The 45,236-nt window shown below is 66.9% G+C and carries 37 protein-coding genes, 1 tRNA gene and 1 pseudogene; 20 read left to right on the top strand and 19 right to left on the bottom strand.

The genetic code is table 11. The features are described 5' to 3' along the window. Together ASF18_RS24410 and ASF18_RS23285 are read left to right on the top strand one after the other, a co-directional pair. The coding region (locus ASF18_RS24410) for a hypothetical protein (protein ID WP_210166760.1) at positions 1 to 421 on the top strand (421 nt) is incomplete at its 5' end. Positions 422 to 581: 160 nt separating this feature from the next. Further along, entirely contained in the window at positions 582 to 824 is a 243-nt protein-coding gene (locus ASF18_RS23285) for a hypothetical protein (protein WP_082487824.1), read from the top strand. Between the two features lie 621 nt (positions 825 to 1,445). Here ASF18_RS23285 and ASF18_RS20185 read toward each other — a convergent pair. From ASF18_RS20185 to ASF18_RS20200, 4 genes are all read right to left on the bottom strand, one after another. Further along, entirely contained in the window at positions 1,446 to 1,814 is a 369-nt protein-coding gene (locus ASF18_RS20185; RefSeq protein WP_056354629.1) for a hypothetical protein, read from the bottom strand. A gap of 400 nt (positions 1,815 to 2,214) precedes the next feature. Continuing rightward, a complete protein-coding gene (locus ASF18_RS20190) occupies positions 2,215 to 2,898 on the bottom strand; it encodes a hypothetical protein (RefSeq protein WP_056217938.1) in 684 nt (227 codons plus the stop codon). Positions 2,899 to 2,941: 43 nt separating this feature from the next. Continuing rightward, complete coding sequence (locus ASF18_RS20195) at positions 2,942 to 3,337, bottom strand: nuclear transport factor 2 family protein (protein WP_056354632.1); 396 nt, start codon at positions 3,335 to 3,337, stop codon at positions 2,942 to 2,944. A 29-nt stretch (positions 3,338 to 3,366) separates the two neighbouring features. After that, on the bottom strand, positions 3,367 to 3,810 hold the full coding sequence (locus ASF18_RS20200; protein WP_056354634.1) for an OsmC family protein: 444 nt from the start codon (positions 3,808 to 3,810) through the stop codon (positions 3,367 to 3,369). A gap of 334 nt (positions 3,811 to 4,144) precedes the next feature. On the opposite strand from ASF18_RS20200, the gene ASF18_RS20205 reads away from it, so the two are divergent. After that, positions 4,145 to 4,573: a PAS domain S-box protein gene (locus ASF18_RS20205; protein WP_056354638.1), complete on the top strand. Its 429-nt coding sequence runs from the start codon at positions 4,145 to 4,147 to the stop codon at positions 4,571 to 4,573. Between the two features lie 122 nt (positions 4,574 to 4,695). Beyond that, entirely contained in the window at positions 4,696 to 5,946 is a 1,251-nt protein-coding gene (frc, locus tag ASF18_RS20210; RefSeq protein WP_056217950.1) for a formyl-CoA transferase, read from the top strand. A gap of 189 nt (positions 5,947 to 6,135) precedes the next feature. On the opposite strand, the gene ASF18_RS20215 is transcribed toward frc (ASF18_RS20210), so the two are convergent. The 3 genes from ASF18_RS20215 to oxlT form a co-directional block, all read right to left on the bottom strand. Then, positions 6,136 to 6,636, bottom strand: a complete 501-nt coding sequence (locus tag ASF18_RS20215; RefSeq protein ID WP_056354640.1) for a DUF2867 domain-containing protein — start codon at positions 6,634 to 6,636, stop codon at positions 6,136 to 6,138. 125 nt (positions 6,637 to 6,761) lie between these two features. After that, the gene (locus ASF18_RS20220; protein WP_056354644.1) at positions 6,762 to 7,082 is read right to left on the bottom strand and encodes a hypothetical protein; all 321 of its coding nucleotides are present in this window, start codon (positions 7,080 to 7,082) and stop codon (positions 6,762 to 6,764) included. A gap of 103 nt (positions 7,083 to 7,185) precedes the next feature. Beyond that, complete coding sequence (gene oxlT, locus ASF18_RS20225; protein WP_056216563.1) at positions 7,186 to 8,502, bottom strand: oxalate/formate MFS antiporter; 1,317 nt, start codon at positions 8,500 to 8,502, stop codon at positions 7,186 to 7,188. Positions 8,503 to 9,229: 727 nt separating this feature from the next. Here oxlT and ASF18_RS20230 point away from each other — a divergent pair. From ASF18_RS20230 to ASF18_RS20240, 3 genes are all read left to right on the top strand, one after another. Further along, positions 9,230 to 9,637, top strand: coding sequence for a CBS domain-containing protein (locus ASF18_RS20230; protein WP_056354647.1), 408 nt, complete (start codon positions 9,230 to 9,232; stop codon positions 9,635 to 9,637). A 282-nt stretch (positions 9,638 to 9,919) separates the two neighbouring features. After that, positions 9,920 to 10,201 (top strand): hypothetical protein, encoded by a 282-nt coding sequence (locus ASF18_RS20235; protein ID WP_056216559.1) that lies wholly within the window; start codon positions 9,920 to 9,922, stop codon positions 10,199 to 10,201. A gap of 74 nt (positions 10,202 to 10,275) precedes the next feature. Beyond that, entirely contained in the window at positions 10,276 to 12,123 is a 1,848-nt protein-coding gene (locus tag ASF18_RS20240; RefSeq protein WP_082487828.1) for a hypothetical protein, read from the top strand. A gap of 359 nt (positions 12,124 to 12,482) precedes the next feature. Here ASF18_RS20240 and frc (ASF18_RS20245) read toward each other — a convergent pair whose 3' ends face one another. After that, the gene (gene frc / locus ASF18_RS20245; RefSeq protein WP_056354650.1) at positions 12,483 to 13,757 is read right to left on the bottom strand and encodes a formyl-CoA transferase; all 1,275 of its coding nucleotides are present in this window, start codon (positions 13,755 to 13,757) and stop codon (positions 12,483 to 12,485) included. A 195-nt stretch (positions 13,758 to 13,952) separates the two neighbouring features. After that, positions 13,953 to 15,737, bottom strand: a complete 1,785-nt coding sequence (gene oxc, locus ASF18_RS20250; protein WP_244472781.1) for an oxalyl-CoA decarboxylase — start codon at positions 15,735 to 15,737, stop codon at positions 13,953 to 13,955. A 631-nt stretch (positions 15,738 to 16,368) separates the two neighbouring features. Here oxc and ASF18_RS20255 point away from each other — a divergent pair. Further along, on the top strand, positions 16,369 to 17,061 hold the full coding sequence (locus ASF18_RS20255; RefSeq protein WP_056216554.1) for a GntR family transcriptional regulator: 693 nt from the start codon (positions 16,369 to 16,371) through the stop codon (positions 17,059 to 17,061). Between the two features lie 36 nt (positions 17,062 to 17,097). On the opposite strand, the gene ASF18_RS20260 is transcribed toward ASF18_RS20255, so the two are convergent. After that, positions 17,098 to 18,138: a sensor histidine kinase gene (locus tag ASF18_RS20260; protein WP_056277910.1), complete on the bottom strand. Its 1,041-nt coding sequence runs from the start codon at positions 18,136 to 18,138 to the stop codon at positions 17,098 to 17,100. Then, positions 18,125 to 19,672 carry an ATPase domain-containing protein gene (locus ASF18_RS20265; RefSeq protein WP_056277913.1) on the bottom strand — a complete coding sequence of 516 codons (1,548 nt, stop codon included), beginning with the start codon at positions 19,670 to 19,672 and terminating at the stop codon, positions 18,125 to 18,127. The genes ASF18_RS20260 and ASF18_RS20265 overlap by 14 nt, the downstream gene beginning before the upstream one ends. A 271-nt stretch (positions 19,673 to 19,943) precedes the next feature. On the opposite strand from ASF18_RS20265, the gene ASF18_RS20270 reads away from it, so the two are divergent. The 5 genes from ASF18_RS20270 (at position 19,944) to ASF18_RS20290 (ending at position 25,058) form a co-directional block, all read left to right on the top strand. Further along, positions 19,944 to 21,038 (top strand): OpgC domain-containing protein, encoded by a 1,095-nt coding sequence (locus ASF18_RS20270; protein WP_056354653.1) that lies wholly within the window; start codon positions 19,944 to 19,946, stop codon positions 21,036 to 21,038. Continuing rightward, the gene (locus ASF18_RS20275; RefSeq protein ID WP_056354656.1) at positions 21,002 to 21,961 is read left to right on the top strand and encodes a GDSL-type esterase/lipase family protein; all 960 of its coding nucleotides are present in this window, start codon (positions 21,002 to 21,004) and stop codon (positions 21,959 to 21,961) included. Before ASF18_RS20270 ends, ASF18_RS20275 begins: the two co-directional genes overlap by 37 nt. 129 nt (positions 21,962 to 22,090) lie before the next feature. Continuing rightward, complete coding sequence (locus ASF18_RS20280) at positions 22,091 to 23,401, top strand: oligosaccharide flippase family protein (protein ID WP_244472782.1); 1,311 nt, start codon at positions 22,091 to 22,093, stop codon at positions 23,399 to 23,401. Then, positions 23,398 to 24,549, top strand: a complete 1,152-nt coding sequence (locus ASF18_RS20285) for a GNAT family N-acetyltransferase (RefSeq protein ID WP_056354659.1) — start codon at positions 23,398 to 23,400, stop codon at positions 24,547 to 24,549. The genes ASF18_RS20280 and ASF18_RS20285 overlap by 4 nt, the downstream gene beginning before the upstream one ends. A gap of 89 nt (positions 24,550 to 24,638) precedes the next feature. Further along, positions 24,639 to 25,058 (top strand): FKBP-type peptidyl-prolyl cis-trans isomerase, encoded by a 420-nt coding sequence (locus ASF18_RS20290; RefSeq protein WP_056216539.1) that lies wholly within the window; start codon positions 24,639 to 24,641, stop codon positions 25,056 to 25,058. Between the two features lie 51 nt (positions 25,059 to 25,109). On the opposite strand, the gene ASF18_RS20295 is transcribed toward ASF18_RS20290, so the two are convergent. Next, the gene (locus ASF18_RS20295; RefSeq protein ID WP_056216537.1) at positions 25,110 to 26,186 is read right to left on the bottom strand and encodes a PAS domain-containing protein; all 1,077 of its coding nucleotides are present in this window, start codon (positions 26,184 to 26,186) and stop codon (positions 25,110 to 25,112) included. Positions 26,187 to 27,320: 1,134 nt separating this feature from the next. Here ASF18_RS20295 and ASF18_RS20300 point away from each other — a divergent pair. Next, on the top strand, positions 27,321 to 32,186 hold the full coding sequence (locus tag ASF18_RS20300; RefSeq protein ID WP_056355251.1) for an NAD-glutamate dehydrogenase: 4,866 nt from the start codon (positions 27,321 to 27,323) through the stop codon (positions 32,184 to 32,186). Between the two features lie 21 nt (positions 32,187 to 32,207). Here ASF18_RS20300 and ASF18_RS20305 read toward each other — a convergent pair whose 3' ends face one another. Then, the gene (locus tag ASF18_RS20305) at positions 32,208 to 33,689 is read right to left on the bottom strand and encodes a PAS domain-containing methyl-accepting chemotaxis protein (protein WP_056354661.1); all 1,482 of its coding nucleotides are present in this window, start codon (positions 33,687 to 33,689) and stop codon (positions 32,208 to 32,210) included. A gap of 555 nt (positions 33,690 to 34,244) precedes the next feature. On the opposite strand from ASF18_RS20305, the gene rpsU reads away from it, so the two are divergent. Continuing rightward, positions 34,245 to 34,559: a 30S ribosomal protein S21 gene (gene rpsU / locus ASF18_RS20310; RefSeq protein ID WP_055957071.1), complete on the top strand. Its 315-nt coding sequence runs from the start codon at positions 34,245 to 34,247 to the stop codon at positions 34,557 to 34,559. 117 nt (positions 34,560 to 34,676) lie between these two features. Here the strand turns inward: rpsU and ASF18_RS20315 are convergent, their stop codons facing one another. Beyond that, on the bottom strand, positions 34,677 to 35,069 hold the full coding sequence (locus ASF18_RS20315) for a response regulator (protein WP_056216533.1): 393 nt from the start codon (positions 35,067 to 35,069) through the stop codon (positions 34,677 to 34,679). A gap of 470 nt (positions 35,070 to 35,539) precedes the next feature. Between ASF18_RS20315 and ASF18_RS20320 the strand changes: the two genes are divergently transcribed. Further along, a complete protein-coding gene (locus ASF18_RS20320; protein ID WP_056354664.1) occupies positions 35,540 to 36,331 on the top strand; it encodes a class II glutamine amidotransferase in 792 nt (263 codons plus the stop codon). A gap of 85 nt (positions 36,332 to 36,416) precedes the next feature. Next, complete coding sequence (locus ASF18_RS20325) at positions 36,417 to 37,859, top strand: NAD-dependent succinate-semialdehyde dehydrogenase (RefSeq protein ID WP_056354667.1); 1,443 nt, start codon at positions 36,417 to 36,419, stop codon at positions 37,857 to 37,859. Positions 37,860 to 38,035: 176 nt separating this feature from the next. Here ASF18_RS20325 and ASF18_RS20330 read toward each other — a convergent pair whose 3' ends face one another. The 4 genes from ASF18_RS20330 to ASF18_RS20345 are packed head-to-tail and all read right to left on the bottom strand — an operon-like array spanning position 38,036 to position 40,995. Beyond that, positions 38,036 to 38,245, bottom strand: a complete 210-nt coding sequence (locus tag ASF18_RS20330; protein WP_056277927.1) for a SlyX family protein — start codon at positions 38,243 to 38,245, stop codon at positions 38,036 to 38,038. Then, positions 38,242 to 39,039 (bottom strand): rhodanese-like domain-containing protein, encoded by a 798-nt coding sequence (locus ASF18_RS20335; RefSeq protein WP_082487832.1) that lies wholly within the window; start codon positions 39,037 to 39,039, stop codon positions 38,242 to 38,244. Before ASF18_RS20335 ends, ASF18_RS20330 begins: the two co-directional genes overlap by 4 nt. Before the next feature lie 52 nt (positions 39,040 to 39,091). Then, positions 39,092 to 39,973 carry an AprI/Inh family metalloprotease inhibitor gene (locus ASF18_RS20340; RefSeq protein WP_082487860.1) on the bottom strand — a complete coding sequence of 294 codons (882 nt, stop codon included), beginning with the start codon at positions 39,971 to 39,973 and terminating at the stop codon, positions 39,092 to 39,094. Positions 39,974 to 40,029: 56 nt separating this feature from the next. Then, complete coding sequence (locus ASF18_RS20345) at positions 40,030 to 40,995, bottom strand: 2-hydroxyacid dehydrogenase (RefSeq protein WP_056354671.1); 966 nt, start codon at positions 40,993 to 40,995, stop codon at positions 40,030 to 40,032. A 240-nt stretch (positions 40,996 to 41,235) separates the two neighbouring features. Here ASF18_RS20345 and leuC point away from each other — a divergent pair, with 240 nt between their 5' ends. The 3 genes from leuC (at position 41,236) to ASF18_RS20360 (ending at position 44,495) form a co-directional block, all read left to right on the top strand. Then, positions 41,236 to 42,651, top strand: coding sequence for a 3-isopropylmalate dehydratase large subunit (gene leuC / locus ASF18_RS20350; protein ID WP_056216518.1), 1,416 nt, complete (start codon positions 41,236 to 41,238; stop codon positions 42,649 to 42,651). 106 nt (positions 42,652 to 42,757) lie between these two features. After that, a tRNA-Leu gene (locus ASF18_RS20355) sits at positions 42,758 to 42,842 on the top strand. A 93-nt stretch (positions 42,843 to 42,935) separates the two neighbouring features. Beyond that, entirely contained in the window at positions 42,936 to 44,495 is a 1,560-nt protein-coding gene (locus ASF18_RS20360) for a site-specific integrase (protein ID WP_244472783.1), read from the top strand. A gap of 361 nt (positions 44,496 to 44,856) precedes the next feature. On the opposite strand, the pseudogene ASF18_RS24935 reads toward ASF18_RS20360, so the two are convergent. Continuing rightward, positions 44,857 to 45,118: pseudogene (locus ASF18_RS24935) on the bottom strand (transposase); the annotation flags it as partial. Positions 45,119 to 45,236 lie beyond the last annotated feature (118 nt).

Below are 45,236 nucleotides of genomic sequence, written 5' to 3' on the forward strand. Positions count from 1 at the left end.
TCCTGCATCAGAGAGACGAAAACGAAAGCCAAACCAATACGTTCAGGCGACGACAGACCCTAGAAGATGGACTGACTTCGTGACCGTGTGGGAATTAATCTCCCTCGAACGCAACGCGGAGTTCGGCAGGGTTGCGCCAAGCCACCCGTACCCGAAGTTTCACGGATCGAATTCGCAAGACGAAACGATCGGGGATTCCCAGAACGCCAACGACCCGCGATCGTGTTCCACCCAACGAGCGGTCAACGAGGGCACAACTCGCAGGATTGGCAAGCTCGATGAGGATACGCGCACCGCGCGACTGCAGCGTGGGCCGCTCCGACCGCCTATCGACCATCACATGATTTGGCATCTGCGTCCCGATCAAAGCGTCTGCATCTTTGAAGTTGCTGCGCGTGAAAATCGTGAAAACCATCGGTGATAAGCTCAAGTTTTATCACGACGGCTGCGGTTCTCGTTCCAGGCAGGCAACCGTTTCCCATCAGACGTCAGCGGTAACCTTGAATGGTGGGGCGGGAATCCCTTGTTGTTCGCCACCGCTGCCCTCTGTGAGAGGAGGGGATCGTTCAGGAAGGTTGACCATGACGAAGCTGTTCATTGCCAAGATCCGTTCCGCCGCGGGGACAAAGCCCTTGGTGACCGTTCGGGCCGCTGCTGAAGGGGAAGCGCGGCTGTTCTTGGAAGCTGCGTATCCGGAAGACGAGATCGTTGATGTCGCAGAACCCAGCGGCTGGGCGAGCGATGCCGATACCGGAAGTGCACCGGGTGATATCCGCGAACATGCTGGGGTGGAATGGCAGGCACCTTCGAGCCACACAGATTAACGCGCCGACGGTCTCGATCGCCCCCGCATCCGCCAAAGTCGGACCGACTGGAGATCGGGCACTTTTCAGTCCCCGAAATGCGTGGCCTTTTGCTGGTGATGCCAATCCGCCGCGTAGACCTCGCCTTCTATGCAATCGACTGGCCGGAACTTTCGGCCGTGATCCGCTCCGAGCGCGCGATCGTTGCGAGGGAGTGGGCGGCTTATCGAGAGGTCGTCTTCCATCTTGGTGATGGCCGCTGATGGGATGTCGCGACAACGGTCTGGGATTGCGCCGACCAAGCGGTCGCCGTCTCGGTTGGGACAGCTGTCGGCCTCAAGCAGGTACGCTCAACACGTGGTTCTGGTGACGGCGCATCGCGATCAAGCCATCGCTAACAATGCGGGCATGAACCTCGTCGCTTCCTGTCAGAACTGCCACATCAACCACAGTCGCCCGAAGCATCGACGACGACGCTGGCGGACGCTGTTTCGGCACAAGGCTTCGGAGGATCTTTTTCGCGGCCCCTGCCACGGTAGCTGAGCGCCGAGGGGCACGCGAAGTCGCTCTCGATCGCAACGCTGCCAGCGTTCCAACCGTCGCGATGCTGAAGAATCGGTGATCCTGGGCAGGCCTGATGCCCTAGACAGATGGAGCAGGCATCCCCTTCAGGACGGCTTCATGGAGAAGGCGGAGCCAATGGATCGCCTCCCGGGCTTTGGCTTCGGCAATTTCGGCCCGCCGCTCCGCGTCAGCCACCGAGCTCTTGCTAGCGTTACTGGCATCGACGATCGCTTCGATGTTCGCAAGCGTAATCGACCAGTCGAACTCGTCGGTCTCCGCCTTCGGCGCGGGCTCAGACCTACGGGACAACGTATCCGTAAAGTTCTCGGGAATCAGACGATTCAGATCGTCGCTCGAATGGGGGAACGAAGTGCTGAAGATATTCCGAATCCGCTCCGCTTCCTGATCGAGCGAATCCACGAGGACGGGTTTCTCGGCTGCTTCCATCACGTATGCACCCCAGTCCAGGATAGTCTAGTCTGACCTTAGAGAAGACTCATCTTGTAAAAATCGGATTAAAAGCAGCGCGATCGTCAAGTCCGGGAGGCTGCGTTGTGAATTACGGGCATATTTCAAGATGGCGGGATGATCGTGCAAACACGCAGGACCGCACGCATCGGATCTGCCAAGGGGGGGGGCGCCAGATCCGTCTGGCAGGCCTGCATTCCCTGGTGCAGTCGGCATGAATACGCCGGCGGATGGGGTTACCGCGGTAGCTGGGTTCAGTGGTGACTGCGCTGGTCCCAGAGTAGGTTGCTGATCCGCGATGCACTGCACCAAAATAAAAGAGAGGGCCCGTACCGGATTCGACGGGATGGATCTCCGCGCTACCTGCGGTTTCCGGCAGCTATGCTGCGGCGAGAACGAAATCGACGCCCTGCGCGACGATGACTGGGCTGTAGGCGTGGGGGCCGTCGTACTCGACTGCCATGACCGGGTATCCGGCCTCCCGCAACCGGGCGACATGAACCCGCGCGCTGCGATCGATCGGAATCTGCTCGTCGCGGATTCCATGGGAAAGGAAGATCCGTGGAACGCCCGATTGCAGGTGAACGGACAGGAAGCCGGCCGATGAGACGAGGAGATGGGTGACCACATGCCCGTTGGCTAGGCCGAGGGAGAGCGTGTAGCTGCCACCATCCGAGTGGCCCGCGAAAATCAGATGCGTCGGATCGAGTAGGTAACGGGTGCTCACCTCGGCCAAAGCCTCGTCGACACGCTCGCGGTCGGGTCCATGGCCGCCAATGACGAGATCCCAAGTCGGGAACATCGATTGGGGTGCCAACAGTAGGAAGCCCCGCGCTTGGGCATGGGCCTCCAGCATCGGCAGGATCTTCTCTGCGCTGCCGCCGCCACCATGGAACAGGACCACGAGAGGTGTTGGCCGGCGTGGATCGACGCTTTCGGGTACCACGAGGATCGCGTCCCGCTCGGCGAACAGCCCGAGACAATGGCGACCGGGGGGAAGAGGCTCCTTGGTGGGGAGCCGGTGCGCGAAGGCGAGCCGGCCGGCGAGGCGGGGATCGATCATGCGGGACTCTGGGTTTCGGAAGCAGTCGGAGGGGAGGCGTCAGTCAACCGGCCTTGTCCGCCTGGAGGGGCTTGATCTTCAGTTGATCGATCAGCCAGCGCCATCCGCCATCGGCCTGGCGCCGTGCGGTTTCAGCCGAGATCGTCCCGTTGGGCAGTCGCGCGAAGGTCATGGCGTGATCGCCGTTCCGGATCGCCGGGAGGGTCTCGGCGGCCGGAAAACCAGACTTGCGCGCCAAGAGGTCGGCATAGAATTGCCGGATCTCGCCGTGTCCGGTGGCCACGACCTTCCCGGCCGCCAGCACCGCATCGGGCTCGTAGAGGGCAACGAGGCCGTCCACGTCGCCTGCATTGGCGCGTTCATTGAAGAGGCGGGCGAGGTCTTCCGGCTCGTGGGCGATCGGCGGGTTCTGGCCGTAGACTTTCGGTGATGTCGTCATGGCGACTCCTTCTTGAAAAAGCATAAGGCTCAGGTGAGCAGCGTGCCGGCACTGTCCCGGACAGAGACGACGACGGGGATGCCGGCCTGCACGCTTTCGGAAACCGTGCAGAAGCGCTGGAACTGCTCCAGCACCCGGTCGATGCGGGGTACGGAGTCGGCGGTCGCCCCGAGGCTGATCGCGACCGCGATGCCGGCGATGCGCAGACGGTTCTCGGCGTTGCGGGTGACCTCGCAGTGCGCCTCGGCCCGGATGCCGCCGGCCTCTTGCTTATACTTACCGAGCGCGAAGACGAGGCTGGCGCACAGGCAGTTCGTCACCGAAGAGACGAGGAGCTGTTCGGGGAACGGGCCTTCGCCGCTGCCGATGGGAATGGCCTCATCGACCATGAGGTGGGGCAGGATCCCACCGAAATCGATCGCGAACTTGTAGCCCTCGATCTGCGTGATCGTGATGCTCGGGCCTGGACCCATGGCGGCTCTCCCCTGCCGATTCTCGTTGCCTGCAGCGTGCCGGCGTCATCCGAGAACGCTGTCACCAAGGCCCAAGCTCCCTGGGGCAATTGACGTCAGCTCCGCGAGTTGACACCTTATCTACGTTGGCATACCAAATACCAACGATCGAAACAGCGAAAAATACCAAGTCCTTCCGACGCCATCGAACGGCTTCAAGTCTGACGGACAAAGAGGGGAGTGTTCCATGCCGATGGATGACCATCGTCTCGCCCCAGGTTCGAGCCCGCCCGGTCGATAAACCGGGCGACGGAGACGATATCCGCAGCACGGACAGGGAGATGAGGGTCAGCGCATGACGAGCCCGATCGATTTTGCTGTCCTGGTGGCAGCAGCCGGCGATGCCGTTGTGGTGTCGGACACGAGCGGTGCGATCACCGTGTGGAATCCCGCCGCGACGCGGATCTTCGGGTACGCGGCGGAGGAGGCGGTCGGTCAGTCTCTCGATCTCATCACCCCGGAGCGTCAGCGCCGGCGCCACTGGGAGGGCTATGCCAAGACCATGAAGACGGGCGTCACCAAGTACGGTGCCGACGTCCTGCGAGTCCCAGCCATCCATAAGGATGGCCACACGCTCTCCATCGCCTTCACGGTCGGGCTGATCCACGGCTTCGACAACGCCGTTACGGGTATCGCCGCGATCATCCGCGATGAAACCCAGCGCTGGAACGACGAGCGTGAACTACGCCGCCGCTTGGCGGCCCTCGAATCCCGCGTCGCCTGAGGGCGAGGCGCGACAGACCGCCGGGATCACCCACCACGGGTTTCCGGCCAACCCAGAACCCGGATCGACCGGGCAAGCCGCGAACTTCGACAATCGTCTGAGCCAACAGGGAGAACGCCACGATGAGCAAGCCGCTCGAGGGTATCAAGATCATCGATTTCACCCACGTCCAGGCTGGTCCGGCCTGTACCCAGCTACTGGCCTGGTTCGGCGCCGACGTGATCAAGGTGGAGCGCCCTGGGGCCGGCGACGTGACGCGCACGCAGCTTCGCCACGTCGAGGATGCCGACGCGCTCTACTTCACCATGCTTAACTCCAACAAGCGTTCCCTGACGCTCGACACCAAGACTCCTGAGGGCAAGGAAGTCCTCGAGAACCTGATCAAGCAATCCGATGTCATGGTCGAGAACTTCGGCCCTGGCGCCCTCGACCGCATGGGCTTCTCTTGGTCCCGCATCCAGGAGCTCAATCCCGGCATGATCCTGGCGTCGGTGAAGGGCTTCTCGGATGGCCACCACTACGAGGACTTGAAGGTCTACGAGAACGTGGCGCAGTGTGCCGGCGGCGCGGCCTCCACCACTGGCTTCTGGGACGGCCCGCCTACTGTGAGCGCCGCGGCTCTCGGTGATTCGAACACCGGCATGCACCTCGCGATCGGCATTCTCACGGCGCTTCACCAGAAGAACAAGACCGGCAAGGGCCAGAAGGTCGCTGTCTCGATGCAGGACTCGGTGCTCAACCTTTGCCGCGTCAAGCTGCGCGACCAGCAGCGTCTCGATGCCCTCGGCTACCTGGAGGAATACCCGCAGTACCCCCACGGCGAGTTCTCGGATGTGGTGCCGCGCGGCGGCAACGCGGGTGGCGGTGGACAGCCAGGCTGGGTGCTGAAGTGCAAGGGCTGGGAGACCGATCCGAACGCCTACATCTACTTCACGATCCAGGGTCATGCCTGGGCCCCGATCTGTAAGGCGATCGGCAAGGATGAGTGGATCGACGATCCGGCCTACAACACCGCTCGCGCCCGCCAGGACAAGATCATGGACATCTTTGGCACGATCGAGGCTTGGCTCGCCGACAAAACGAAGTTCGAGGCCGTCGATATCCTGCGCAAGTTCGACATCCCGTGCTCACCGGTGCTGTCGATGAAGGAGATCGCCAACGATCCGTCGCTGCGCGCCAGCGGCACCGTTGTCGAGGTGCCGCACCCGAAGCTCGGCTCGTACCTGACCGTCGGCAGCCCGATCAAGTTCTCCGACATGCAGGTCGAGGTGAAGGCCTCCCCGCTGCTCGGCGAGCACACCGACGAAGTCTTGCTCGATCTTGGCTACACCCAGCAGCAGATCGAGCAGTTGCACCAGGCCCGCGCCGTCTGAGGCGGCGTCTGAAACGGAGACGCCAACGGCCAGTTCTCGGACAGGCCGCTGAATCAAATAAGACGGCGCGCCTTGAGGCGCGCCGTTTCCGTTTTCTGGTACCGGAGCGAGGCTCGCCCATACGGCTTGTCCGTCATCGGCCCGGACGACCGCGGCATGGAAATCCAGGCACGCGGCCGCAGTGACGGGTTAGATGCCGGAGCGAGACGCATCTTGCGCGAGGGACGTCCCGAGGCGCCGCAGGTCGGCGGCGAGGATCATCCGGTGAATCGGCCCCACTGGCGCCATGTAGGCCCGGCCGAACGCATTGTGGACCACAACCGACGAGGTGATCGTGAGACGGCGACCAGCTGTCGCGAAGCAGATCATGACGTCGAGATGCCGGTCCCGCGTGGTGAGGACGAGCATGTCCGGCGTACTCTGTTCCACCAAGAAGAAATCCAGTTTGTCCCCCGTGCAGACATGGGTCCGCCGCTCCCTGGAAAAGCCGCCGATGGCCTTGACGCCGAAGCGGATTGCGATCGCATCCCTCACGCGAAAGGCGAGGGTCATCAGCGGTCGCGGCTTCGAGGCGATAGCGTTCCAGACATCGAGCGGGCTGACAGCCGTCGGGAGGATTACGGACTGCGTGTCGTTATAGTCGAGCTCTTCGCGCGGGCGCAGAAGTCGGACCGGTGGAGCCTCAGCCAAGCTTTCTCTCCTACCTGGGCGGTGGCCGAAGTCTAACATGGCCGATGCGGAGGTCCGGATGGGACGATGGGTGTGGCGGGAAATGCGGCATACATCGCCGACCGTATTGTCATCGCACGCGCGACCTACACCCTGAGGGATGCGGGCTTGTCTTGCTGCCCCGCGAGGTGGGATGACATGGCGAAGCGGTCCTTTGGATCGTCCATCGTCGTGGTGCCGTCAATCCCGTTCGCTGCGAGCGCATCGTAGGGCAGCCAGCCGCTGAAGGGCTCCAGGGCGTTTGGCTCGGCCGGGCGGTACCAGCGCCAGACCTGACGCGTCGCGCTCGGGGAGTACCAGCGGCCGGGGAGGCCTTCCGCAAGAATCGGGCCTAGGGTCAGGTGGTTGAGCCAAATCCGGTTGACGGTCTGCGGGGCCGTCTGCATCGGGCGCCAGGTCGGCGGCATCGGAGATCTCCTGCGAGACGATCGGGTGGGCTGAAACGGGCGCGGGGGCCAGGACTTGGCGTCCGGCCCCCGCGGCTCTTTCTTCGGCGCTTCAGTTGGGTTGTCAGGCCGCGACGATGCGGGGGGCTGGCTTAGTCTCGTCGGAGACAGCGAGCGCCTGCGCCACCACGCGCTTACGCCAGGGCTTCAGTACCGCGATGGCGAGGAGCGAGGCGAGGATGTTGGCGCCGGCGGCGACCAGGAAGACGCCGTCCCAGCTGTTGGTCGCCTGCTGCAGATAGTTCGCTACCGGAACCAGGAGCGCGGCGGTGCCTTTCGCGGTGTAGAGCAGGCCCGCATTGGTCGCAGCGAACTTCGTACCGAAGGTATCTGTGCAGGTCGAGGGGAAGAGGGAGTAGATCTCGCCCCAGGCGAAGAACACGAAGCCGGAGAGCAGCACGAACCACAGGGGGTCATGGCCCCAGAGGTAGAGCATGTAGATGCCGAAGCCTTCCATGGCGAAGGCGACGAACATGGTATTCTCGCGACCAATCTTATCCGAGACCCAGCCGAAGAACGGGCGGGTCAAGCCATTAAGTACGCGATCGATGGTGGCTGCGAAGGTGATGGCGACCATGGTGATGCCCATAATCGTGACCGGCACCTTGTCGACGCCGATATCGGCAGCGATGGGCTTGAGGTTGGCGGTGATCATCAAGCCGCCTGCGCCCACGATAACGAACATGAAGTACATCAGCCAAAAGATCGGCTGCCGAGCGACTTCACCGGGGGTGTAGTTGCGTCGGGTCTGGATGACGTTGGTGTTCGCGACGGCGTCCGGAACTTGCCCCTTCTTCGGCGAGGTGAAAAAGAAAGCCAACACAGCGACCACGAGGCCCTGGCCGATGCCGAAGTTGAAGAACGCCGCCTGGAAACCATGATCGGCGATCATCCACTGGATCGGCGCGACGGTGAGGGCTGAGCCGGCACCGAACCCCGCGGCGATGATGCCGGCGGCGAGACCACGCTTGTCCGGGAACCATTTCAGGGCGCTGCCGACACAGGTGCCATAGACCGCGCCCGCGCCGATGCCGGCGACGACTTGGCCAAGATAGAACATATTCAGGGTGCTGGCGTAGGAGTTGATCACCCAGCCGATCCCGCAAAGGAGACCACCGAATAGGACTACGACCCGTGGGCCGTACTTGTCGACGAACCAGCCTTCGACCGGAACGAGCCAAGTCTCAAACAACACGAACAGGGTAAATGCCCATTGGATCGCGGCGCGATCAAATCCGAATTTTTTTTGAATGTCGGGGACGAAGAATGTCCAGCCGTATTGCAGATTGGCAATCATCACCATGCAGATGACGCCAATGACGAGCTGACCCCATCGATAACTGTCGGATACGTGCTCGGTTGTAGTTTCCACCCTCGACATGGCTTTTCCTCCGATAGGCTCTTGATGAAACGAGATACGCGATCGGCTCTTCGTCCGATGCTGAGCGTAGGGGCCGTTGACCGCCGGACTTATCGCCGGCTTGGTATGTGGAATACCAGCCTCTCTCTCTGCGAACCAATCGTCAAGAGTTGGTTGCCGAGAAATCGATCCCGCACTGCAGCGTGGTGGCCAAATGCTGGTAGTTTCGCTCCATCCGCGAGATCGCTCTTAGTGTTTCCAGGCGGTCGATCTGCTTGCTTTGCACGGGCACCAGCGATCTGAGCGCAGACGATATTTGAATCCTGGCGATACCTCAGCGTGTCGTCTCGTCGAAACGCAAGAATCCTTATTCGACGATACCCAGATGCCGGATAAGCTTATGTGCAGAGGAAGTTACCTCGCCGCCTAATGCGCGATAGTGCCGGTCGAAGCACATGCTGGCGGCGCATCCGCACGTGAGCATTGTGTGATGTCCCAATCGTTTTAGTTGCGGTCCTGCACTGGGGACGGGTGCGCGATGACGCAGTGCAGCAAGCAGATAGGCGAAAACTGTTGTTTGCCATCCAGGCGGGGAAGATTCTTCAAAGCCGGTTCGCGAGTTTGAAACGACAAAGCAGCAGATCTGTCTCTCATTCCGGCATGATATTTCGCCCCACTCATTGACAGAAAATATTTTGTATACCAGGCTCGCGAGTGAAAAATGCCATAAGATCAGAGGAGCGGTGCCATGAGCGCGCGCCAGAAGCTTGGCAGTGAAGCCTCCCGCGTGCGCTATATTCGTATGGATCGGTCTGTGCGGGAAGCAATTCGGCTTCTAGCCGCTCCAGACGTTGATGCGCTAATTGTCGTTGACGGCCCATGCGACGACACTGGTTCATTTATCGGAATACTGAGCGATCGTGAGATCTTTCGCGTAATGGCCAGGGAGGGCCTGGAGACGCTCGACAGCTTGGTTTGGATGCTGACTACGCCGGAGTTCGTCTCCGCCGACGTTCGGACGCCGCTCGCCGATCGGTTGCAACTGTTTTGCACGCATAAAACCAACCATATCGCGATCATGAATGGAATGTGCCTTCATTCGATTCAGAGCATCTGGGATTGTGTTGTAGATGCATCACACGCTTCGACTGTATAATCGCAGCGTCCGAGGTGGGGTCGGACCCGATCCCCTTGGTGATGTTCATGAATTACACAGATTGATACAAAATCGTGCGATGCAAAAGCAGTTGGATTGATCGCAGATCCTTCAACAATGCGCAGAACTTGACGCTTGATGCGTTTAAATACACATTTTTAAGCTCGCTCGACGACGGGTAGGGCAAGGCGAGGCTGGCGTTTGCATGCCGGCGCGCATCACCGCTCGGCGCCTCTGCAATCTGCCATCGTCGGTGGTGAAGAAGATAAAGGAGTGATCCCCATGCGTTTCCTGGCAATCCTCGACTGCCCGGTAATCTTCAGCGGCGAGAACAGCTACGGGATGACCAGTATCGACATGTGTCCCTCGACTGGTATCACGAACGGCCTGATCAGTCGCCACGTCAAGGTGATTGACGGTCGCCTGATCGCTGTCTGCATTTGGACAGGCGAGGTACTCTGTCGCGAGTATTTCGATGCGGCGTGGTACCAGAAAGCTGGGGAGCTTTGGGGAGAAGAGTACCAGCTTCGCCTGGAGGTCATTGAGGAACCGCAGGCCGTTTGAGCACCCGCGGTGGATTGGGGTCTGGGCTCGAATCTCGTGCGTTCGGACCATCACAGAATGCAAAGTCTACTGGCATGACCATCCATGCCTTGGCGAGTCCGGCAAGCGACGGCGCCGATCCGGACTGTTACGGGCCCTGGAGCCCGGGTATCGAGTCGAGCCTTCCGCGCGCGCTCCTGCCCTTAGCTACCGTTTTCCGCGAGGAAAACGTCGAGACCTCCCTCAACGATGCCTATGAGTTGAGCGATGTCAGTGGTCTGCCATTGACATCGCTTGTCTGCTTCCGGCCTGAGCGGCTGGTGGTCCACGAAGTTTTGATCCGCGTCATGGCTGATCTTTCCGTTCCGGTCGGCCAGACGTACGGCGATCTCGGGGTAAATTTTCGTGCCATCGTCTCTGCCATCCTGAACGAGGGTATTGCCGAACATGGCAGAGAGATCGCCGCGCGACATGCGGAGATCCGGGTCGCAGCCGCGGAACTTCTCGATGGCCAGATCGACAAAATATTGGGCGAGTACCTTCACACCGCCGAGGGGTGGCCACCGCGCGGCGCTCTCTGGCGTCGTTTCTGGCCTCACCGCACCGGACGGAAAAGCTCAAAACCTTCCGGCTCTGCTTGCGTTGGCCGGGACCCTATACATCAGGTCTGGCATCACCTTGACGCCTGGCATGCGCGGGTCGCCGCGGCAGAGGATGCTCTCGCCGTGGCGGCCTGCGCCGCGCTGCGTTGCGTCGTCGAGAGTCTGATCGGTCGACGTGGCTTTCTCATCCGTGACCCGTCACTGCTCGGAAGGCTTGCCGTCACGCTCGTGTCGAACGGCTATGGTAGTCTTGCCCTCGGCGCGCTGATCGAGCCCTGGATGCAGGCAGTGGTGGCGAAGCGCGGTTACGTGCGCCTTAAGCCGCAGGACACTCCTGTCATCCTGAACGTGAAGGGCTCGTCCGCCTCAGGCAAGAGTACCATCCGTCCCTATCAGCGCGCTCTGGTCGAGACCCTGGGATTGAATTGGTCCGACTTCGCCCTCATCACGCCTGATGTCTGGCGTAAGTTCCTGTTGGATTACGACAGTCTCGGGTCAGCGCGGCGCTATGCCGGGCCGTTGACAGGACACGAGGTCGAGATCATTGACCGCAAGCTCGATGGCTACATGGCGCGGAAAGCTGAGGCTGGCCGGATCTCCCATCTCGTCATCGACCGCTTCCGCTTTGACAGTTTTGCAGTCAATCCCGGTACCGAACTTGGGAGCCAGCTCCTCACGCGCTTCGGGCGCCAAGTCTACATGCAGTTCATGATCACGCCGCCGGATGCCACTGTCGAGCGGGCTTGGAAACGTGGCGAACAGTTCGGTCGCTACAAGGCGGTGGAAGACCTACTGGCGCACAATGTCGAAGCTTACACAGGCATGCCACGGTTGTTTTTTACCTGGGTGTTGCGACCGGACAAGGAGGTGCATTTCGAGTTCCTGGACAACGGTGTACCCGAGGGTTGTCTTCCCCGGACCGTCGCTTTTGGTGCGAATGGCGTAATGAACATTCTTGACGTTCAGGTCTTGCTCGACATCGATCGGTATCAGGCCATCAATATTCAGGCCCGCAATCCCCAGGCGGTCTATCGCGGCGTTCCACCCCGGGATGCGCCAGGGGAGATGCGTTTCCTGCGCGATTGCCTGCGCCGGATGACCACCATTCGCTTTGCCGATCACGCCACAGGCCACGTCCTCGCGCGCCTCGACAGCGGGCGCCTTACCAGTCTCGCGCCGACGTTGGCTGAAACCGACCCGGTCGTTCACCGAGTCCTGACAGGGCTTGGGGTCATCAGGCAAGCGGAAGCAAATGCAGGATCCAGTGAAGCTCTGCAGGTGAGTGGAGCGTGCACCCTCGGAGCCTGGGGCGAGAAAACAACGCTGAGGCGTTTGACCTGAGAGCAGATACGGCGGTGCGGATTGGGCGAAAGATCTCTGGCTACCACTGTGAATTTGCGATGAAACAGGGAATGTTGCGCCAATATATGTTTTTGAACTACCGTCCGTGCTCGCATCCTTTCTTGTCACGATCCTCGTCCATATGGCTCTGCAGGTCGGGCGCGTGATCAAGGTCGCTGACTGGCTGTCACAAGACAGAAGTTCCGTCGAAAGACACAATGAAGTCGTCGTCGGAAACAGAAACGGTGCTTTGCTGTTTGCGGTTGAGACGGATAAATGATCCTTCTAAAGGGAAGCGCGGCGTCGAGGGATCGAGGCCGCGCAAGTTGGGAGAAGAGAGGTCGAGTTGAGGAGACTGCCTATTCGGCGGCGATCCTCTGGACGACGCCGATGGCCCCGGACTCGGCAATCTCAAGACGTTCGGCTTCAGAGTATCCGAGGACCTCGGTCAAAATCTCTTCGGTGTGCTCGCCCAACAGCGGAGATCGCGTGATCTCGGTATTGCTGGCCGAGAGTCGGATTGGGTTGCCCACAGTGAGGTACTTGCCACGGGTGGGGTGATCGACCTCTACGACCGTACCGGATTTACGCAGGGACTCGTCCTCCGCGATCTCCTTCATGGAGAGGATCGGCCCGCATGGCACATGCAGCGCATTGAGGATCTCCATCGCCTCGAACTTGGTCTTCGACATCGTCCAAGATTCGATGCGGGTGAAGATCTCGTTCAGGTGCGGCAGGCGAGCCTTCGGTGTGGCATAGTCGGGATGTGTCGCCCAGGCGGGTTCGCCGATGACGTCGCAGATCTGCGACCAGACCGCGCCCTGGGTGATGAAGTAGATGTAGGCGTTCGGGTCAGTCTCCCAACCTCTGCACTTGAGGATCCGGCCCGGCTGGCCGCCCCCGGAATCATTGCCGGCGCGCGGCACCGAGTCGCCGAACGGAATGCCTTCGCCGAACTGGCTGTATTCCGGCAGGGGGCCACGCTCTAGGCGTTGCTGGTCGCGCAGTTTGACCCGGCAGAGGTTGAGCACCCCGTCCTGCATGGCGCAGTCGACCCGCTGGCCGAGGTCGGTCTGGGTGCGGTGGTACAGAGCGGTGACGATGCCCAGTGCCAAGTGGAGGCCGGTGCCGGAATCACCGATCTGCGCGCCGGTCACCATCGGGATGTCGGTGCGGAACCCCGTGGTCGATGCAGCGCCGCCGACGCATTGCGCCACGTTCTCATAGACCTTGCAGTTCTCGTAGGCGCCGGGGCCGAACCCCTTTACCGAGGCGAGGATCATGCGTGGGTTGGCGGCGTGGATCGCCTCCCAGGTCAGGCCCATCCGGGCGAGCGCGCCGGGAGCGAAGTTCTCGACCAGGACATCGCACTCGCCGATCAGGCGCCACAGCACCTCGATGCCCTTCGGATTCTTGGTGTCGAGGGTGATCGATCGCTTGTTGTGGTTCAGCATCGTGAAGTAGAGGCTGTCTACATCCGGAATGTCTTGGAGCTGCTGGCGCGTCGCATCGCCCACGCCCGGCCGCTCGACCTTGATCACGTCGGCACCGAACCAGGCTAGCAACTGCGTGCAGGTCGGGCCCGACTGGACGTGCGTGAAGTCGAGGATCTTGACGCCTTCGAGGGCTTTCATGGCACAGGCTCACCTATCCGGGAGACGTCAGCACGGGCATCCGTTCGGGCGACGGCGGGTGGAGGATGCTCTCCTGCAGCACGGTGCCGATACCACGATCTTCGGAGCATGCGAGACGGCCCACCGGGAGGCCGTCTGCGCGTGTCGTGTCCCCGGAGACGGAGTTCGTCTCCGGGGAGGGCAAGGTCTCGCGCCTTAGGCGGTTTTCTTGCGGACCACCGTGCTCGTCGGGTTCAGGCTTCCGATGTTGCCGCTCTCGGTGCCGGCGCTCGGGTCAATCACCGCATTGATCAGGGTGGGCTTGCCCGAGTCCATCGCGGCGTTGACGGCCTGGGAGAGTTCGTCCGGGGTTGTGACGTGGACGCCGATGCCGCCGAAGGCCTCCATCATCTTGTCGTAGCGCGAGTCCTTTACGAACACCGTGGTGCCTGGATCGCGGCCGGTAGGGTCGGTGTCCGTGCCGCGATAGATGCCGTTGTTGTTGAAGACCACGATGCAGACCGGCAGGTCGTACCGGCAGATCGTCTCGACCTCCATTCCGGAGAAGCCGAAAGCGCTGTCGCCCTCCACCGCCAGGACCGGCTTGCCGGTCTCGACTGCGGCAGCCACGGCGAACCCCATGCCGATGCCCATGATGCCCCAGGTGCCGACGTCCAGGCGCTTGCGCGGCTGATACATGTCGATGATACCGCGGGCGAGATCGAGGGTGTTGGCGCCCTCGTTGACGAGGATCGCGTCGGGCCGCTCCTTGACGATGGTCCGGAGTGCGCCTAGCGCTCCGTGGAAGTCCATCGGAGCAGAGTTCTTCTTCAGCTTCGAGGCCATCTTGGCGAGGTTCTCCTCCTTCTTGATCCGGATCGCGTCGGTCCAGGCCGTCGGGGGCGCCTGCCAGTTCTGGCCCATGCCGTCGAGGAGGGCGGTGACGCAGGAGCCGATGTCGCCGACCACCGGGGCAACGATCTCGACGTTCGAATCCATTTCCTTCGGCTCGATGTCGATCTGGATGAACTTCTTCGAGCCCGGGGCGCCCCAGGTCTTGCCCTTGCCGTGCGAGAGCAGCCAGTTCAGGCGCGCGCCGACCAGGAGGACCACGTCGGCTTCCTTGAGGACGAGGGAGCGTGCCGCACCGGCCGATTGCGGATGGGTGTCGGGGAGGAGGCCTTTGGCCATGCTCATCGGCACATAGGGGATGCCGCTGCGCTCGACGAGGTTGCGGATCTCCTCGTCGGCCTGGGCGTATGCGGCTCCCTTGCCGAGGACGATGAGCGGACGCTTGGCGCTCTTGAGCACGTCGAGGGCACGGGTGATGGCTGCCGGGGCCGGTAGCTGCGCGGGGGCCGCGTCGATTACCTTGACCAGTGACTTGGTGCCCGCCTCGGCATCCATGACTTGGCTGAACAGCTTAGCGGGCAGGTCGAGGTAGACGCCACCCGGACGGCCGGAAACCGCGGCGCGGATGGCGCGGGCGACCGCGATGCCGATATCGCAGGCGTGCAGCACGCGGAATGCGGCCTTGCACAGGGGTTTGGCGATAGCGAGTTGGTCCATCTCCTCGTAGTCGCCCTGCTGCAGGTCGACGATCTCGCGCTCGGAGGAGCCCGAGATCAGGATCATCGGGAAGCAGTTCGTGGTCGCGTTGGCCAGCGCCGTCAGGCCGTTGAGGAAGCCCGGCGCGGAAACGGTGAGGCAGATACCGGGCTTCTTGGTGAGGAAGCCCGCGATCGCGGCGGCGTTTCCGGCGTGTTGCTCATGGCGGAAGGAGATGACGCGCATACCGGCGGCCTGCGCGAGGCGGCCGAGATCCGTGATCGGAATGCCGGGCACGCCATAGATGTTGGTGATGCCGTTGAGCTTCAGGGCATCAATGACGAGGTGGAAGCCGTCGATCTGCTCGCCCGCATGATCGGACGTGACACCAACGCCGGTGGCGACGTCATGGACGGCCTGCGGGGATTCGGAGCCAGCGGTTCTATCCATCATGTTTCCTCCAGTTGGGGCGCTTCTTGTTGGGTGGCGCGCTATTTTTGAGTGTCTTCGAACGTTTGAGGTGGGCGTCGGACTTAAATTTAATCCGGAATGATCGGAGTTTTCGGCCGAGGCATCAGTCAGATCGCAACGATCTCTGCGGCTCACAGTCGAATTGCTCGACAACTCATATAGCCATGAGGCGTATAATCGTGAGTAAATCAGTCTTCAGCCGATCGATCACTTCGCATAATTGTACGCTGGGCGATGATCCGGTTCGAGGATTGTGTTAGGTGCAGTGCTGCCAATCGCGACCGGCCGGTTGTCAGTCCAAGAATGGTGGCATACCAAATACCAAGTGTCAAACCGGATCTGACCGGATCGCTCGCGCCCGGGATCGGTCATCAGCGGCAGCACCTCCGAGGCGGCCCCCGAATGAGAAAATCATTGCTTCCGGGAATACGAGCAACCGTTCGTCGTCACGCCTTGGTGAGTCGACGTAGCTATGTTGTTGTTGCAGGGGGGATATTCAGATCGTGTCCCGGCTCAATCGCCAAGGTTTCCTTGTGTTCCGGAAGCGGGTTCGGCATGTTCCTAATCAAATTGACGTCGCGTCAGCGTCCTAGCGATCGTTCCAGGTGTAAGCATGGTTGAGTCCACGACCTTTCAGATCAAGCCGCTCGCCGCGACGTCGAGCTTGCGTGCGCTTGCCTACGATGCGCTGAAGGAAGCCATCACCAACATGAACATTTACAGCCAGCGCGACGAGGTCCGGCTCGACGAGCGCAAGCTGTCTCAGGATCTCGGCGTCAGCCGCACCCCGGTCCGCGAAGCCCTCACGGTCCTGGAGCAGGAGGGGTTCGTCCGGTTCGAAGCACGTCGTGGTGTCTTCGTGATCAAGAAGTCGAAGAAGGAGATCGTGGCGATGATCCAGGCTTGGTCGGCCCTGGAGAGCATGGCTGCCCGGCTCGCTTGTGAGCATGCCACCGACGAGCAACTCGGCTGCCTGCGTATTCATTTCCCCGAATTCTATGAGGGGCGCCCGACCGATCACATGGACGAGTACTCGGATGCGAACATCCGGTTCCATCAGAAGATCATTTCGCTCGGCGGCTGCGAGGTGATCAAAGACATCACCAGCAATCTGCTGATGCATGTTCGCGGAATCCGGAACACGGCCCTGCGCCAGGGCGACCGGGCGGCGAACTCAATCAAGGAGCATGTCGAGATCATTCAGGCTCTGGAAGCACGGGATGCGGAGCGCGCCGAACGTCTCGTGCGCGAGCACGGCCTGGGCCTCGCCCGCCACGTCGAGAAGTACGGAGACTACCTCGACTGAATGCGTCGGGACGGCGGTCCCGCGGACGGCGGTTCCTCAGTAGCTCGGGACCAGCCGTTCCTCCGGCAGCGGCGCTTCCATGTGGAAGCGCAGTCCGCTCTCTGCATAGTCGATGGTTACGGCGGCGTTGCACTGCTGTGCCAGAACCCGCTGAAGCAGAGTCGAGCCGAAGCCCTTGCGCTGCGGTGGTGTCACCACCGGCCCTCCTGACTCCGTCCAGTCGAGGGTTAGGCGCCGTCCGGCCTCACCCGCTACGACATCCCATCTGACAAAGATCCGGCCACCCGGTTCGGAGAGGGCTCCGTGCTTGGCCGCGTTCGTGGTCAGTTCATGGAACGCCATCCCGGTCGGGACGGCGAGGTCGGCCGCCAACTCGATCATCGGTCCCTGGAGGCGGATGCGCTGGCTCTTGGCGTCATTGTAGGGGCTCAGCTCGTTCTCAAGCAGCTCGTGCAGTGGGGCCGTCTGCCAATAATCCTCCGTGAGGAGTGTGTGGGTCTTGCCCAGGGAGACGATCCGGTTGGAGAACGATTGGTAGAACGTCTCGACATCGTGGGTGGACCGCGCGGTCGCGCCGAGCAGGCCCTGTACCGTGGCGAGGGTGTTCTTCACACGATGATGAAGCTCTCGAATCAGCAGGGCTTGGCGCTCATGAGTCTTCTGGCGCTCGTCCAGATGGGCCGCTACCTCCCACTGCCGGCGCCGGGCGCGCAGGGCCGAACGCACTGCGTTGGCGAGTACCGCCGGATGGAACGGCCGCTCCAGCAAGGTCACATTGCCGAGCAGGCCGTTCAAGCGTTCGTCGGGTGAGGCGCCGCGATGACTGAGCAGGATAAAGGGAAAGTCGGACCAGGGGGGCTGGCGCTCCGACCATTCGGCGATCGCCCGTCGGTCTGAGCGCAGGAGCGCCTCTTCGGTGATCACCGCGCAGGCCGCGACATCGAGGTCTGCCACAAGGTCCGCCAAGTTCGCCTTGATCCGTGAATCGATGCCGACCTCAGCCAGAATCGCTGCAGCGATGCGCGCGTCCCGTCCGCTCGGCGCCAGGATCAGCGCGATGGGATCAGGCTGCGCCATGGGAGCCGGTTTGACTGTCGGTGATCTGTGCCGACGCAACGGGCCGGTCATCGAGAAGATCGGCGTGCTTCCCCTCGAAGGTTGGCACGCCGGTGAGCACGCCGCGGAAATCCTTGAGCACGGCCCCCACCCGGAGCCCCTGCGAATCGATTCTGAACTCTCGGATGGTATTCTCGTGCGGGCCGGTGCGCTTCTTCAGCACAGAGAGGGCGCGGCGTACGTGGCCGCCGGCCTCAAAGAAGCGGAGCATCACCACCGTGTCGCTGACATAAGTGAGATCGACCGGCGCCTCCATCCGCCCCACCATCCCGTGCTGGGCCAGCACTAGGATCGTCACCACGCCCTGCTGGTTCAGGTAAGTCGTCATCTCGTGCATCTGCAGCACCAGGTGCGGCTGCCCGCTCATGGCGCTCATGTAGCCCGTGAGGCTGTCGATCACTACGACGCGCGCCCCATCGGTCTCGACCGCATCGCGGATCCGCCCGGCGAAATCGCCCGCCGAGATATCGGCCGGGTCCATCTGTTCGATCCGCAGGCGTCCGGATTGGATGTGGGGGCCGATCGCGAAGCCGATTCCCGTAGCCCTCCGCTGGAGGATGCCGGAGGTCTCGTCGAAGCTGATGATCAGCCCATGTTCGCCGCGATCGAGGGCGGCCATCAGGTAACCGAGCGCCAGAGTCGACTTGCCGGCGCCCGAAGGGCCGATGATGAGGTTCGTGGTACCCCGGTCCAGGCCGCCGCCGAGGACCGCGTCCAGCTCAGGAACCCCGCAGGCGACCGTCCCAGGCTCGAACTCGGCATGGTGATCGGCGGCCACGAGGCGAGGGAAGATCCGAACCCCACCCCGCTTCAGCACGAAGTCGTGGTAGCCACTCTCGTAGGGGGTGCCGCGCATCTTGATGATGTGGAGCCGGCGGCGCGCAGCGCCGTAGGTCGGCGTCACTTGTTCCAGGCGCAGGACCGCGTGGCTGATCGAGTGCAGGTTGAGGTCGTCATCCTCGGAGCTCAGATCGTCGAGCATCAGCACGGTGGCGTTGTTGAGTAGGAAATAGCTCTTAAGCGCCAACACCTGCCGCCGGTAGCGCAGGGAGCCCTGCGACAGCAAGCGGATCTCCGACAGGCTGTCGAACACCACCCGGACCGGGTTCACGCGCTCGATCTCGGCCAGCGCCATCCGGACCGTTTCGCCGAGTTCGAGGTCGGACGAGTGGATGAGGGTCTGCTGCTGCTCCGAATCCAGGCTGAGCTCCGGCGGCACCAATTCGTAGATCTCGACGCCGTCCAGGGACCAGCCATGGCGCTCGGCCACTGAGAGGAGTTCGCGCCGGCTCTCCGAGAGGGTGATATAGAGGCCCCGCTCGCCCCGATTTACACCGTCGAGGAGAAATTGCAGTCCGAGGGTGGTCTTGCCACTGCCCGGCCGCCCCTCGATGAGATGAGCCCGCTGGGCCGCATAGCCGCCGTGGAGAATCTCGTCGAGGCCTGGCACGCCGGTCGGGATCGGCGCGGCGTCGCCGGCGACGGGGGTCTGCATGGATGAATCCGCAACGTGAAAATCGGATCCACCATAGGTGGGGGACCCCTCGGCGTCGCCGGTATTTATGCCACACCGCCGGGGTATGCGCCTCGCCGAGCGCCCGCCGTGCCCTCCGTGCAGGGCGAGTTCGGCCTCCGGTCATCGCCGCCGAAGGTTGCCCTTTGCAGAACCGCGAGGGCACCGTATCAGGGCCGGCCCTTGCCGCGCGGCCGCGAGATACTGCCCGCCTCGCATCTGTCCTTTCGAGCTACCGGAGTGCGGAGCCCCGATGCGCGAACCGAACGCGGTGGATTTCTGGCGGGGGCTGGCCCTCGTCACGATCTTCGTGAATCACATTCCCGGCAACACTTTCGAGCGCTACACCTATTCGCAGTACAGCATCTCAGATGCCGCTGAGCTGTTCGTCTTCCTGGCCGGCTGGTCGATCGGAATCGCCACGCGCAATCGTGATGGGAGCCCCGAGCCGCGGCTGAAGACCGTGCTGCGGCTGATGTCGCGCACCATCGAAGTCTACCGCGCTCAGATCACCACGATGGCCCTCGCCCTCGGCATGATTGCCGGCACGGCCCTGGTGCTCGATAACCCGTTGCTGCTCGAATGGCACAATGCTGGAGGCTTCTTCGCCGATCCGATCCAAACCATGGTCGGCTTCGTGCTGTTGACGCACCAACTGGGCTTCTTCAACATCCTGCCGCTCTACGTCGTGCTCCTCGGCATCGCACCCGTCTTCGTGCTGATCGGGCGCGTGAGCCGGAGCGCTGCCCTCCTCTTGTCCTTCGCGCTCTATGCCTCAAGCCTGGTGTTCGAGTGGAACCTGCCGTCCTGGCCGGGGGAGGGCGATTGGTTCTTCGATCCACTGTGTTGGCAACTTCTCCTCGTTCTCGGCTTCATCATGCAGGACTGGAGTCGGACCTCCCCCTGGCTGAAGCGCTGGTCGCGTCGGCTCGTCCCGGTGGGAGTGGTCATCGTTCTCACCGGTATCGTCCTGTCGGTGCTCGATCTCAGGCCGGATCCCCTCCTCGTTCCCGATCCACGCCTCGTCTTCACCTTTGACAAGACCTACTTGTCCCCGGCGCGGGTGATCCACTTCCTCGGCGTTCTCCTCGCCTTCCAGACGCTCTACGGATTCCTCGCCCCGCGACTCGGATGGATCACGCCCTTCCTCGCCAGTCTGGGGCGAAATTCGCTGGCGGTCTTCTCTGTCGGCTCACTGCTCAGCCTGGCCGCGCAACTCATACGGTTCTGGGCCGGCGGCGGTGTCGTTGTTGACGTTTTCGTCGTAGGGTCTGGCCTGTTCGCACTGGGTTTCACCGCATGGTTCGTCGAATGGCGCTCCCGAAAGCCGCGGGTCTCCTCGCCTTGAGCCTGGCCCTCCTCTGCCCCCTCGGCGGAGGCAGCGCCCGGGCGCAGGCGCCGGCGCCCCATCAAGAGCCCGCGAAGGTGGGAGGTCCGCCGCCGACCGTGGTGTCGCCTCCGAGCGTCGCCGCCGGTCAGGGGCCGGATGCAGAGGCCGTCGACGTGACCCTCTCGCCGGAATGCCGGGTGCCGGGCTCGAAGCTCTATACCCTGGCCCGCCTCGGCGCGGTGAAGGCGGCCCTCAAGGAAAAACGCCCGGTCCGCGTGCTCGCCATCGGCGCCTCGACGATGGGACTCGGGTCCTCCGCCACGTATCCGGTCAAGCTGGAGACCGCCCTCGAGCGCTCCCTACCGGATGTCGACGTGGTCGTGGAGAGCCGGGGCTTGCAAGGTGAGATCGCGTCGGGGGCAGGCGAGCGCCTGCGCAGCATGGTTGCGGAAGTGGAGCCCGACCTCGTCATCTGGCAGGTCGGCTCCCACGATGCCCTCGCCCGGGTCGATCTTGATGCCTTCGGCACGGCCCTCGACGAGACCGTGCAATGGATCAAGGGGCATGAGATCGACGTCGTACTGGTCAGCCCGGTCTATACCGCGAGTCTCGCCTCGGACGATTATTACACCAGCCTCGTGCGCAAGGTGCAGGACGTCGCCCTGCGGGAGGGTGTGCCCCTGGTGCAGCGCTACGAGGCGATGCGCTACCTCGCTCGCCGCAACGACAAGGGCGAGGGCCATCTCCTGGGCAGCCAGTTTCGGCTGAACGATCTCGGGTTGCGCTGCATGGCCGAGCACGTCACCCGCGCGATCACCCTGTCGCTGCTCCAGCCGGATCCGGCCTCGACGGGCAGCGCCGGGCGACCCGCCCTGACGTTGGCGCCGCCGAAGGAATCCGCCGGGACCAAGCTACCCGCGACGGCGCCCGCCGGGCCCTGAACCAAAGCCTTAACCGCTCGGCTTAACCGCGCCGCAATGGCGTAGGCCCTACACCGGTGTCGATCGGGCGGGGGCCATTCGGTGAGCACAGCGACGGATAGGATCGGAGCCGCCGGCGCGTGGAGCGCGTTGACGCGTCTGCGCGGTGGTGCCGCCGGGGCGGCGATCCACGTCTTCGCGATCCGCATCGGCGCCGCCGGCTTCGCCTATGTCGGGCAGGTGCTGATGGCGCGCCTGATGGGCGGCACCGAGTACGGAATCTTCGCAGCGATCTGGGTCTGGATCGCGATCCTCGGTCATTCGGCCACCCTCGGCCTGTCGCAGGGCGCCTGCCGGTTCATTCCGGCGGATCAGGCCCGGGGCGACCTGGCTGCCGTCCGCGCCTACCTCGTCGGCGGCACGACCGTGACCCTGGCGAGCGCAATGGCCGTCTCCCTCGGGGGGCTTGCCCTGGTCTGGGTCGAGGGCTCCCTGCTGGAGGGGCCCTATGCCGCCCCGCTCCTCGTGGCGGCGTTGGTGCTGCCGCTCTTCGCGCTTCAGGATTACTGCGAGGGCGTGGCCCGCGGTCAGAACTGGGCCGTGCTCGCCATCGCGCCCCCGTACCTGCTGCGGCAGGGTCTGATCATGGCCGCCATGCTGGCGGCCGTGGGATTCGGCGCCCCGGCGGAGGCGCGCGTCGCCGTCCTGTGCACCCTCGTGGCGACCGGGATCGCGGTGTCGATCCAGGCGGCCCTGCTGCTGCGGCGCCTTCAGGCGATCCTGCCCACCGGACCGCGCCGCTATGCCTGGCGGCGCTGGTTCCGCGCCTGCCTGCCGATCGCGGGCAGCGACCTCGCCACGTCCGCTTCGAGCTTCATCGACGTCGTCGTGCTGAGCCTGCTCGCCCCACCGGCCACGGTGGGGCTGTACTTCGCCGCGACGCGGATCCAGCAATTCGTGGTCTTCGTCCATTTCGCCGCCACCGCCGCCACGGCGCAACGCTTCACCGCAGCCCATGCGGCCGGGGATCGGGGGCGGCTCGCCGATCTGATCGCCCTGCAGGCGCGTCTCACCCTCGCGGCCACCACGCTCATCGGGATCGCCGTCCTCGCGGCCGCGCCCCTCCTGTTAGGCCTGTTCGGCTCCGAATTCCGGGACAGCCTGCCCATCCTCGCCGTCCTCGTTGCCGGGAGTGTCGCCGCCAGCGCCTTCGGTCCGGGTGAGGACCTGCTCAACATGCTCGGCGGAGAGCGCCTGGCCGCCGGCGTCGCCGTCGGCATCCTGGGTCTGGCCGGCGGCCTCTGCCTCATACTGGTCCCGGTGTTCGGGGTGATCGGCGCCGCCCTGGCGATGGCGCTCGCTACCGTGGTCCGAGCCGCCGCCATGGCCTGGGCGGCCCATGCGGTGCATGGCCTGGTCACGCCGGTCCGGATCGGTCTATTCGGGAGACGGGGTCGATGAGTGCCGCTCACGCCCGGCGGGTTGCGCCGGCCTATACCCACGCGATCACGTCGCTCGCGTCTCTCGGGCGGGAGGCGGCGGCTTGGGACGACCTTTCGGTCCGGGCGGGGAGGGCGCATCCCTTCTTCGGTCGGCACGTGATGCAGGCCCATCTGGCGAGCGGCCTGGCGTCCCCGGACATGGGCGTCGTCGTCGTGCACGGGCCGGAGCGCCTGGAGGCGGTTCTGCCGTTTCGCCGCTCCTACGATATCTGCGGACTCGGACGATCCGTGCTGCTGCCGTTCGCGTCGCCCTTCATCACCGCGTCCGCGCCGCTGGTGGCAGAGGGCCCGGACAGGTCCGCGATCCTGGCGGCCCTGGTCGAGGGCCTTGCCGCCGCTTCCGGCGGACGGGCGTGGCGCTGGCCGCTGCTCTCGGTCGAGGCGGCACCGGGCGACGACCTGATGGCCGCGATGGCGGAGGCCGGTTGGGATCTCGGCGAGGTGGCGCGGTTCGCCCGTCCAGTCCTCGACAGGCGCCCCGATCACGGCGCCTTCCTCGACGGGCATCCGCATCCCTCGCGGCTGAAGGATCTGCGACGCCGGCAGCGCCGCCTCGCCGAGGGCGGTGTGGTGAGCCTTCAGACCGTGACGCAGGGACCGGCTCTCGCCCGGGCGGTGGAGGGTTTCCTCGACGTCGAGGCCGCCGGATGGAAGGGAGCCGCCGGCACCGCCATGGCCTGCCGCCCGGCGCATGCCGCCTTCGCCCGCGCGCTGTTCCGGGCCGAGGGAGGCCCCGTGGACATCCGGGCCGACACCCTGAGCCGGGATGGGACGACCCTGGCCGTCAGCCTCGCCCTGGTGGCGGGCGGGACCGCCTACCTCTTGAAGACCGCCTATGACGAGACCGCCCGCGCCTTCGCGCCGGGCCTCGTCCTGGAGGCCGAGATCGTGCGGGCGCTGCATGCGGAGGGGTTCGCCGACCGCCTCGATTCCGCGACCCTGGCCGGTTCGGCCCTGGAGAGCCTCTACCGCGAGCGCGACACCGTCGCGGAGATCGTCGCCGTGCCGGAGAGGGCGCGCGGGCTGATCGGGCTGGAGCGGCGCCTCCGCCTCGCCCGCTTCGAGGAGACGGCCCGGGGCGAGGCGCGGCGGCTGCTTCGGCGCTGAGGGCGCGGGGCTCGGCGCAGAGCGGGGATTGTGACGTCCTGGCGAGTCCGTGCTACTGCGCCGCCTCGGCATGCCAGACAGGACCTACCATGCGCCGTCCCCTCTATGCCCTCACCGGAGCCTTGATCCTCGCCATGACTGCATCCGCATCCGCCGAGACCGTCACCACCCCCTCGGGCCTCCAGTACCGTGACGAGGTCGTGGGCACCGGCCCCGAGCCGAAGGCCGGCCAGAAGGTCAGCGTCCACTACACGGGCTGGCTCGACGACGGTGGCAAGCCGGGCAAGAAGTTCGATTCCTCGCGGGATCGCGGCACGCCCTTCACCTTCACCCTCGGCGCCGGGCAGGTCATCGCCGGCTGGGACACGGGCGTCGCCACGATGAAGGTCGGCGGCAAGCGCACGCTGATCATCCCGCCCGACCAGGGCTACGGCCCGCGCGGCGCCGGCGGCGTGATCCCGCCCAACGCGACCCTGATCTTCGACGTCGAGCTTCTCGGCGCCCGCTAGTATACCACGCCGGTCGCGTCGAGGTCGCGCGACCGGCGGCCCCGCGCCGCCTCAGGCGGCGGTGTCGGGTCGGGACTCCGGGTGCGCCTCGGGCGCGACCGGCCGGTAGACCAGGCCGACCTCGCCGGACAGGCGCGCGACGAAGGTGATGCCGGCGGCCTCCAGCGCGTTCCGGATGGCGGCGCGCGTCCGCGGCCGCAGCACGGCGCCCCCGCTCTCCTCGAATCGCTTGATGCTGGAGCCCGAGACCTCCGCGGCCGCCGCGAGGTCCGGGATCGACCAGTTGAGCATCGCCCGGGCGCTCCGGATCAGCGGCCCGGACATGTCGGCCAGCGCCAGGGCCGGGGGCTGGGTCATCATGCTGGCCGTGCTGGTCATGTCGATGACGAGGCCGATCCATTCCCGGACCGAGCGGTCGGGGTTGAGCACCGGGACGGCCCGGCTGCTGACCCAGCGGTAATGCCCGTCGGCGCGGCGCAGGCGGTAATTGGCTTCGTAGGGTTCGTGCCGGCGGAAGGCCGTCGCCCAGGCGCTGGCCGCGCGCTCCCGGTCCTCGGGATGGATCGCCGAGACCCAGCCGCCGGCATGCCACTCCTCCGGGGTCTGACCCGTCAGGGCGCACCAGCTCGGGGATGGTTGACGGACCCCGTCCGGGCTCATCAGCCAGACCACGGCCGCGATCGCCTGGACGAGGCCCTCGTAGCGCGCCTGATTGCGCAGGACCGATTGCGTGGTCTCGTGCCGGCTGGTGACGTCCAGGATCAGGCCGTCGGCCCGCACCGGACGGGCATCCGTCCCCAGCACCACGTTCCCCCTGAACTCGACCCAGCGCACGGTCCGATCCGGCCGAACGATCCGAAAGCCGCGATCGACCGGGATCCCGGTGCGCAGCGCGGCCGAGACCTCGTCGAAGATCGGGCTGTCCTCGGGATGGACCAGGGCGCGCAGCGCCTCCATCCGGGTGGTCTGCTGCGACAGGCCGGTGAGCCGCACGACGCCGTCCGACAGCGAGAGCACGCCCGAGCGGAGGTCGATGGACCAGAGCCCGATCTGGGCCAGCTCCTCGACCAGCCGGAGAATCTGGGCCAGCGAGGCGGGAACGGGCTGGCGCGGCTCCTCCCTCGGCACGGAAATTCCGGAACGGATCACACCCGCGGAAAACAAAGAATCATCTCTCATGACGATGTAAGGGCAGGCACGCGTTGCCCGAACCGGGCCGGATTATGAGACGCCATCGCTGCAAGTCCAGTTAAAAGCCTGGGCGCTACATTAAAATTCATTCACAATAGCTCTCAGATGCTTCCAATCCTAGGATGCGCTGCCGCGTCCAGGGGGGGGCGATCCCGGGGCGGAGCGCCGCCTCGGGGCGACGCGCCCCGCGCGGGCCAAAGGTCCCGCGCGGTCGGGAAACGCGTCTCGATCGCCCGGCGATCGGGGGATCTGATGGCCGCCGGACCCGTCTCCGATCGGCGCCGGCACGGTCGTGGGTCCTGCACTGGTTCTCGCCGGCACAAGGTCCGGCGTTTGCCCTCGACCGGCGTCGGAGACCCTGCGGCGGCTTCGGCGCACGAGCGGATGGCACCGCAGACGGACGCTGCGCCGGTCGGTGGGCCGGGCGCCCGCTGAAGGGGGCAGGACTTCTCTCCTCGGGTGGCCGCTGGCTTACAGTGGTTCCGGGCCTCCGCAGACAGATGATTGAGGGATGTGCCTGAAATTGACGCGTATCCAAAACTGAAAACCCCCAATTAAACCCTGAGTTGTCTTCAAGTCTTCGTGATGAGATACGAGCAGAGGATGGAAATAGCGCGAACGGATACGGTCGATCATTGACGAGCGGCTTCCCGAACGCCTTCCCGTACCCCATTTCGGATCGAGCCGGCCGGCCTGCCCTCGCTCTTGGCAGGGCTGCGTCGGCCGCCCGGGGGCGGCACCCGCGCCGCGCGGTGCCCGCAAAGCCTGACATCGACCGCCGGTCGTAGCGGCCCGCGCCCGATCCGGTCGTCCGGCCCTGGAAAGACGGGGAGCCCGATGCTCAAGTGAGGGCGCGGCGGCCATCGCGAGCGAATCGCGGGCCAGCGAAGAGATCGGCGACCCAGCGATGCGATCCAGCCACCGTCCCTCCGCCCCCAGCCGCCCGACGGGCCATCCCCGCCCGATCGCCGCGACGACCTGCCCGGATCGAACTGGCCCGGATCGAACTGGCCCTGATCGGGCCCCCCCGGGATCGATCGCGTCGACGCCCCCCGCAAGGACACGATGACCATGGCACTGGAACGGAACGCCGCCCTGTCCAGCCCCGAGGCCCGGGGGGCCCGCACGGACCTTCTCGGCGCCGCGGCCGACCAGGTCGTGGCGCAGGGCGGCCCCGGCGGCTTCGTCACCGACCTGTTCGGGCGCGTGCCGCCCGAGGACCTCGCGCCCTACACGGCGCAGGATCTCGCCGACCTCGCCCTGGCGGCCCGGGGGCGGCTGGCCGAGCCCCGGCACCCGGGCGCACCCGCCAACCTGTCCGTCAGCGACCGCGCCGTCCTGCGTGACGGCCGCACCCGCGACCTGACCATCGTCGAGGTCGTCAACGACAACCGTCCGTTCCTGCTCGATTCCGCCCTGGCCGAGCTGACGGAGCAGGGGCTGGCCCCCCACCTCGTCGCCCACCCGATCCTCGGCGTCGAACGCGACGGGGCGGGCGCCCTGGTCCGGGTGGTGGGGGAGACCACCGCCGACACCCAGGCCGGCTTCGCGCGGGAGAGTTTCATCCACATCCACCTCGACCGGCTCGATGCCGGCGAGGCCTGCACCCGCCTCGTCGAGGGCCTGGCCCGCGTGTTCCACGACGTCGCCCTGGCCACCGACGACCAGGACGCCATGACCGCCCGCCTGGCCGGCCTCGCGGAGGCCTATGCCCACGCCCCGCCGCCCCTGTCGGCGGCCGAGGTGGCGGAGGCGCGGGCCTTCCTCGCCTGGCTCGGCGCGGGGCACTTCACCCTGCTCGGCCTGCGCGAGCACAGCCTCTCCGGGGCGGAGCATGCCCTGGTGGAGGGCTCGGGCCTCGGCCTGCTGCGCGATCCGGGGGTGGCGGTGCTGCGGCGCGGGGGCGCCCTCGTGGACATGACGCCCGAGATCCGCGCCTTCCTCGAGGGGCCGCAGGCCCTCATCATCACCAAGGCCAGCGCCAAGTCCCGGGTCCACCGGGCCGCCCATCTCGACTACATCGCCTGCAAGCTGTTCGGCGCGGACGGCAGCCTCACCGGCGAGGTCGGCATCGTCGGCCTGTTCAACGCGAGCGCCTACACCCTGCCGACCCGCGAGATCCCCTACCTGCGCGAGACCGTGGCGCAGGTGGCGATGCGCGCGGGCCTCGATCCCACGAGCCATGCGGGGCGCGGCCTCCTCGACGTGCTGGAGACCTACCCGCGCGACGACCTGTTCCAGATCGACGCCGACCGGCTCTACCGCTTCAGCCTCGCCATCGCCCATCTCGCCGACCGGCCGCGCCTGCGGGTGCTCTCGCGGCCCGACCGCTTCGGCCGCTTCGTCTCGCTCCTCGTCTACGTGCCCAAGGACCGCTACGATTCCACCGTGCGGGCGCGGATCGGCGCCTACCTCGCCGGCGAATACGGCGGCCGGGTCTCGGCGGCCTACCCGTACTTCCCCGACGGGCCGCTCGCCCGCACCCACTTCATCATCGGCCTGCCCGAATCCGGTGCGCCCGAGCGCGACCCCGCCGCCCTGGAGGCCGGCATCGCCGCCCTGGTGCGCACCTGGGGCGACGAATTGCGGGTGGCCCTTTCCGAGACCCTGGACGGCCCGGAGGCCCGCGCCCTGGCGGCCCGCTACGGCGAGGCCTTCTCCGCGGCCTATCGCGAGAGCTTCGCCCCGCGCGTGGCCATCGCCGACATCATGACCGTGGAGCGCCTCAGCCCCGCGCGGCCCCGGGCGGCCGATATCGGCCGGCGCGCCGCCGACCCGGACTCGCAGATCCGCCTGAAGGTGTTCTCGCGGGGCGCCTCGCTCTCCCTGTCCGAGCGGGTGCCGGTGCTGGAAAACCTCGGATTCCGGGTCATCAACGAGCGGACCTACCGCATCCTGCCCCCCGGCGCCGACGAGGCCGGTCGGGTCTGGCTGCACGACATGCTGCTGGAGCGCGCCACGGGGGCGGCCATCGACCTCGGCCGCCTCGAGACCCTACTGGAGGAGGCCCTGCTGGCGCTGGGCACGGGGCTGGCCGAATCCGACGGCTACAACCGCCTCGTGCTGGAGGCCGAGCTGCCCTGGCGCGACGTCGCCCTGCTGCGCGCCCTCGGCCGCTACCTGCGCCAGCTCCGCATCCGCTACGGCCAGGACTACCTCGCCGCCACCCTCAGCGCCCATCCGGGCGTGGCCCGCGCCCTGGTCGCCCTGTTCCGGGCCCGGTTCGACCCCGCCGCCGCCGGCGACCGGGAGGCGGCCCAGGGCGCGATCCGCGCCGGGATCGAGACGGACCTCGCCGCCGTGACCAGCCTCGACGAGGACCGCATCCTGCGCCGCTTCGTCAACCTGATCGAGGCCGCCCTGCGGACCAACTTCTTCCAGGTCGCCCCGGGCGGCGGGCGGCGCGAGGCCATCGCCTTCAAGTTCGCCTGCGCCAAGGTCGCCGGCATGCCGTTGCCGCGCCCGGTCTTCGAGATCTTCGTCTATGCGCCGCGCGTCGAGGGCGTGCACCTGCGCTTCGGCTACGTCGCCCGCGGCGGCCTGCGCTGGTCCGACCGGCCGGAGGATTTCCGCACGGAGGTCCTCGGCCTGGTGAAGGCCCAGCAGGTGAAGAACGCCGTGATCGTGCCGGTGGGCGCCAAGGGCGGCTTCTTCCCCAAGCGCCTGCCGCCGGCCTCGGACCGGCAGGCCTGGATGGCCGAGGGCACCGAGAGCTACCGGATCTTCATCCGGACCTTGCTCGAACTCACCGACAACATCGTCGGCGACGCCATCGTGCCGCCGGCCGACACGGTGCGGCACGATCCCGACGACGCCTACCTGGTGGTGGCCGCCGACAAGGGCACCGCCACCTTCTCGGACATCGCCAACGCCCTCTCGGCGGAGCGCGGCCACTGGCTCGGCGACGCCTTCGCCTCGGGCGGCAGCCAGGGCTACGACCACAAGGGCATGGGCATCACGGCCCGCGGCGCCTGGGAGGCGGTGAAGCGCCACTTCCTCGAGATGGACATCGACACCCAGAGCGACCCGATCACGGTGGCGGGCGTGGGCGACATGTCGGGCGACGTCTTCGGCAACGGCATGCTGCTGTCGCGCTCTCTGCGCCTCGTGGCGGCCTTCGACCACCGCGACATCTTCCTCGACCCGAACCCCGACGCCGCCGCGAGCTTTGCCGAGCGCCGCCGCCTGTTCGATCTCGGGCGCTCCTCCTGGCGCGACTACGACACCGGCCTGATCTCGCCCGGCGGCGGCGTCTATGCCCGCAGCCTGAAGACCATCCCGGTCTCCCCCGAGATCCGGGCGGTGCTCGGGCTCGCGCAGGACGCGGCGACCCCGGCGGAGCTGATGCAGGCGATCCTGAAGGCGCCGGTGGACCTGCTCTGGTTCGGCGGCATCGGCACCTATATCCGCGCCACCGCCGAATCCGACGAGGAGGCCGGCGACCGGGCCAACGACGCGGTGCGCATCACCGGGGCGATGGTCCGGGCCAAGGTCATCGGCGAGGGCGCCAATCTGGGGGCGACCCAGCGCGGGCGCATCGAGGCGGCCCGCAACGGGGTGCGCCTCAACACCGACGCCATCGACAACTCCGCCGGGGTGAACACCTCCGACGTGGAGGTGAACATCAAGATCGCCCTGATGACCCCGGAGCGCGACGGCCGCCTCGACGGGCAAGCCCGCAGCGCCCTCCTGGTGGCGATGACCGACGAGGTCGCCGCCCTGGTGCTGCGCAACAACCAGCTCCAGACCCTGGCGCTCTCGCTGGCCCAGCACCGGGGCCTGCCCGAGACGGGCTTCGCCATGCGGACGATGCAGGCCCTCGAGGCGGAAGGGCGCCTCGACCGCGGCGTGGAGCTGCTGCCGGACGATGCCGCCATCGCGGAGCGGATGCGCAAGGGGGAGGGGCTGACCCGGCCCGAGTATGCGGTGCTCCTCGCCTACGCCAAGCTCGCCCTCTACGACGCGCTCCTGGCGAGCCCGGCCCCGAACGACCCCTATTTCGACCGGGAGCTGCAGCGCTACTTCCCCGCGGCGCTCCGCCAGCACTTCCCCGACGCGGTCAACGGCCACCGCCTGCGCCGGGAGATCATCAGCACCGCCCTCTCCAACATCATCGTCAACCGCGGCGGGCCCTCCCTCGTCACCCGCCTCGTGGAGGAGACCGGCGCCGATGCGAGCGCCATCGCCAAGGCCTACGCCATCACCCGCGACGCCTACGGCCTGATGGAACTGAACCTCGCCATCGACGGGCTGGCCGGCGCCATCGGCGGTCAGGCGCAGATCGCCCTCTACGCCGAGGTACAGGACCTGCTCGTGGGCCGGATCGTCTGGTTCCTGCGCAACCTCGACCTCTCGGGCAGCGTCGCGCCCCTCGTGGCCCGCTACCGCGAGGGCATCAGCGCCCTGCAGACGGCCCTGCCGGAGGTGATGGGGGAGGCGGTGAACGGGCGGCGCGCCGCGCGCGAGACCGAACTCGTCGGGTTCGGCATGGCCGAGGCGCCGGCCCGGCGCCTCGCGGCCCTCACCACCCTGACCTCGGCCCCCGACATCGTGCGGATCGCCGAGACCGGCGGCGGCGCGATCCCCGAGATCGCCGCGACCCACTTCGCCCTGGACCGGGCCCTCCGGCTCTCCGACCTCGCGGCGGCGGCCCGGGAGGTCGCCACCGGCGACACCTACGACCGCATCGCCCTGGAGCGGGCCGTCTCCACCATCGCCACCGCGCATCGCCAGCTCACCGCCGAGGTCGTCGGCACGGTGGGCGCCGGCCCCGAGGCGGTGGCGGCCTGGAGCCGGAGCCGCGGCGCCGCCCTCGACCATGCCCGCGCCACCCTGGCGGCCGTGACGGCCTCGGGGCTCACGGTCTCCAAGGCGACGGTGGCGGCGAGCCTGCTGGCCGATCTGGCGCGTCCCAAGGGCGCTGCGCCCCAGGGCTGATCCCGGGAGGTCGGCGCGGGCCTAGCGGGCGAGGACGCGGGCCGCATCCTTCGTGGTCCCGACCGCGCGGGAGACCTGGCCGATCGAGTGGCCGATCGCCTGGATGTTCTGCGAGATCGCCGCGACCGCGCTCGCGGCGTGCTGCATGTTGCCCGACATGTCCTGGGTGACGACGCTCTGCTCCTCCACCGCCGCCGCCGTGCTGATGGCGTATTCGCGCATCTGCGCCACCGAGGCCTGGATGGTCTGGAGCGAGTCGCCCACCTGCCGGGAGACCGCCTGCACGTTGTCGATCTCGCCGGTGATCTGCTCGGTGGCCCGCGCCGCCTGGTTGGCGAGGTTCTTCACCTCCTGGGCTACCACCGCGAAGCCGCGGCCCGCCTCGCCGGCCCGGGCCGACTCGATCGTCGCGTTGAGCGCCAGCAGGTTGATCTGGCCGGCGATGGTCTGGATCAGGCCGACGATGCCGCTCATCGCGCCCGCGGCCTGGGTGAGCTTCTGGGTCGCCTCGGCGGCGGCCACCACCTGGCCCTGCGCCGCCTCGGTGGCGATCCGCGAATGGGCCATGCTCTGCGAGATCTCGGCGACGGAGGCGGCGAGTTCCTCGGAGGCCGCCGCCATGGTCTGGACGTTGCTGGCGGTGGTGCTGGCCGCGGCGTCGGCGTCCCGCGTCTGCGTGTTGGAAAGGAGCACCGCCCCGTCGATCTCGCCGAAGTTCTGGGCGATCAGCCGGCGCAGGTTCTCGAGGAGCGTCACCTGCGCGGTGATGTCGGTGGCGAACTTGACGACCTTGTAGGGCCGTCCGCCGGCATCGAGGATCGGGTTGTAGGAGGCCTCGATCCAGACCTCGCGCCCGCCCTTGGCGACGCGCTTGTACTGGGCGGCCTGGTAGGTGCCCTCGCGCAGCCGGTCCCAGAACTCGGCATAGGCGGCGCCGTCGCGCTCCGCGGGCTCCACGAACATCCGGTGATGCCGGCCGACGATCTCCGGCAGGGTGTAGCCGACGGCGGCGAGGAAGTTCGCGTTGGCGTCGAGCACGGTGCCGTCGAGGGAAAAGGAGATCACCGCCTGGGCCTTGTGCAGGGCGGCGAGCTGGCCCTGCACGTCGGCGTCCTGCATCTTCTGCCGCGTGACGTCGGTGGCGAACTTCACCACCTTGTAGGGCTTGCCGGCCCCGTCGAGGATCGGGTTGTAGGAGGCCTCGATCCAGACCTCGCGCCCGCCCTTGGCGATGCGCTTGTACTGGGCGGCCTCGTATTCGCCCCGGCGCAGCTTGGCCCAGAAGGCGGCGTAGGCGGGGCTGTCGCGCTCGGCGGGGGCGACGAAGAGGCTGTGCGGCTGCCCGCGGATCTCGGCCAGATCGTAGCCGATGACGGCGAGGAAGTTCGGATTGGCGGTGATCACCGTCCCATCGAGGTTGAACTCGATGATGCCCTGCGACTTGTCGAGGGCCGCCAGTTTCGCGGCCGTCTCGGCGGTCGTCCTCGTCCTCAGACCCAGCATCGTACGCCCCAGAGTCAGAACCCCGGAAGGGCTCAGGTCGCAGTTCTCGGTCATCGCGCCGGATGAGTCCGCTGCTGCGCACAGAAACTCCGACACAAAAATTAAAGATCAGAAAATTCGTGCGCTCCCACAACCGATTGGGCAACCATTCGTGCTTCGCGTGACCCGCCTTGTCCGGGCAAAAGCCCCGGAACGCGCGCTTCATCTTGTCGAGCGCCCGTCGTTGCCGCATCGGACGTCGGCGACCACTTCGGAATCCTTGGAGCACGCGCCCCCGGTGCTGCCGGCGTCCCGGAGGCGACAGCGCCCGCGGTTTGTCCCACCGGCGCGGCGATAATGCGCTCCGGCCGCGGCGAGGCGTGTTGGAACTCGCGGGCGGTTGGTGTATGAGCCTGCCCCAAGTGCAGTTTCTGCGCCGATTCGAGGCCGTCTGATGGACGTCCCGCCCGGGGGAGATCCCGGGTCCGGGACGTTTTGCAGTTCGCGTCGCGGGGCTCCGGGCGGGTCTCAGGGTCGGCGCCGCCCAACAAACACCGTTTCAGAGGATTGAAACCGTTGCAGGTACTCGTTCGCGACAACAACGTCGACCAAGCCCTCCGCGTCCTGAAGAAGAAGATGCAGCGCGAGGGCATCTTCCGCGAGATGAAGCAGCGCAAGGCCTACGAGAAGCCTTCCGTCCGCAAGGCTCGTGAGAAGGCCGAGGCCGTGCGCCGCGCCCGCAAGCAGGCCCGCAAGACCGCGATCCGCGAGGGCCTGATCGCCGCGCCGAAGCCGAAGCCCCGTTTCGGCGCCGGTGCGCCGCGTCGTCCGGGCGGTTCGCCGTTCGCGCCGACCGCTCCGACCGTGCTGCCGCCCGCCGGCAACGCCTGAGGCGCGAGACGGCCCGCGACGGCCGCGGTGCGCATTGCACCGGCCGTCGCCTGTCATGGACATACGGAAAAGCCCGGTCGCCTTGCGGCCGGGCTTTTCCGCGTTGGGGCGAGACCCTCAGGCGGCCCGGGCCGCCACCGTCGCGTGCTCGGCCTGGACCAGCACGTCGAGGGCGCGCCAGGGCTTCGGCATGTAGACCGCCTGGGCCGGCAGGGCCTCGACGCCGCGGGCATCGCCGCCGGAGGTGAGGACGACGCGGACATCCGGCCAGCGCCGCCCGACGGCGCTGGCCAGGGCGATCCCGTCCATGCCGGCGCCCAGCCGCACGTCGGCGAAGAGCAGGGCGACGTTGCCGCCGGCGCGCTCCAGCACCGAGATCGCGGCCTCGGCCGTGTCGCAGGCGATGACGTCGAGGTCGCTTTCCTCCAGGACCGCCGTCGCGAGGTTGCGGACATCGGCGTCGTCCTCGACCACGAGGGCGATCGGGCAGGGGGCGTGTGAGCGGTCCATGAAGTCTCCTCGTCGGGCGTTTGGGTGGCGAACGCGCGGAATGCAGGGCGGGACGCGGTACGCGGGCGGCACGGAGCCGCCGTCCGCGTCCCAGCCTTGTCCAATCGAATGACTGATTCTCGTCAGGTGATGCTGCGCCGCCACGGTGCGGGGGGCAAGAGTCCGAATCCATGTTCCGGCCATGCGGTTCCCGCATCGATGATCGCGTTCGCCGCCGCATTCCCGCCGGGCTCGCATGGTGAATGGGCTGCGGGCCGCCATCGACCGGGCAGGGCCCGGGCCCAACGGTGCGCCTCTTGCATCACGGGTTCTGCAGGAGGCCGGGCCCGTGGCGCGCGTTAACCATTCGTTTACTACGTTAGCGTGAATATCATGGTCGTGCGGATCGCACAGGTTGTATAAGGCGGACGCTGCCCGAGGGCGGCGACCGGGTCGGTCGAATCGTCGAGATCAGGGGGTGTTCGTCCGTCATGTGCCGCTTTCTCGCCTATTCCGGTGAGCCGGTCTTCCTGACCGACCTCGTCTGCGCACCGACGCACTCGCTGGTCCACCAGTCGCTCCACGCGGCCGAGGCGAAGACGGAAACCAACGGCGACGGCTTCGGCATCGGCTGGTACGGCGAGCGGGTCGATCCGGGCCTGTACCGCGACGTCTGCCCGGCCTGGTCGGACGAGAACCTGGTCAACCTCTGCCAGCAGGTGCGGGCGCGGATGTTCTTCGCCCACGTGCGGGCCTCCACGGGCACCGCCACCACCCGGGCGAACTGCCACCCCTTCACCCATGGCCGCCACCTCTTCATGCACAACGGCCAGATCGGCGGCTATCACCGCATCAAGCGCCGCATCGAGGCGCTGATCCCCGACGCGCTCTACGACGACCGGCGCGGCACCACCGATTCCGAGGCGATCTTCCTGCTGGCCCTGGGCAACGGCCTCGCCGAGGACCCGATCGGCGCCATGCACAAGACCCTGGCCACGGTGCGCGAGCTGATGCGGGCGGCCGAGGCGACCGAGCCCCTGCGCTTCACCGCCGTCGTCACCGACGGCGACACCCTCACGGCCTTCCGCTGGGCCTGCGACAGCAGCCCGCCCAGCCTGTACTACCGCCAGACCGAGACCGGCCTCGTCGTGGTCTCCGAGCCGATCGACGGCTGCCGCGACGGCTGGAAGGTCGTCCCCAAGGGCGGCACGCTCCAGGCCCGCCGCGGCGGCCCGGTGATCGTCACCGGCCCCGAGGCCGTGGCCGCGCGCACCGCCGCCTGACGACGCCCCAGCCCTCCCGGATAAGGGTTGCGGCCTGCGTGCGAAGGGCGGACAACCCCGCTCGATTACCATGCGGGAGACGCCGATGACGTATCCGAACGTGACGCTGCACATCGCCGGGGCCTGGACCGACGGGGCCGGCGCGGAGACCCTGCCGGTGCTGAACCCGGCCACCGGCGAAACCCTCGGCACCCTGGCGGTGGCGACGCGGGCCGATCTCGACCGGGCGCTGGCGGCGGCCGAGCGGGGCTTCGCCGCCTGGCGGAAGGTCTCGGCCTACGAGCGCGCCAAGGTGCTGCGCCGGGCCGCCGATCTCCTGCGGGCGCGTGTGGAGGACATCGCCCGCCTCATGACCCTGGAGCAGGGCAAGCCCCTGGCCGAGGCGCGGGTGGAGATCCTGGCGGGGGCCGACGTCACCGACTGGTTCGCGGAAGAGGGCCGCCGCGCCTACGGCCGGATCATCCCGGCCCGCGCCGACGGCGTCGTGCAGATGGTGCTGCGCGAGCCGGTCGGCCCGGTGGCGGCGTTCACGCCCTGGAACTTCCCCATAAACCAGGCGGTGCGCAAGGTGGCGGCCGCCCTCTGCGCCGGCTGCTCGGTGATCCTGAAGGGACCCGAGGACACCCCGGCGAGCTGCGCGGCGATGATCCGGGCCTTCCTCGACGCCGGCGTCCCGGGCGACGTGCTCTCCCTGGTCTACGGCGATCCGGCCGCGATCTCCGGCTACCTCATCCCACACCCCGTCATCGCCAAGATGTCGTTCACGGGCTCGACCCCGGTGGGCAAGGAGCTCGCCGCGCTGGCGGGCCGGCACATGAAGCGGGCGACGATGGAGCTCGGCGGCCACGCGCCAGCGATCGTGTTCGGGGATGCCGACGTCGAGACCGCCGTGGCGGTGCTCGGAGCCAACAAGTTCCGCAATGCCGGCCAGGTCTGCGTCGCCCCGACCCGGATGCTGGTGCACGAATCCGTCTACGACCGGTTCCGCGATGGCTTCGTGGCCTTCGCCGAGGGGCGCAAGGTCGGCGACGGGCTCGACCCCGAGACCACCATGGGTCCGCTCATCCACGCCCGGCGCCTGGAGGCGATGGAGAGCCTCTGCGCGGACGCGGTGGCGCAGGGCGCCGAGCTGCGCACCGGCGGCCAGCGCATCGGCAACCGCGGCAACTTCTTCGCGCCGACGGTGCTCTGCGACGTGCCGGCCACCGCCCGCATCATGAACGAGGAGCCCTTCGGCCCGGTGGCGCTGATCCAGCGCTTCTCCGACGACGCGGATGCCTATGCCGAGGCCAACCGGCTCCCCTACGGCCTGGCCGCCTACGCCTATACCCGCTCGGCCTCCCGCGCCGTCGAGGTCGCGGCACGGGTCCAGAGCGGCATGGTGGGCATCAACCACCACGGCCTCGCCTTCCCCGAGACGCCCTTCGGCGGCGTCAAGGATTCCGGCTACGGCAGCGAGGGCGGCTCGGAGGCCCTGGAGGCCTACCTGACCACGAAGTTCGTCAGCCAGGCGAGCGTCGGGGCGTAGGGGGGTAGGGCCGTCGCGTATCTCGGATCATCCCTCCCCCCTCTGCGGGGGAGGGTGCCTGCGGAGCAGGCGGGAGAGGGGTCGACCTCTCCGGAAACAGCGCTCCCCTCTCCCGACCCGCTTCGCGGGCCACCCTCTCCCGCAGGGGGGAGAGGGATCCCGCGGCGACCGTCCCGTCAATAATGCGGTGGCGGCGGCTCCGGGGCGCCGGAGGCCGGGCGGTGGGAGGCCTGCTCCACCTCTTCCACGAGCTTGGCCATCTGCCGGGTGAGGGCGTCGATCTGGCGCCACTGGGCCGTGATCGTGGCGTTGAGGTCGTCGATCACCACGTCCTGCTCGGTGAGGCGCATCTCCAGGGCGTCGATGCGGGCGGAGAGATCGGTCATCGTGGCGTCTCGGAGATCAGGGGCTCGGACATCCGGGGCTCGGACATCAATGTCTCGGGCGCGTGGTCGGGCCGCTCCACCAGGGCGGGGCCGAGGGCGATCCGGCCGTCGAACACGAAGCAGTCGCCCGTCCAGCGGTTCTCGGCCTCCGGCACCGTCTCCAGGTAGCGCAGGATGCCGCCTTCGAGGTGGCGCACGTCGGGAAAGCCCTTCGCGCGCATGTAGGCCCCGGCCTTCTCGCAGCGGATGCCGCCGGTGCAGAACATCGCCACGCGGGGATGCGCCGATGGATCGAGGCCGTCGACATAGGCGCGGAAGGCGCTGAACCGGGTGATGCCCGGATCGACCGCGCCGGGGAAGCTGCCCAGCGCCACCTCGAAGGCGTTGCGGGTGTCGATCAGGAGCAGGCCGGGCGTGTCGAGAAGGGCGTTCCAGGCCTCCGGCGCCACGGGGGTGCCGGCGCCCGTGGCCGCGTCGGTGGCGCCGTCGTCGAAGGTGACGATCTCGCGCTTCAGCCGGACCTTGAGCTGCCGGAACGGCGGCGCTTCGGCCTGCGAGCGCTTGACGTCGAGGCCGGCGAGGCGGCCGCCGAAGAGCGGGCCTTCGCGCAGCGCGGCGAGGAAGGCGTCGATGGCCGCGTCCGGGCCCGCCACCGTGCCGTTCAGGCCCTCCGGCGCCAGCAGCAGGGTGCCGGTGATCCCGAGTTCCGTGCACAGGGCCTGGAGCGGCGCCTGCAGGGCGGCGACGTCCGGCAGGGCGACGAACTGGTAGAGGGCGGCGACGGTCAGCGGCATCGGGGGTGATCGGCGGGGCAAGGGACTGGATTCGGGGTTCAGGGGAGGGGGCTCACGGGGCGGCGGGCTCCACCCGGCGCAGAACGAAGGTGGTGCCGACCTCCGGGTCGCGGCGCCAGCGCCCGTCCCCGGTGGCGACCAGGTTCACTATGTGGCCGCGGCGGGCGTTGAGGGTGAGGTGCCCGTTGGCGAAGCGCCAGGAGACCGGATCGAACACCGTCAGGCCGCCGTCGCGGCAATGGTCGAGGATGCGCACCGGCGCCGGCGCGGTGCCGGGCGTCAGCTCGATGCGGCAGACGTCCTGTTCGCGGTAGCGGTCGAGGGCGTAGGTGCCGGGGGCCGGGGCGTCGCCCGCCGGCGCGGCCTCGGGCGCCGGGGCGCTGCGCGCGTCCGGGGCGGCGCTGCCGGCACCGGCAGAGCCGGCACCGGCGTAGCCGGCGCCGGGGCTGGTGGGCACCGCGTCGGTCGGCGGCACCATCGCGACGATCTGGAGCGGCACCAGGCTGAAATGCTCGTCGCCCGCGGCGGCCACGAGGCTGCGGGCATCGACCCGGGCGCTGAACTGCAGCACCGGCCGGACGTCCTTGTCGACCAGGCGCAGGTTGCCGTCGGTGAAGAGCCAGCCGGCAACGCCGTTGAGGATCGGCAGGGCCCGCCGGCACCCGGCCGGGAAGGACAGACGCCGGCCGGCCGGACCGCTCGCGCCCGCCAGGGTCAGGACGCAGCGCCGGGTGCTGCCGTCCCGCGACAGGTCCCAGGTGCCCGGCACCCCGGCGATGTCGCGGGGCAGAGTCTCGATGAAGGGCACTTCGGGCGCGGCGGGGGCCGGCGCGGCGCTCGATGCGGGTGCCTCCTGGGGCGGGGCGGTCTCCTGCGCCAGGGCCGGTGCCGCCAGCGCCAGGGCCAGGGCGGCGATGCGGCAAGCGCGGCTCATGCCTCGGTCGATCATGCCTCGGCCGATCATGCCTGGGTCGATCTTCTCTGGGCCGATCATGCCTGGGCCGTCCAGGGCGTCTCCGGCACCGGGGTGAGCGGGCCGCGTCCGTCGAACCAGGCGACGAGGTTGTCCACCACGAGCCGGCCCATGGCCGCCCGGGTCTCCACCGAGGCCGAGCCCACATGGGGTAGGAGCACCACGTGGTCCATGGCCACGAGCTCGGGCGGCACGTGCGGCTCGCGGGCGAAGACGTCGAGGCCGGCCCCCAGGATGGTGCCGGCCTGGAGGGCCCCGATCAGCGCCGCCTCGTCGATGAGGCTGCCGCGGGCGACGTTCACGAGGAGGCCCTGCGGCCCCAGCGCCTCCAGCACCGCCGCATCGACGATCCCGTTGGTCTCCGGCCCGCCGGGCGCCACCACCATCAGAACGTCGGAGGCCTCGGCGAGGCCCCGCAGGGTGGGGTGGTAGGCGTAGGCGACGTCCGCCTGCGGCCGGCGTCCGTGGTAGGCGATGGCGACGCCGAAGCCCTCCAGGCGCCGGGCGATGGCCCACCCGATCCGCCCGAGGCCGAGGATGCCCACGGTGCGCCCGCGCAGGGTCGGGGTCAGCGGATAGGTCCGCTGCGGCCAGTGCCCGGCGCGCAGGTGGCGCTCGGCCTGGGGGATCTGGCGCACGGTGGCCAGGAGCAGGCCCAGCGCGAGGTCGGCGACCTCGTCGGTGAGGACGTCCGGGGTGTTCGTCACGACGACGCCCTGGGCGGCCGCCGCCGCCGTGTCGATGGTGTCGTAGCCGACGCCGAAGCTCGCCACGATCTCGAGGCCGGGCAGGCGCGCCAGCAGGGCTTGGTCCACCGGCGCCTGGGCCCCCGTGGCGAGGCCGCGGATGCGCGGGCCGGTCTCGGCCAGGAAGGCTTGCGGATCGGGGACGGTGTCGAGCCGGTGCAGGGTGAAGCGCTCGGCGACGGCATCCATGACGTCGGGATGCATCGCCTTGAGCATCAGGATGTCGATGGGCGGCATGGGGGGCTCGGCGACGATCGGGATCTGGTCGAAGCCTGGGCGGCTCCGCGCCGACAGCTTTAGGCCGCGGGTCCGGACCGGTCCAGTGACCTTCGGCGGCCCGCGCGCCGCCCCATGCGGGCGCCTCCGGGCTGCCATCCGCCGGGCGCAGCCGGGCCCCCACTTTCGCTGCACGCCTTGGAACACTACTAAAGGGAGACCGACCTCCGTTTCCCGACGAACAACCAGAACAGCCACGCCATGACCGCGCCGCGCACCCTCTACGACAAGATCTGGGACGACCACGTCGTCGATGTCGAGCCCGACGGCTCCACGCTCCTCTACATCGACCGCCACCTCGTCCACGAGGTCACCAGCCCCCAGGCCTTCGAGGGCCTGCGCGTGGCCGGGCGCCGGGTGCGCCACCCCGAGAAGACCCTCGCGGTGGTGGATCACAACGTGCAGACCTCCGACCGCCGCTTCGGCATCGAGGATCCGGAGAGCCGCATCCAGCTCGAGGCGCTGGCCGAGAACGTGCGCGACTTCGGCATCGAGTTCTACGACGCCCTCGACCGCCGCCAGGGCATCGTCCACGTGATCGGGCCGGAGCAGGGCTTCACCCTGCCGGGCCAGACCATCGTCTGCGGCGACAGCCACACCTCGACCCACGGCGCCTTCGGGGCGCTCGCCCACGGCATCGGCACCTCGGAGGTGGAGCACGTGCTCGCCACCCAGACGCTGCTGCAGAAGAAGGCGAAGAACATGCGCGTCAGCGTCGACGGCACCCTGCCGCCGGGCGTGACGGCCAAGGACATCATCCTGGCGATCATCGGCGAGATCGGCACCGCCGGCGGCACTGGCTACGTCATCGAGTATGCCGGCTCGGCCATCCGCGCCCTCTCGATGGAGGGCCGGATGACCATCTGCAACATGTCGATCGAGGGCGGCGCCCGCGCCGGCCTGGTGGCGCCGGACGCCACCACCTACGCCTATGTCGAGGGCCGGCCGAAGGCGCCCCAGGGCGAGGCCTTCGCCCGCGCCAGGGCCTACTGGGAGAGCCTCGTCACCGACGAAGGCGCCCATTTCGACCGCGAGGTGCGCCTGGACGCCGCCAACCTGCCGCCAATCGTCAGCTGGGGCACTAGCCCCGAGGACGTGGTCTCGATCTCCGGCGCCGTGCCCGATCCGTCGCGGATCGCGGACGAGAATAAGCGCCAGTCGAAGGAGCAGGCCCTGAGCTACATGGGCCTGACCCCCGGCACCAAGATCACCGACATCACCCTCGACCGGGTCTTTATCGGCTCCTGCACCAACGGCCGCATCGAGGACCTGCGGGCGGTGGCCCAGATGGTGGAGGGCCGGAAGGTCCACGCCAACGTCTCCGCCATGGTGGTGCCGGGCTCCGGCCTGGTGAAGCAGCAGGCCGAGGCGGAGGGCCTCGACCGCATCCTCAAGGCGGCCGGGTTCGACTGGCGCGAGCCGGGCTGCTCCATGTGCCTCGGCATGAACGCCGACCGCCTGAGCCCGAACGAACGCTGCGCCTCGACCTCGAACCGCAACTTCGAGGGCCGCCAGGGCCACCGCGGCCGCACCCACCTCGTCTCCCCCGCCATGGCAGCGGCGGCGGCCGTGGCCGGCCGATTCGTCGACATCCGCGAGTGGCGCCGCGAGGCCTGAACCACAATCGACGGGCCGGCCGAAAAATCCGCTGCGATCCGGATTGACGACCGGCCCCGCCCCGCCTAAACGAAACCCGCGTCGGCGCCGCAAGCGGCCCCGGCGAGCCCAGGTGGCGGAATTGGTAGACGCGCTGGTTTCAGGTACCAGTCTTGCAAGAGGTGAAGGTTCGAGTCCTTTCCTGGGCACCATCAGCTGGCTAAGCCGCTGATCCGCAGAACGAAATAGCAAAATCAGGGACTTACACTGCCCGGTTGGTACAAACGGGTGGTACAATGGCGTTGATGACGACGCGTCCCTGGAAGCATCCCAAGACCGCCTCCTACTACCTGCGCCGGGCAGTGCCGAACGACCTGCGCGTACTCGTCGGCAAGCGCGAGGAGAAGGTCAGCCTCGGCACCAAAGATCCCGTAGAAGCGAAGCGCCTGCACGCCGTCGCCCTTGTGGAGCTAGAGCAGCGGTGGGCAGCGTTGCGGGTTGGGCCACGCCACCTGAGCGAGCGCGAGGCGCACGAGCTCGCTGCCCCCATCTACGATCATTGGCTGGGTCTCTATCGTGACGAGCCCAGCCGGCAGACCTTTTGGCACATCGAGTTGGGCGACAAGCTCTGGCCGCCGCGGCGTCGGGGCTGGTCGCGGCGGTCCGAGCTGGGCACCGCCCTCATCCGCGATGCGAAGGAGACCGTCGAGAGTGGTCAGTCCGCGATGGAAGAATGGTGCCTTCAAGAAGCGACAGCCGTCCTCAAGCGGCGGGGACTCGTCGTCGAGGAGGCGGATCACCTCAAGCTCGCCAAAGGCATCGCCGCCGCGGTGCAGCGAGCGAGCCTGACCCTTGCTCGCTACGCGCGGGGTGAGTTCGATGGGCCAATATTCGGATCGCCAGTTGCAACGAACCAAGGCGCGGTGCCAGCGCAGGCCCCAGCAACACGGCCATCTGTAACCCTTGATGAACTCGTGAACGGGTGGGCGGCAGAGAGGAACCCGACCGAGAAGACCCTCTACGAATGGAAGCGTGTAATTCGGAGTTTTGCTGCTTTCGTCGGCCACGACGATGCGGGGCTGGTCACACCCGAGAACGTCATCGCTTGGAAGAATGAACTGGTCGCCGCAGGCCTCAAGCCGAAGACGATCAACGATGCCAAACTCGCGCCAGTGCGTACGATCCTGCAATGGGGTGTCAGCAACCGGCGACTGCCGGCCAACTCGGCTGCGGGCATCACCATTAGTGCCAAGAAGAAAGCAGGTCAGGGGATCCGCAGCTTCACCGAAGCGGAGGCCCTTACAATTCTGCAGGCGGCGGCTAGCGAAACCAATCTGGTGCGGCGGTGGATACCCTGGCTATGCGCTTACACTGGCGCTCGGCTGTCCGAGGTATGCCAGTTGCGAGTTGAGGACATACGGGAGATAGACGGCATCCCGACGATGCGGTTCGATGCCGAGGCAGGCTCACTGAAGACCGTCGGCTCGGAACGGACGGTGCCATTACATTCTACCCTGATCGCGGCTGGCTTCCTCGACTTCGTCCGCGCGCAGGGTACCGGGCCACTGTTCTCCCGCCTGAGACCAGATAAGTTCGGCAAGCGTGGCGGCAACGGCACCAAAATCCTAGGGCGGTGGGTTAGGGATCTGGGTATTACCGACACGCGGATATCTCCGAATCACTCGTGGCGGCATCGGTTCAAAACTCTGGCTCGCAACCACGCCCTCGCTCCCAACATCGCGGATGCCATCACCGGTCACTCTCATAAGTCGATTGGCGATCAGTATGGTGAGTACGATGTATCGGCTATGAAGAGAGAGCTCGAGAAAATACCTGCAATAATCAAGACTTTGGTGCATAAATAGTGGGTTAAAATACCAATCTTTCCGCCAAATGACTTGGTCAAACCGTCGTACCTACTGAATGATATCGTGGTTTACTTAAGTATGGCCCGCACTTTAGCTCACAATCTGTAGCGGTCTGCAGTGGTCGTAGTTGCACAGCACCGGACAAACCGTTTGCAGGTCGCGATGAACTCCCCGCCCCCCGCAAGACCGTTCAGGGAACCACCGCCCCGTAGTGAGGTCACGCTAAGAAGAGTGCGCGACACGATTGCTAAGCTCTTCCGCTCCTTGATTTCGCGGAAAGAAGCCGAGCGAGGTTTTGGGGAGGATGCCTCGGTGACACCCTCCCTGTGAGGGTGTTAGGGACGTGGGCGAAGTCGGCGGCTCTGCACAGGAGCAGGATGACGAAGGCAACGGTGTGGAGGCCCGCCAGGGTGCTGGCTAGGCGCTCGTATTCACGGGCTAAGCGGTGAAAAAGGGTCATACAGGTAAACGCCCGCTCGACCAACCAGCGTCCGGGCAGGAGAACGAAACCGCTCATGGCCTCGGGTTAGGCGCACTACGCCGAGTGCGATGCCGAGCTGTCCGGCGGCCTTGGCCGACCGCTCGCCTGTGTAGCCCTGATCGACGAAGGCGAGGTCCACGCCTTTGTGAGGATGTCGCGGGGCCAACAGCAAAGCCGACGCTGATTCCTGGATCCCACTGCCGACAGGGAGCTGCCGAGTTTCAAGGTTGGGGGCACCCAGCGATGTCGGGGGGGGG

The sequence above is a fragment of the Methylobacterium sp. Leaf89 genome, assembly GCF_001422215.1.
In the GTDB taxonomy this organism is placed as follows: Bacteria; Pseudomonadota; Alphaproteobacteria; order Rhizobiales; family Beijerinckiaceae; genus Methylobacterium.

Coding starts and splice junctions, on each gene's coding strand:
- ASF18_RS20330 (WP_056277927.1), bottom strand. CDS start 38,245: ATGACCGATCTCTCCGCCCGCATCGACGCCCTGGAGATGCGCCTCACC.
- ASF18_RS20305 (WP_056354661.1), bottom strand. CDS start 33,689: ATGCTGGGTCTGAGGACGAGGACGACCGCCGAGACGGCCGCGAAACTG.
- ASF18_RS20230 (WP_056354647.1), top strand. CDS start 9,230: ATGAGCGCGCGCCAGAAGCTTGGCAGTGAAGCCTCCCGCGTGCGCTAT.
- ASF18_RS20240 (WP_082487828.1), top strand. CDS start 10,276: ATGACCATCCATGCCTTGGCGAGTCCGGCAAGCGACGGCGCCGATCCG.
- ASF18_RS20270 (WP_056354653.1), top strand. CDS start 19,944: ATGCGCGAACCGAACGCGGTGGATTTCTGGCGGGGGCTGGCCCTCGTC.
- ASF18_RS20325 (WP_056354667.1), top strand. CDS start 36,417: ATGACGTATCCGAACGTGACGCTGCACATCGCCGGGGCCTGGACCGAC.
- ASF18_RS20205 (WP_056354638.1), top strand. CDS start 4,145: ATGACGAGCCCGATCGATTTTGCTGTCCTGGTGGCAGCAGCCGGCGAT.
- frc (WP_056354650.1), bottom strand. CDS start 13,757: ATGAAAGCCCTCGAAGGCGTCAAGATCCTCGACTTCACGCACGTCCAG.
- ASF18_RS20320 (WP_056354664.1), top strand. CDS start 35,540: ATGTGCCGCTTTCTCGCCTATTCCGGTGAGCCGGTCTTCCTGACCGAC.
- ASF18_RS20360 (WP_244472783.1), top strand. CDS start 42,936: ATGACGACGCGTCCCTGGAAGCATCCCAAGACCGCCTCCTACTACCTG.
- oxc (WP_244472781.1), bottom strand. CDS start 15,737: ATGATGGATAGAACCGCTGGCTCCGAATCCCCGCAGGCCGTCCATGAC.
- ASF18_RS20285 (WP_056354659.1), top strand. CDS start 23,398: ATGAGTGCCGCTCACGCCCGGCGGGTTGCGCCGGCCTATACCCACGCG.
- ASF18_RS20275 (WP_056354656.1), top strand. CDS start 21,002: ATGGCGCTCCCGAAAGCCGCGGGTCTCCTCGCCTTGAGCCTGGCCCTC.
- leuC (WP_056216518.1), top strand. CDS start 41,236: ATGACCGCGCCGCGCACCCTCTACGACAAGATCTGGGACGACCACGTC.
- ASF18_RS20255 (WP_056216554.1), top strand. CDS start 16,369: ATGGTTGAGTCCACGACCTTTCAGATCAAGCCGCTCGCCGCGACGTCG.
- ASF18_RS20340 (WP_082487860.1), bottom strand. CDS start 39,973: ATGAGCCGCGCTTGCCGCATCGCCGCCCTGGCCCTGGCGCTGGCGGCA.
- ASF18_RS20190 (WP_056217938.1), bottom strand. CDS start 2,898: ATGATCGATCCCCGCCTCGCCGGCCGGCTCGCCTTCGCGCACCGGCTC.
- ASF18_RS20200 (WP_056354634.1), bottom strand. CDS start 3,810: ATGGGTCCAGGCCCGAGCATCACGATCACGCAGATCGAGGGCTACAAG.
- ASF18_RS20185 (WP_056354629.1), bottom strand. CDS start 1,814: ATGGAAGCAGCCGAGAAACCCGTCCTCGTGGATTCGCTCGATCAGGAA.
- ASF18_RS23285 (WP_082487824.1), top strand. CDS start 582: ATGACGAAGCTGTTCATTGCCAAGATCCGTTCCGCCGCGGGGACAAAG.
- frc (WP_056217950.1), top strand. CDS start 4,696: ATGAGCAAGCCGCTCGAGGGTATCAAGATCATCGATTTCACCCACGTC.
- ASF18_RS20220 (WP_056354644.1), bottom strand. CDS start 7,082: ATGCCGCCGACCTGGCGCCCGATGCAGACGGCCCCGCAGACCGTCAAC.
- ASF18_RS20290 (WP_056216539.1), top strand. CDS start 24,639: ATGCGCCGTCCCCTCTATGCCCTCACCGGAGCCTTGATCCTCGCCATG.
- ASF18_RS20335 (WP_082487832.1), bottom strand. CDS start 39,039: ATGCCGCTGACCGTCGCCGCCCTCTACCAGTTCGTCGCCCTGCCGGAC.
- oxlT (WP_056216563.1), bottom strand. CDS start 8,502: ATGTCGAGGGTGGAAACTACAACCGAGCACGTATCCGACAGTTATCGA.
- ASF18_RS20315 (WP_056216533.1), bottom strand. CDS start 35,069: ATGGACCGCTCACACGCCCCCTGCCCGATCGCCCTCGTGGTCGAGGAC.
- ASF18_RS20345 (WP_056354671.1), bottom strand. CDS start 40,995: ATGCCGCCCATCGACATCCTGATGCTCAAGGCGATGCATCCCGACGTC.
- ASF18_RS20260 (WP_056277910.1), bottom strand. CDS start 18,138: ATGGCGCAGCCTGATCCCATCGCGCTGATCCTGGCGCCGAGCGGACGG.
- ASF18_RS20265 (WP_056277913.1), bottom strand. CDS start 19,672: ATGCAGACCCCCGTCGCCGGCGACGCCGCGCCGATCCCGACCGGCGTG.
- ASF18_RS20300 (WP_056355251.1), top strand. CDS start 27,321: ATGGCACTGGAACGGAACGCCGCCCTGTCCAGCCCCGAGGCCCGGGGG.
- ASF18_RS20235 (WP_056216559.1), top strand. CDS start 9,920: ATGCGTTTCCTGGCAATCCTCGACTGCCCGGTAATCTTCAGCGGCGAG.
- ASF18_RS20195 (WP_056354632.1), bottom strand. CDS start 3,337: ATGACGACATCACCGAAAGTCTACGGCCAGAACCCGCCGATCGCCCAC.